Origin of the sequence: Chitinivorax sp. B (assembly GCF_005503445.1) — a bacterium.
Taxonomy (GTDB): Bacteria; Pseudomonadota; Gammaproteobacteria; order Burkholderiales; family SCOH01; genus Chitinivorax.
Genome location: NZ_SCOH01000028.1, coordinates 1 through 57671 on the forward strand (window position 1 = coordinate 1; position 57671 = coordinate 57671).

Annotated in this window: 50 protein-coding genes and 1 pseudogene (1 of these 51 running past the window's edge); 13 read left to right on the top strand and 38 right to left on the bottom strand. The window is 51.2% G+C overall.

The annotated features are described in order from the left end of the window. Positions 1-272: 272 nt before the first annotated feature. A complete protein-coding gene (locus FFS57_RS16370; RefSeq protein WP_137938889.1) occupies positions 273-821 on the bottom strand; it encodes a gamma carbonic anhydrase family protein in 549 nt (182 codons plus the stop codon). A 134-nt stretch (positions 822-955) separates the two neighbouring features. Here FFS57_RS16370 and FFS57_RS16375 point away from each other — a divergent pair, with 134 nt between their 5' ends. The 4 genes from FFS57_RS16375 to FFS57_RS16390 all read left to right on the top strand — a co-directional run bounded on the left by FFS57_RS16375 (position 956) and on the right by FFS57_RS16390 (position 5919). After that, positions 956-2986, top strand: a complete 2031-nt coding sequence (locus FFS57_RS16375) for a M3 family metallopeptidase (RefSeq protein ID WP_137938944.1) — start codon at positions 956-958, stop codon at positions 2984-2986. A 114-nt stretch (positions 2987-3100) separates the two neighbouring features. Beyond that, positions 3101-3610, top strand: coding sequence for a glutaredoxin family protein (locus FFS57_RS16380; protein WP_171014008.1), 510 nt, complete (start codon positions 3101-3103; stop codon positions 3608-3610). Between the two features lie 19 nt (positions 3611-3629). Continuing rightward, positions 3630-4394, top strand: coding sequence for an exodeoxyribonuclease III (gene xth / locus FFS57_RS16385; RefSeq protein WP_137938891.1), 765 nt, complete (start codon positions 3630-3632; stop codon positions 4392-4394). 61 nt (positions 4395-4455) lie between these two features. Then, complete coding sequence (locus FFS57_RS16390) at positions 4456-5919, top strand: DegQ family serine endoprotease (RefSeq protein ID WP_137938892.1); 1464 nt, start codon at positions 4456-4458, stop codon at positions 5917-5919. Between the two features lie 67 nt (positions 5920-5986). Here FFS57_RS16390 and FFS57_RS25255 read toward each other — a convergent pair whose 3' ends face one another. The 8 genes from FFS57_RS25255 to FFS57_RS16425 all read right to left on the bottom strand — a co-directional run bounded on the left by FFS57_RS25255 (position 5987) and on the right by FFS57_RS16425 (position 12205). Further along, positions 5987-6124 carry a hypothetical protein gene (locus tag FFS57_RS25255; RefSeq protein ID WP_171014009.1) on the bottom strand — a complete coding sequence of 46 codons (138 nt, stop codon included), beginning with the start codon at positions 6122-6124 and terminating at the stop codon, positions 5987-5989. After that, positions 6124-6273, bottom strand: a complete 150-nt coding sequence (locus FFS57_RS26265) for a tetratricopeptide repeat protein (RefSeq protein ID WP_171014010.1) — start codon at positions 6271-6273, stop codon at positions 6124-6126. The genes FFS57_RS25255 and FFS57_RS26265 overlap by 1 nt, the downstream gene beginning before the upstream one ends. After that, positions 6248-6451, bottom strand: coding sequence for an outer membrane protein assembly factor BamD (locus FFS57_RS16400; RefSeq protein ID WP_137938893.1), 204 nt, complete (start codon positions 6449-6451; stop codon positions 6248-6250). Before FFS57_RS16400 ends, FFS57_RS26265 begins: the two co-directional genes overlap by 26 nt. A 103-nt stretch (positions 6452-6554) precedes the next feature. Then, a complete protein-coding gene (locus tag FFS57_RS16405; protein ID WP_137938894.1) occupies positions 6555-7190 on the bottom strand; it encodes a lytic transglycosylase domain-containing protein in 636 nt (211 codons plus the stop codon). 6 nt (positions 7191-7196) lie between these two features. Then, on the bottom strand, positions 7197-7697 hold the full coding sequence (locus tag FFS57_RS16410; RefSeq protein WP_171014011.1) for a GNAT family N-acetyltransferase: 501 nt from the start codon (positions 7695-7697) through the stop codon (positions 7197-7199). Further along, the gene (locus FFS57_RS16415) at positions 7690-8217 is read right to left on the bottom strand and encodes a GNAT family N-acetyltransferase (RefSeq protein WP_137938896.1); all 528 of its coding nucleotides are present in this window, start codon (positions 8215-8217) and stop codon (positions 7690-7692) included. The genes FFS57_RS16410 and FFS57_RS16415 overlap by 8 nt, the downstream gene beginning before the upstream one ends. A gap of 5 nt (positions 8218-8222) precedes the next feature. Beyond that, on the bottom strand, positions 8223-9935 hold the full coding sequence (locus tag FFS57_RS16420) for a proline--tRNA ligase (RefSeq protein ID WP_137938897.1): 1713 nt from the start codon (positions 9933-9935) through the stop codon (positions 8223-8225). A gap of 254 nt (positions 9936-10189) precedes the next feature. Beyond that, positions 10190-12205 (bottom strand): UvrD-helicase domain-containing protein, encoded by a 2016-nt coding sequence (locus tag FFS57_RS16425; RefSeq protein ID WP_137938898.1) that lies wholly within the window; start codon positions 12203-12205, stop codon positions 10190-10192. Positions 12206-12361: 156 nt separating this feature from the next. Here FFS57_RS16425 and FFS57_RS16430 point away from each other — a divergent pair, with 156 nt between their 5' ends. Further along, positions 12362-13189, top strand: a complete 828-nt coding sequence (locus FFS57_RS16430; RefSeq protein WP_137938899.1) for a symmetrical bis(5'-nucleosyl)-tetraphosphatase — start codon at positions 12362-12364, stop codon at positions 13187-13189. Here the strand turns inward: FFS57_RS16430 and FFS57_RS16435 are convergent. Then, complete coding sequence (locus tag FFS57_RS16435) at positions 13110-13913, bottom strand: lysophospholipid acyltransferase family protein (protein ID WP_137938900.1); 804 nt, start codon at positions 13911-13913, stop codon at positions 13110-13112. The two genes, FFS57_RS16430 and FFS57_RS16435, sit on opposite strands and share 80 nt — an antisense overlap. Before the next feature lie 75 nt (positions 13914-13988). After that, a complete protein-coding gene (locus FFS57_RS16440) occupies positions 13989-14741 on the bottom strand; it encodes a GNAT family N-acetyltransferase (RefSeq protein ID WP_137938901.1) in 753 nt (250 codons plus the stop codon). A gap of 168 nt (positions 14742-14909) precedes the next feature. On the opposite strand from FFS57_RS16440, the gene FFS57_RS16445 reads away from it, so the two are divergent. Next, positions 14910-15695, top strand: coding sequence for a S1 family peptidase (locus tag FFS57_RS16445; protein WP_249384027.1), 786 nt, complete (start codon positions 14910-14912; stop codon positions 15693-15695). Here FFS57_RS16445 and FFS57_RS16450 read toward each other — a convergent pair. The 7 genes and pseudogenes from FFS57_RS16450 to FFS57_RS16475 form a co-directional block, all read right to left on the bottom strand. Then, positions 15655-18033, bottom strand: coding sequence for a DUF2339 domain-containing protein (locus tag FFS57_RS16450; protein ID WP_137938902.1), 2379 nt, complete (start codon positions 18031-18033; stop codon positions 15655-15657). The genes FFS57_RS16445 and FFS57_RS16450 overlap by 41 nt on opposite strands. Beyond that, positions 18030-19346 carry a right-handed parallel beta-helix repeat-containing protein gene (locus FFS57_RS16455; protein WP_137938903.1) on the bottom strand — a complete coding sequence of 439 codons (1317 nt, stop codon included), beginning with the start codon at positions 19344-19346 and terminating at the stop codon, positions 18030-18032. The genes FFS57_RS16450 and FFS57_RS16455 overlap by 4 nt, the downstream gene beginning before the upstream one ends. Positions 19347-19359: 13 nt before the next feature. Next, the gene (locus tag FFS57_RS16460) at positions 19360-20205 is read right to left on the bottom strand and encodes a tetratricopeptide repeat protein (protein WP_171014012.1); all 846 of its coding nucleotides are present in this window, start codon (positions 20203-20205) and stop codon (positions 19360-19362) included. 16 nt (positions 20206-20221) lie between these two features. Further along, positions 20222-21472 (bottom strand): glycosyltransferase family protein, encoded by a 1251-nt coding sequence (locus FFS57_RS16465; protein ID WP_137938905.1) that lies wholly within the window; start codon positions 21470-21472, stop codon positions 20222-20224. After that, a complete protein-coding gene (locus FFS57_RS26270; RefSeq protein WP_502705921.1) occupies positions 21469-22335 on the bottom strand; it encodes a hydrolase 1, exosortase A system-associated in 867 nt (288 codons plus the stop codon). Before FFS57_RS26270 ends, FFS57_RS16465 begins: the two co-directional genes overlap by 4 nt. Positions 22336-22470: 135 nt before the next feature. Then, a pseudogene (locus tag FFS57_RS26275) lies at positions 22471-23268 on the bottom strand (hydrolase 2, exosortase A system-associated); the annotation flags it as partial. An 8-nt stretch (positions 23269-23276) separates the two neighbouring features. Continuing rightward, entirely contained in the window at positions 23277-23528 is a 252-nt protein-coding gene (locus FFS57_RS16475) for an acyl carrier protein (RefSeq protein ID WP_137938906.1), read from the bottom strand. Between the two features lie 308 nt (positions 23529-23836). On the opposite strand from FFS57_RS16475, the gene FFS57_RS16480 reads away from it, so the two are divergent. From FFS57_RS16480 to FFS57_RS16505, 6 genes are all read left to right on the top strand, one after another. Then, positions 23837-24943, top strand: coding sequence for a GNAT family N-acetyltransferase (locus FFS57_RS16480; protein WP_137938907.1), 1107 nt, complete (start codon positions 23837-23839; stop codon positions 24941-24943). Between the two features lie 5 nt (positions 24944-24948). Next, complete coding sequence (locus FFS57_RS16485; RefSeq protein WP_137938908.1) at positions 24949-26532, top strand: acyl-CoA ligase (AMP-forming), exosortase A system-associated; 1584 nt, start codon at positions 24949-24951, stop codon at positions 26530-26532. A 179-nt stretch (positions 26533-26711) separates the two neighbouring features. Beyond that, entirely contained in the window at positions 26712-27944 is a 1233-nt protein-coding gene (locus FFS57_RS16490; protein ID WP_137938909.1) for a pyridoxal-dependent decarboxylase, exosortase A system-associated, read from the top strand. Further along, positions 27941-29137, top strand: a complete 1197-nt coding sequence (locus FFS57_RS16495; protein WP_137938910.1) for a DegT/DnrJ/EryC1/StrS family aminotransferase — start codon at positions 27941-27943, stop codon at positions 29135-29137. The genes FFS57_RS16490 and FFS57_RS16495 overlap by 4 nt, the downstream gene beginning before the upstream one ends. After that, the gene (locus FFS57_RS16500; protein ID WP_137938911.1) at positions 29134-30207 is read left to right on the top strand and encodes a GNAT family N-acetyltransferase; all 1074 of its coding nucleotides are present in this window, start codon (positions 29134-29136) and stop codon (positions 30205-30207) included. Before FFS57_RS16495 ends, FFS57_RS16500 begins: the two co-directional genes overlap by 4 nt. 64 nt (positions 30208-30271) lie before the next feature. Next, on the top strand, positions 30272-32107 hold the full coding sequence (locus FFS57_RS16505; protein WP_137938912.1) for an asparagine synthetase B family protein: 1836 nt from the start codon (positions 30272-30274) through the stop codon (positions 32105-32107). Positions 32108-32204: 97 nt separating this feature from the next. Here the strand turns inward: FFS57_RS16505 and FFS57_RS16510 are convergent, their stop codons facing one another. The 20 genes from FFS57_RS16510 to FFS57_RS16605 all read right to left on the bottom strand — a co-directional run bounded on the left by FFS57_RS16510 (position 32205) and on the right by FFS57_RS16605 (position 56744). Next, entirely contained in the window at positions 32205-33164 is a 960-nt protein-coding gene (locus FFS57_RS16510; RefSeq protein WP_137938913.1) for a polysaccharide deacetylase family protein, read from the bottom strand. Continuing rightward, entirely contained in the window at positions 33161-34480 is a 1320-nt protein-coding gene (locus tag FFS57_RS16515) for a putative O-glycosylation ligase, exosortase A system-associated (protein WP_137938914.1), read from the bottom strand. Before FFS57_RS16515 ends, FFS57_RS16510 begins: the two co-directional genes overlap by 4 nt. A 66-nt stretch (positions 34481-34546) precedes the next feature. Beyond that, positions 34547-35881, bottom strand: a complete 1335-nt coding sequence (locus FFS57_RS16520) for an acyltransferase family protein (RefSeq protein ID WP_171014013.1) — start codon at positions 35879-35881, stop codon at positions 34547-34549. Position 35882: 1 nt separating this feature from the next. Further along, positions 35883-37322 (bottom strand): lipopolysaccharide biosynthesis protein, encoded by a 1440-nt coding sequence (locus FFS57_RS16525; RefSeq protein ID WP_137938916.1) that lies wholly within the window; start codon positions 37320-37322, stop codon positions 35883-35885. Continuing rightward, the gene (locus FFS57_RS16530) at positions 37319-38248 is read right to left on the bottom strand and encodes an AAC(3) family N-acetyltransferase (protein ID WP_171014014.1); all 930 of its coding nucleotides are present in this window, start codon (positions 38246-38248) and stop codon (positions 37319-37321) included. Before FFS57_RS16530 ends, FFS57_RS16525 begins: the two co-directional genes overlap by 4 nt. After that, on the bottom strand, positions 38241-39425 hold the full coding sequence (locus tag FFS57_RS16535; RefSeq protein ID WP_137938918.1) for a hypothetical protein: 1185 nt from the start codon (positions 39423-39425) through the stop codon (positions 38241-38243). Before FFS57_RS16535 ends, FFS57_RS16530 begins: the two co-directional genes overlap by 8 nt. Before the next feature lie 31 nt (positions 39426-39456). Beyond that, positions 39457-40836 (bottom strand): phenylacetate--CoA ligase family protein, encoded by a 1380-nt coding sequence (locus FFS57_RS16540; RefSeq protein WP_137938919.1) that lies wholly within the window; start codon positions 40834-40836, stop codon positions 39457-39459. Beyond that, positions 40836-41921, bottom strand: a complete 1086-nt coding sequence (locus FFS57_RS16545; RefSeq protein WP_137938920.1) for a glycosyltransferase family 4 protein — start codon at positions 41919-41921, stop codon at positions 40836-40838. The genes FFS57_RS16540 and FFS57_RS16545 overlap by 1 nt, the downstream gene beginning before the upstream one ends. Further along, complete coding sequence (locus FFS57_RS16550; protein ID WP_137938948.1) at positions 41918-43132, bottom strand: TIGR04063 family PEP-CTERM/XrtA system glycosyltransferase; 1215 nt, start codon at positions 43130-43132, stop codon at positions 41918-41920. Before FFS57_RS16550 ends, FFS57_RS16545 begins: the two co-directional genes overlap by 4 nt. Then, positions 43132-45054, bottom strand: coding sequence for an XrtA/PEP-CTERM system amidotransferase (locus tag FFS57_RS16555; protein ID WP_137938921.1), 1923 nt, complete (start codon positions 45052-45054; stop codon positions 43132-43134). Before FFS57_RS16555 ends, FFS57_RS16550 begins: the two co-directional genes overlap by 1 nt. A 21-nt stretch (positions 45055-45075) precedes the next feature. After that, positions 45076-46245: a TIGR03088 family PEP-CTERM/XrtA system glycosyltransferase gene (locus FFS57_RS16560; protein WP_137938922.1), complete on the bottom strand. Its 1170-nt coding sequence runs from the start codon at positions 46243-46245 to the stop codon at positions 45076-45078. After that, positions 46235-47761, bottom strand: coding sequence for an exosortase A (gene xrtA / locus FFS57_RS16565; RefSeq protein WP_137938923.1), 1527 nt, complete (start codon positions 47759-47761; stop codon positions 46235-46237). Before xrtA ends, FFS57_RS16560 begins: the two co-directional genes overlap by 11 nt. Next, on the bottom strand, positions 47758-49014 hold the full coding sequence (locus FFS57_RS16570; RefSeq protein WP_137938924.1) for a TIGR03087 family PEP-CTERM/XrtA system glycosyltransferase: 1257 nt from the start codon (positions 49012-49014) through the stop codon (positions 47758-47760). The genes xrtA and FFS57_RS16570 overlap by 4 nt, the downstream gene beginning before the upstream one ends. Positions 49015-49021: 7 nt before the next feature. After that, a complete protein-coding gene (locus tag FFS57_RS16575; protein WP_137938925.1) occupies positions 49022-50083 on the bottom strand; it encodes a FemAB family XrtA/PEP-CTERM system-associated protein in 1062 nt (353 codons plus the stop codon). Continuing rightward, a complete protein-coding gene (locus FFS57_RS16580; RefSeq protein WP_249384029.1) occupies positions 50076-50924 on the bottom strand; it encodes an XrtA system polysaccharide deacetylase in 849 nt (282 codons plus the stop codon). The genes FFS57_RS16575 and FFS57_RS16580 overlap by 8 nt, the downstream gene beginning before the upstream one ends. Positions 50925-50932: 8 nt before the next feature. Then, on the bottom strand, positions 50933-51937 hold the full coding sequence (locus FFS57_RS16585) for an XrtA/PEP-CTERM system-associated ATPase (RefSeq protein WP_137938926.1): 1005 nt from the start codon (positions 51935-51937) through the stop codon (positions 50933-50935). Between the two features lie 15 nt (positions 51938-51952). Continuing rightward, positions 51953-53473: a TIGR03016 family PEP-CTERM system-associated outer membrane protein gene (locus FFS57_RS16590; protein ID WP_137938927.1), complete on the bottom strand. Its 1521-nt coding sequence runs from the start codon at positions 53471-53473 to the stop codon at positions 51953-51955. Positions 53474-53485: 12 nt separating this feature from the next. Further along, positions 53486-54469, bottom strand: coding sequence for an XrtA-associated tyrosine autokinase (locus FFS57_RS16595; RefSeq protein ID WP_137938928.1), 984 nt, complete (start codon positions 54467-54469; stop codon positions 53486-53488). A gap of 34 nt (positions 54470-54503) precedes the next feature. After that, positions 54504-56048 carry an XrtA system polysaccharide chain length determinant gene (locus FFS57_RS16600; RefSeq protein ID WP_137938929.1) on the bottom strand — a complete coding sequence of 515 codons (1545 nt, stop codon included), beginning with the start codon at positions 56046-56048 and terminating at the stop codon, positions 54504-54506. Between the two features lie 78 nt (positions 56049-56126). Continuing rightward, the gene (locus FFS57_RS16605) at positions 56127-56744 is read right to left on the bottom strand and encodes an XrtA/PEP-CTERM system exopolysaccharide export protein (RefSeq protein WP_249384030.1); all 618 of its coding nucleotides are present in this window, start codon (positions 56742-56744) and stop codon (positions 56127-56129) included. 363 nt (positions 56745-57107) lie between these two features. Here FFS57_RS16605 and FFS57_RS16610 point away from each other — a divergent pair, with 363 nt between their 5' ends. Beyond that, positions 57108-57671, top strand: partial view of a carbonic anhydrase gene (locus FFS57_RS16610; RefSeq protein WP_249384031.1) — the 5' portion only. The gene runs 168 nt beyond the window's last position; only the first 564 of its 732 coding nucleotides appear in the window; it begins with the start codon at positions 57108-57110; its stop codon lies beyond the right edge, outside the window.

The window sequence follows — 57671 nt, forward strand, 5'->3', positions numbered from 1 at the left end:
ACCCATAAGCGCCCACGCTTATCGACTGTATTTTTTTGTTAAAGATCATTCAGTTGCGCAGTCAAAACATCTATTCGTTTCGCCGCGTCGCTGCGAGAGAGGCCGAACTATACGCATCCACTACCGCACCGTCAACCAAATTCAGAAAATTTCTTGCAACATTTCTACAACCACTTGATTAATATAAGACCTATGTCTTGGAAATTCGGCAACTCCGTTCACAGTACACAGCGGTGTGCGCCTAGCTGCGAGATCAAAGTTCCGGGAAATGATCAAATTTGGCCTACTTCTGCTTGGTAATGACGTTTCACCCGAACATAGTGTTCTGCTGAATATTTAAAGTGCGCCAACTCAGCTTCAGTCAGTCGGCGAATTTCTTTTACTGGTCGCCCCAGGTATAAATAACCAGACTTCAAGACTTTTCCTGGCGGTACCAAACTGCCCGCCCCCACCACAACTTGGGACTCGATGATGACCCGATCCAATACAATCGTACCAATCCCGATCAGACATTCGTCACCAATTGTGCATCCATGCAATGCCACTTGGTGACCTATTGTGACATTCTCCCCAATAATCAGTGGTGCACCTTCGGGATCCTCCGGACGACGATGCGATACATGAAGCATACACAAGTCTTGTACGTTGGTATTGTTGCCAATACGAATTGAATTCACATCACCACGCACAACAGCAAATGGCCAGATCGAGACATTTTCACCCAACACCACGTCACCGATGACTTGGGCTCCGGGATGAATAAAACAGGAAGCTGGAACCGTGGGTGCCATACCTTGATAGCTACCGATACTATTAAACATTACAAAATCCTCTTGAGATTACTCAGATTGCCCCAAAGTTCATGAGATATACAAGGCATACCTTAATGTGCCTGCAATCATACGGTCCACAGGGCAAACTTCCCTGTCAGTCTCCTACATACAGGAACAGAATAATGAATCCACTGCTTGATTTCACCGGCCTTCCCAAATACAACGCAATCAAGCCAGGACATGTCAATCCGGCCATTGATCAGCTTCTGGCTGAGAACCAAGCGTTGGTCGAACAGTTAGTTGCTGATCCCGCAACACCAACGTGGACAGGTTTTATTCGCCCACTCGATGCAGGCTTGGAGAAACTTAGCCGTGCTTGGAGTCAGGTCAATCATTTGAACTACGTCGTATCAAGCCCAGAACTGAGGGAAGCCTATAACGAAAACCTACCCAAGATCACCCAATTCTATGCGGACTTGGCACAGAATCTTGGGCTGTATGCAAAATACAAGGCACTCAAGTCTTCGGACGAATGGGCTAGGCTAGATAGCACTCAGCGCAAAATTATCGACGATGAACTACGTGATTTTGTATTAGGAGGAGCTGAACTGGCTGAAGATAAGAAAGTACGCTTTAAGATATTACAGGAAGAGCTGGCCAATCTGTCCGCCAAGTTTGGTGAACACTTACTGGATGCAACCGATGCTTACAGCCTATATATTGATCATGCAGAGGACTTGGATGGCTTGCCAAGCGACAGTCTTGCAGCAGCTCAAGCAGCGGCCGAGGTAGATGGCAAGACAGGTTACAAGCTGACATTGCAGATCCCGTCTTATTTACCGGTCATGCAGTATTGTCACAATCGCACCTTACGCGAAACGCTTTACCATGCATTCGTGACTAGAGCATCCGAATTTGGCCCTGCAGAGTTGGACAATACTCCATTAATTGACCAAATTCTGGCACTGCGTACTGAAGAAGCCACTTTGCTGGGCTATACAACCTATGCAGATGTCTCACTTGCAACAAAGATGGCTGAATCACCTACGCAAGTCATGCGCTTTCTCAGAGATTTAGCTTCGAAAGCCAAACCATTTGCCCAAAAAGACTGGGATGAAGTGAACGCCTATGCTCGTATTGAACTAGGCATAGATAAGCTGGAAGCTTGGGACACGGCTTATGTCAGCGAAAAACTTCGGGAAGCACGATATGCGTTCTCCGATCAAGAAGTCAAACAGTACTTCCCTGAACCTGTGGTTCTGGACGGTTTGTTCAAACTGCTATCGACCATTTACGGCGTCACAATCAAAGCAGATCAGGCCGAGACTTGGCATAAAGATGCGAAGTTCTATCGCATAGAACATCAAGGCCAGTTGATTGGTCAATTCTATCTGGATCTTTATGCACGCACCGGCAAACGTGGTGGCGCATGGATGGATGACGCGATCTCCCGCGTCAATAAACAAGACTATATCCAAACGCCTGTAGCCTACCTTGTTTGCAACTTTTCGGCGCCAATCGGTGACAAGCCTGCCTTGTTCACGCATGATGAAGTAATCACGCTATTCCATGAAGCTGGTCATGGCCTGCATCATTTGATGACGCATGTGAGTGAGCGGCCCGTTTCCGGAATTAATGGTGTGGAATGGGATGCGGTCGAACTACCAAGCCAATTCATGGAGAATTTCTGTTGGGAATGGGATGTACTCTCCCAGATGACACGCCATGTTGATACCGGTGAAATTTTACCTCGGGTGCTTTATGACAAAATGATCGCTGCTAAAAACTTCCAAAGTGGGATGCAGTTTGTCCGGCAATTGGAGTTCAGCCTGTTTGACATGCAAATCCATAGCGGTTTCACTCCTGGCAAAGGTAGAACAGTCATGGATATCCTACAGGATGTTCGTAAAGAGGTCGCAGTGGTCATCCCGCCAGAGTTTAATCGCTTCCCACAATCATTCAGCCATATTTTTGCTGGAGGATACGCAGCCGGCTATTACAGCTATAAATGGGCTGAAGTATTGTCTGCGGATGCTTATGCTGCATTTGAAGAAAACGGCATATTGAACCCAGAAATCGGACGTCGGTTCTGGCATGAAATTTTGGCAGTTGGGGGCAGCAGACCCGCCTTGGATTCATTCAAGGCATTTCGCGGGCGTGAACCGGAAATTGATGCATTGTTACGACACAACGGCATGAGCGAAGCAGCCTAAGTAACGGCCACAGCCAAGGCTATCGGCAGGTTGACCGGGGTATGCTGATATAATGTTGTCATGAACACTTAACTTGGGACTTAAATCATGTTCAGACAGTCTTTGATCACTATCATGTTGGTCTCCCTTGCCGGTGGTGCCGTTGCCGGTCAAGTCTATAGTTGGACAGATCCAGCCACAGGCAAGACGGTGTTCTCCGATCAACCGCCACCACCCAATGTCAAAGGCCAGCAAAAAGACTATAAGGCCAGCACCATTCAAACCTCACTGCATGGCTATGCCATACAGGAAGCCATTCGCAAGTCGCCCGTGACCTTGTTCAGCAGTGACTGCGGTGAAGTATGTACGAATGCCAAGCAATTTCTGAGCAAACGTGGAATACCTTATACCTTGAAAAACCCTGGCACTCAGCAAGCCTACTTTGACGAACTGAAGAAACTGACTGGCTCCGACAAGATTCCTGTCTTGTTGATTGGCAGCAAAACTGTCACTGGCTTTGAACCTGGTTCATGGAACGCTGCATTGGATGAAGCAGGCTATCCAAAATCAGAGAACCCCGCAGTAGCCAATAAACCCAAAGAGACTGTTGCCACGCCTAATAAACCGGCCAATGGCGGCCAATAACACGGAGTCATACCAATCAATGCAACTGGCCACATGGAATGTCAATTCGCTCAAAGTTCGTCTGCCACAAGTCTTGGCTTGGTTAGCTAACAACCCTGTTGACGCATTGTGTTTACAGGAAACCAAACTGGAAGACCATAACTTCCCACGCAGTGAAATTGAAGCAGCAGGCTACCACGTGGCCTTTGCTGGCCAGAAAACCTATAACGGTGTTGCGATTCTGTCCAAGCATGAAATCGACGATGTGCAAGTCAACCTTCCAAATCTGGAAGATGAGCAGAAACGGCTGCTAGCATGCACGATAGCGGGCGTACGGGTCATTTGCGCCTACTTTCCCAACGGACAAAGCTTGGACTCGGACAAATATCAGTACAAGCTGCACTGGTTGGCAGCGCTTCAAGACTGGTTGAAAGTCGAACTGAACAAGTATGCTGCAGTAGCATTGTTAGGTGATTACAACATTGCACCTGAAGACCGTGATGTCCATGACCCCAAAGCCTGGGAAGGACAGGTTCTGGTAAGCCCACCGGAACGCGAGGCATTCCAGAATTTGTTGTCCATGGGCATGCAAGACAGTTTCCGTGCATTTGAACAAGCAGACAAATCGTTTACCTGGTGGGATTACCGGATGAATGGCTTCAAGCGTAACCTAGGCTTGCGTATTGATCACATCTTACTGTCCCCAGCCTTGGCTGAGCGGTGTAGTCAATGTGTCATTGACGTTACCCCTCGACATAACGAACGCCCATCCGATCACACTCCTGTCATTGCCACATTGAACTAAGACGTCCGATCATTGCCAAGACGTACATATGTTTTGTTTGCCCGATCAACACAGGAACTGTATGAAGAAGTTACCAATGCATCGCCTTTGCTCCCTGCTGATCGCCACCGCATTGCTGGCAGGTTGCAACAAACCACCAACAGATGTGGTGGACAAGGATGCCAAGCCATCGAATACCTCCAATCTGCCGAGCATCCAGCGTAATCCTGGAGTCACACTTCCGGACTTCACCACATTGGTCGACAAAGAAGGACCAGCGGTGGTCAATATCAGTACTACTCAAACAGTCAGTACGCGTGGTCGCGGTGGCCCGGGCTTATCGGAAGACGATCCTTTCTACGAATTTTTCAAACGTTTTGCACCGCCACAGGCACCACGTCAATATCAGACACAGTCACTGGGTTCCGGGTTCATTATTTCAGATGATGGCTATATTCTGACCAATGCCCATGTTGTGGCGGAAGCAGACGAAGTCAATGTCAGACTAACCGACAAACGTGAGTTCAAGGCAAAGGTCGTGGGCGTAGATCGTCGAACGGATGTTGCGCTGGTCAAGATCAACAGTACCAGCTTGCCCAAGGTACCATTGGGTGACCCGGATAACTTGCGGGTCGGCGAGTGGGTTGTTGCCATTGGCCAACCATTTGGTTTCGACAATTCAGTCACCGCTGGTATTGTCAGCGCCAAAGGCCGATCGTTACCAGATGAAAGCTATGTTCCATTCATTCAAACTGACGTACCGATCAATCCAGGCAATTCGGGTGGCCCGCTCTTCAATATGCGTGGTGAAGTAGTAGGGATCAACTCGCAGATCTATTCGCGTTCGGGTGGTTATATGGGCATCTCATTTGCCATTCCAATTGATGTTGCCCTGAATGTGGCCAAACAGTTGCAGGAAAGCGGTAAGGTTAGCCGTGGTCGAATTGGTGTGCAGATTCAACCCCTCACTCAGGAACTGGCGCAAAGCTTTGGCCTGAAGAGTACTGACGGTGCACTGGTATCAATGGTGGAAGCAGATGGCCCTGCTGCCAAAGCTGGCTTGCTAGCTGGTGATGTAATCATTGCGTTCAACAATCAACCCGTGAAATCGTCGAACGAGCTACCATTATTGGTTGCTAACATCAAACCAAGCACCAAAGCCGATTTAAAAGTATGGCGTAAGGGCCGGGAAGTGGTACTGAAAGTTACCGTGGCTGAAATGCCAACCGACAAGACGATTACCAGCACAGAACCGCCACAGACTGCTCCTGCAAAAATCGCACGGCTCGGTTTACAGCTCTCTGATTTGTCGTCCGAACAACGTCACGAATTACGTATCAAAGCCGGAGTTCTGGTTGAGGACGTTGATGGGCCTGCAGCCAAAGCCGGGCTGGAAGCCAATGATGTCATTCTGGCAGTGAATTCAACCGAAGTTTCCAGCGTAGCGCAATTCAGCAAACTGGTCAGTCGCTTTGACGGGGGTACGATCGCACTACTGGTGTTGCGCGAAGGTAATACGCTCTACCTCCCGCTGAAATTGCGTTGATCACTCATGACCAAAACCGATATGGTGGCCGTTCCGGGCCGCCATGTTGGTTGATGTTTATAGCAGGTTATTGTGATGCTTGTTGTAGTTTATTTTTATACTCAGTTACCTTCTTCTTCAATTCACGAAATTCCTCACAAGTCACCCAGCACAGCTTATCCAAAATCGCCAGATGCTTTTCGGCATTAGGTAAGTCATCTGCCATCAGATAAGCCTCGCCAATGTATTCGTGTACCCCCTGTGCTTCGGATTGATTTCCAGCGCACGTTCATAGTGCCTGAAAGCATTAGGCAGGTCGCCCAGTTTCCGGTGCGCATAACCAAGCCAGTTATAAGCATTGGTATCGTGCCACAACCTTATTCATTGCCTCAATTGCACCCTGCCAGTTTTCTGCTTTCAAAGCTGTTTTACCAGCCGAATAATCCACATCATCCGTCTGACTGTCGCCACCACCCCAGTTTCCCATGGCCTGGGCCGGTACAATAGTTACCAACGATAAAACCAATATCGCAGCCAACGTCATTCGCTTCATTCCACCCACTCCCTTGTATAACCAATCCACTGGACTTGGGGCGTTGCACCACGCGCTAGGCTAAATAAAAAAACGGGCAGATTAACTGCCCGTTGATACGGAATTAGCTGTTGGATGGTGGAGAAGCCACACTGGCAGTTGTCACTGGATAGTTCCAGAACCGCTTCCAGGCCCCCAGCACCATATTGGGGTATTCCGGTTTGCCCAAACTACCGTTATAACGCCCCAAGGCACGGAAAAGGTTTCCCTTTTCAATATCCAAGTAATGACGCAGGATGGTACAACCATACCGTAAATTGGTTCGCAGATGGAACAGGTTATGTTCACTGGTGCCAATTGAACGTACCCAGAACGGCATGACCTGCATGAATCCCCTGGCCCCTACACTGGAAACTGCATATTTACGGAAACCAGATTCCACCTGAATCAATCCCATGACCAGTTGCGGGTCAAGTCCAGCACGAGTCGCTTCGTAGTGAACAGATGTCAAAAACTGCCGTCGTACTTCCGGATCCGGCATGCGCTTTTCCAATCGTTTGGACATATCGGTAATCCAAGCCTGCGCATCAGCCTGATTTTCGAATACCAAACGGGGAGCTGCATTATCTGCCACTGCACGTTGCAACGACGCCTGAACACTCGCAGACAATTGCTCTTCAAGCTGAGCACCAGCCCGAACCTGATTTGCCATCATTGCTGCAAACAAGACTGCGATGATCTGAACATACCTTGATTTCATTTTTTCTTACCTTAACCTTGCCATCATATGGGCATCGACATACCGCCCATCGCGGAATGCAAAATGCCGCAAGGTGCCTTCGATATCAAATCCATGTTTCTTGTATAACGCTATCGCTGGCTCGTTGTAAGTAAGTACTTGTAATTCAAGCCGTTGAAGATTCAGCCAATTATCAGCCAAATCCAATACCGACGTCATCAGCAAGTTGCCAATACCTTGTCGATGCCGGTCCGCACGAACCACCGGTGCAATGCTGCCACAATGCTTGCGTGGTGTTTTGCTCATCACACTCAATGTCACTTCGCCCACAATCTCACCAACCTGTTCGGCAATCAGAATATGGCGCGTAGGCGGCGCATTGGTGATCCAATCCCGCCAAAATGATTGATCCATATGCGGCAACTGCATCAGCTGCTCACGAATGGCAGGATGAGCATATATCTCTGTCAGAGTAGGTACGTCAGCTACATTGGCGCGCCGGATTAGAATTGATGCGGAATCAAACACAAGCACCACCCTCCTCCAGTATCGGCCGCAAACGCGCCATGGAGTATGAGTTGACCCATTCTCCATTACGATAAGCGTGCCGTTGATGCTCCCCTTCAATCACAAAGCCAAACTTGCGATAAAGCGCAATGGCTGCTGCATTATCGGTATACACCGTCAGCTCCAGCCGCGATACATTCAGCCAGCGATCTGCCAGATGAATCAACTCCGCCATCAGGCAGCTGCCCACACCTTGTCCTTGCCATGCATCAGCGATTGCAATCCATACGTGGGCCACATGCCTGCGGCGTGGTTTGGCCTCTCCGCGAATACCAGCCGTACCCACAAGCTGATCTCCAATCAAGGCAACCAGCTCAATGTGATCATCTTCCTGTGTCACCATCCGCTTTTGCCACCCTTCGACAGATGGCCAAGGCAACTGCATGGTGCCTGCTACGGCAGACAAATCGTCGAAAATGCGGGCGACTGCTTCCGCATCTTCGATTGCCGCTCTACGTAAGATAATCGCGGGATTGGCCATTGATATCAACCAAGCTTTTGCTTGAGCTGATTCACTGCATCGGCCAGTGGCAATACCGTTGCCGCTGCATCGGTACGGGCCTGATATTCGATCTCGCCATTCTTCAGGCCACGCTCACCCAAGGTAATGCGGTGAGGGATGCCAATCAGTTCCATATCGGCAAACATCACTCCAGGGCGCTCATCACGGTCATCCAGCACCACATCGACACCCGCCGCTTGCAGCTCAGCATACAACCTGTCCGCTTCCTGTTTGATCAGTTCATTACGGTAGTAACCCACCGGCACGATAGCCAGAACGAACGGTGCCATCGCGGCCGGGAAGATGATGCCCTTCTCGTCAAAGTTCTGCTCGATGCTGGCCCCAACAATGCGGGACACTCCGATACCATAGCAGCCCATTTCCATCGGCTGGGTCTTGCCATCCTTATCCAGATAAGTACAACCCATAGCAGACGAGTATTTGGTCCGTAACTGGAAGATATGCCCTACTTCAATACCGCGGCAGATTTCCAAAGTGCCTTTACCATCCGGACTTGGGTCACCTGTCACGACGTTGCGGATGTCTGCCACTTGATCTGGTTCCGGCAAATCACGGCCCCAGTTGACGCCCGCAATGTGGAACTTGGGCTTGTTGGCGCCCACAACGAAGTCGCTCATTGCGGCCACAGTGTGATCAGCAATGACACGGATCTTGCTGCGATCGATACCGACCGGGCCCAGGAAGCCCGGTGGGCAATTGAAGAAGCCACGGATTTCTTCTTCCGTTGCAAAGCGGAAATCAGCCAAACCAGCCAGCTTGCCCACTTTGACTTCATTCAGGCCATGATCACCACGCAACAATAACAGGTGCAATTGTTCACCAGCCATCAGCACAATGGATTTCACGGTACGTGACAGCGGAATCCCCATCAACTCCGCCACTTGCTCGCAAGTGGTCTGTTTGGGTGTGTCCACGTCACGCATGACTTCAGCCGCTGCAGCACGTGTTGCAACCGGTGGCAATGCTGCGGCTAGCTCACAGTTGGCGGCAAAATCGGAAGTCGGGCAATACGCCAATGCATCTTCACCGGAATCAGCCAGCACATGGAATTCATGCGAACCATCACCACCAATCGCACCGGTGTCCGCAGCCACAGCACGGAACTTCAAACCCAGGCGGGTGAAGACATTGGAGTAGGCACGGTACATCACGTCATACGTGCTTTGCAGGCTGGCAAAATCTGTATGGAAGGAATAAGCGTCCTTCATCACAAATTCGCGTGCACGCATCACGCCAAAACGGGGACGGATTTCGTCGCGGAATTTGGTCTGCACCTGATAGAAATTCAGTGGCAGCTGTTTGTAACTCTTGATCTCGGTACGCGCGATGTCGGTAATCACTTCTTCGTGTGTCGGGCCGAAACAGAAATCGCGATCATGACGATCCTTGATCTTCAGCATCTGCGGGCCGAAAACGTCCCAACGACCGGTTTCCTGCCACAGTTCGGCAGGTTGAACTGCTGGCATCAGCAATTCCAATGCTCCAGCCTTGTTCATTTCGTCACGCACCACGGCTTCCACCTTGCGCAATACCTTCAAGCCCAATGGCATCCAGGTATACAAACCACTACCCAGACGTTTGATTAGGCCAGCGCGCAGCATCAGCTTGTGACTGGGCAACTCCGCTTCGTTCGGCGCTTCTTTGAGGGTGGACAGAAAAAACTGCGAGGTGCGCATTGCAAAGTTCCTGACAATTTTGAAAAAAGGTTTCAATTCTACTGCGTTATGGCGCTTGGGTCATCGCCTGAACGCAGCAGCAACAGTAAATGCGATTGAAGAGGGTGGATTGCATTATTGGATAAGCGCAAGCAACTGATTTTCAATAAAGGAAAGGGCATCATTCAGTAGTCTGAGCGAGACTGATGAACCCCTGTGAAGCTGGATCACTCACATGATCAAGCCATGTCATCGAACCGGCAAACACCCCCTGCTCAGACACCCGGACCTTGGCCGTTCTTTTGCCTGAGCGAAGCCAACAGTGCCGCTGAACGTGACTTCTTCTCCTCCACGCTCAACTCCCGCTTCTCACCTGGCTTGCCACTCCAGCGAATATCATCGCCTGGCAACTCACCCAAGAACCGAGATGGTTCACAGACGGTCCATTCACCGGCACGTCGGCGCTTCATCGCATGCGTGATGGTCAAACTCCATTGAGCACGAGTAATGGCGACATACATCAACCGACGCTCTTCTTCCACCATGCCGTTATCGACAGACTCACGGTGCGGGAGAATGCCTTCCTCACACCCCACCAGAAACACATGGGGATATTCCAACCCTTTGGATGCATGCAACGTAGTCATCCGTACCGCATCAATCTCAGCCTGATCCCGGCTTTCCATCATGGTGATCAAAGCAATGGTCTGGGCCAGATCAATAAGGGTTTTGCCATCTTCTTCCCCTTTCTTGGTCACCCAGCCGACGAAATCCATCACATTCTTCCACTTGGTTTCGCCTGCTTTACCCTCTTCCGAATCATAAAGCCAGATTTCGTAGTCGATAGCCTTCAGAATGTCCATCAACACCACACCTGCGGGCTCTCGCTCAGCACGCCATTGCATCCGGTTGATGAAGTCACAGAAAGTACGTAACGGCCCCAATTGCTTTTCCTGCAGATGTATTTCCATGCCCGGTGCGGTAGCCGCCGCAAACAGGCTGATGTGACGTTCAGCGGAATAGGTACCTAGTTTTTCGAGCGTGATATTGCCAATGCCTCGCTTGGGTGTGGTTGCAGCCCGGATGAAGGCCGGGTCGTCATCCTGATTGGCCAACAAGCGCAGGTAGGCAATCACATCCTTGATTTCCGCTTTGTCAAAGAAAGATTGACCACCACTCATCACATACGGGATACGCTGGTTACGCAGCGCCTGCTCGATGACACGAGCTTGGTGGTTGCCGCGATACAAAATGGCGTAATCCAGGAAGCGCTTACCGTGCTCAAATTTATGCGCCAGGATACGCATGGCGATGGTTTCTGCTTCATGCTCATCATCCTTGACGGCTAAAATGTTGATTGGATCACCTTCACCCAAATTACTCCACAACGTCTTTTCAAATAGTTTGGGGTTGTTACCAATCACTGAGTTGGCTGCTCGCAGGATACGGGAGGTAGAACGGTAGTTCTGTTCCAGCTTGACCAGTTTCAGATTCGGATAGTCCTGCTGCAATAGCCGCAGGTTCTCCATATTGGCGCCACGCCAGGCGTAGATCGATTGGTCATCGTCCCCCACCGCAGTGAACTTGCCCCAGCGCCCGGTCAATTGCCTTACCAGTTTGTACTGGCAGGTGTTGGTATCCTGACATTCGTCGATCAACAGGTATTTCAGCTTGTTGCGCCATTTCTCCAGCGCCTCTTCGTCATGCTCAAACAGCTCCACCGGCAAACGGATCAAGTCATCAAAATCCATGGCCTGATAGGCGAACAATGTGTCCTGATATGTACGATAACAACGTGCTGCGTGGAATTCACCTTCATGGCTGCCGTTGTTCAAGGCATCTTCCGGCGACACAAAATCGTTCTTCCAGCGCGAGATGATGCTTTGTACCCGGCGAATTTCTTCCTTATCCGTCGTTTTCAGGATATCGCTAACGATTTTGTAGCCATCATTCGCATCCAGAATCGAGAACTGTGGCTTGTAACCAATCCGTTTCGACTCCTGCCGCATGATCTGCATGCCCAGGCTGTGAAAGGTACATACCGTCAGACCACGACCTGCCGATCCATGCAGCAGGCCTTCCACACGCTCCTGCATCTCGCGTGCAGCCTTGTTAGTAAAGGTGATCGCAGCAATATTACGTGCTGACATGCCGTATTCGTTGATCAGATAGGCAATCTTGTGGGTAATCACTCGCGTTTTGCCAGACCCGGCCCCAGCGAGCACCAGCAATGGGCCGTCGACATAGTGAATGGCTTCGCGTTGTGGAGGATTGAGGCTAGGTGGTGGCATGCTGTGACATCACAAGGATTGATGCTTAAACTGCCAATCTTTCCAATCACTTGGAAAGATGGCATACGGGCTGACAGGTTGGCATATTAACATGGCACACAAGTCAGACTGATCGGCCGATATAATGAACGACTCAGCCAAGCTTGCGACTTCATCATGCCAACCTATGCCATCGGCGACATCCAGGGCTGTTATCAGCCTTTTCAAAACCTGTTGGAGCTGATCAATTACAACCCCACCACCGACCGTATCTGGCTAACGGGTGACTTGGTCAACCGTGGACCTTGTTCGTTGGAGGTGCTGCGTTGGGCCTACCAGCATCAAGATCGAGTGACTGCGGTCCTCGGCAATCACGATCTGCACCTATTGGCGGTTGCTGCAGGCCATGGCAAGTTACACAAGAGCGATACCCTGCAGCCCATTCTGGACGCGCCTGATCGTGATGTGCTACTGGATTGGCTCCGACAGCAGCCATTGGTTCATCTTGATCAAGGCTGGTTGATGGTTCACGCCGGTTTGTTACCGCAATGGACTGTAACAGATGCACGTCTACTAGCAGCCGAGGTAGAGCACATTCTGCGTGGCCCCGACCACGGAGAACTATTTCGACATATGTATGGCAACGAACCCAAGCGGTGGTCCGACGATTTACAGGGCTGGGATCGCATCCGGCTAATTGTCAACGCCATGACCCGCATGCGGTTGACTACACAAGATGGCGAGATCGACCTGAAATTCAAAGGCGAGCTGCCGGACGCGCCCGCACATCTCTGTGCTTGGTTCGATGCGCCAGGGCGTCGCAGTGCAAATACCCCGATTGTGTGTGGGCATTGGTCCGCTTTAGGTCTGTCCCTGCGGGACGATCTGGCAGCGCTCGATACCGGGTGCCTGTGGGGAGGCAGCCTTACGGCGCTTCGGCTGGAGGATCGACAGGTTTATCAGCTCCCTTGTGCAGCAGCGGCAGATTTAACGCAGTGGCAATGATTGCCTCTGCCTCTTTGCACAGATGGCGACGATGTGCTCCTTCCGCATTCAATTGGCGACAGAAATGAAGTTCAGCCACTGTCTGCTTGGCCGAGACAATACGCCAAATAGAAGCAAGCAGTGACAAGTTGTCGGTGTAAGCCGGTGCTATGGCATGCTGTCCATCTAGGTACAGGTAGCGCAGCCCAACTGGTTGCACTCGACCTTGAGATTCCAGAATCGGCTGGAACAGTGATGCATTGAATGGGCGAAGGTAGGTGCCATCAGCAGTCGTCCCTTCCGGAAACATCGCAATACAGTCGCCCTCTGCCAACGAGGCTGACACTATATTTCCAACTCGAGCAGTATCCCTTTTCTTCTGTCGCTCAATGAAGAGTGTCCCGGTCTTAACACACAACCATCCAATAACAGGCCAGCGACGCACTTCCGATTTGGCGACGAACCGGGAGACTGTAATTGAATTCAGTACAAATATATCGATCCACGATACATGGTTTGCCACCAACAATGTGTTGGCAGGATAAATACCGGGAGGTATTCCCACCACACGAACCTCAAAATTCAGCAGCAGCAGCATCTGTTGCGACCAGCGCTGGATAGTGGTTACCCGTAAGTCACGGTCTGCCGTACCAAACCGGGCAGCCACAATCACCACCCCTTTGAACAAATGAAAAGTCAGTCGAGAAATACGCCAAATGCGGGTAAGCAACCAGGTTTTACTCACTGCAACTCCACAAACAGGGTACCGGCCCAGCCGGCAGGAACCCGCAATTGTAGCGTTTCAGGTTCGTCTACGTGCTTAACGGCCTACAAAATGGCGTAAATACCGCTTATCCATATGCGACATTGGCAACAACATCAGCAAATCAGCGGTATTGAAATCCGGATCCCAAGCCGGTTCGCCACATACCATTGCCCCGACGCGCAGATAACCCTTGATCAGCGGAGGCAAGCTGACATCACGACTCCCTTCGATCGCCGACATTGGCAACGGGCAACGTGGAAAGGCACGCCACTCGATTGGGCTTGAATACTTATCCTTGATTTGATTGTAGATACCCACCGCATTATGGCCACCATCCGCCATGCTGATGCTGGCACAACCAATCAGGTATTCATAGCTGTTACGCACCATGTAATTGGCCAGACCCGACCATAACAGGGTGATGACCCCACCGGAACGATAATCCGGATGAACGCAGGAACGGCCAACTTCAACCATGCGATTGCGAAGGTTGGCCAAGCGCACCAGATCGAATTCGGATTCGGAATAGTAGTTCCCAATCTTACGCGCCTGCGAGGGGGCCAGGATGCGATAGGTACCCACCACCTCACCCGAGATTTCATTCCGCACAAGCAGGTGTTCACAAAACGGATCGAACATATCCTGATCTATCCCCGGCTCTTGGCCATCAAGACGGGCTCCCATTTCTTCGGCAAATACTTGATACCGGAGACGCTGCGCTTCCAGTACTTCTTCACTGGTTGTCGCCAAAGCTACAGACAGGCGGCATGCGCCTTGCAAGTGTTCGTTGGCTCGAGCTTGTAACATTGCTTTCTCCACTTTGTTCGACCTTTGCAACGTTAGTGCTGACGCATGCCAGCAAAATGACTATTGCGTTAAGTTTTGATGACGCTGCGGCGGTCGGTTTCGCTGCGTCCGGGGGTAGCCTATCGTATATACTGGCCGTATACGACATCCTGATACGGGGGAAGGTTCATGACATCGGTTAGCCGCATGTGTCGCACCATGCTATTAGGTTCATTGTTGGCTTTAGTGCCTGCATGGGCGGGAGCAAGCAGCCTGCCAGAAGTGATCGACAAGATCAAACCCAGTGTTGTAGCCATCGGCACCCACCAACCCACTCGGCAACCACCGCTCAATATCATGGGTACCGGTTTTGTCGTTGCAGACGGCAATATCATCATCACCAATGCTCACGTCATCCCACGCGTCATCGCCAGCGAACAGCAGGAAAAACTTGGCATCATTCTGCGCCAGGACGACAAGACAATATTCCGTGAAGGTACCGTACTTGCACAAGATCCGGCACATGATCTGGCAGCCATCAAAATTACCGGCAACAGCCTGCCATCACTACCAATCGGCGATTCCGACAGCATCCGCGAAGGTCAGCGTATCGCCTTTACCGGGTTTCCAATCGGCATGGCATTAGGCCTGCACCCGGCCACGCACCTTGGTTACATCTCAGCCATATCACCGATTGTGTTACCTGCGCTCAACTCACGACAATTGGACCCACGTGTAGTCAATCGCCTCAAGCATGGTGGTTTCAATATTCTGCAACTGGATGCTACAGCCTATCCCGGCAACAGTGGCAGTCCCGTCTTCGACCCTGAATCCGGGAGAGTCATCGGCATCATCAATATGGTGTTTGTCAAAGGCACCAAAGAAGCAGCCTTAGCCACACCATCCGGCATCAGTTATGCGATCCCGGCGAAGTTTATTGACGAGCTGATCCGTGAGAAGTTGGTGAAGCCTTGACTGGCCTAGTATCACTGCGCATCAATGATAGCCACAGTAGTAAGAAGATCAAGCACTCGATTCGGGCAAAATCCAGTAAGCTATCAAACAACCCGACTGCACAGGCTGCCACCACGGCAGCCAACAGCAGCGGGGCCAGTTCATCGCCGCGTCGCATCTTGTCACGCAATGCCACCATCGCCGCCAGCAACAGAATACTGAACAAACTGACCCCAATCAGCCCTTGCTCATAGTAAACATGCAGCCACATGTTCTTGGCATGCCAAGGTAAGTGGTGCCGATCACTGGTATAGGACCAATATGCCAACCCTTGATTGAAGTTCCCATTGTCCAGCAAGGCTCGGCCTGCGCCATCGGTCAGACGTAAATCCGTCACATCGATACTACGGCTGTTGTTGGTGTTGTTGGTAGACAGCGACAACTCTGTCGGACGCAACCAAGACCAACGATCAAGCACCCGATTGCCTTTGAGAGTGACAGAAATCGGTTGCCATTGGGTACCGATACTGTTCACCTGAGCATGTTGACAGTTGAATGGATACAACAACCATTTATCGCATACCGTAGCGTACAGAATGCCACCCGGCTCCATACTGCGGGCCATCGCCGAGAGCGTGAGCGTTTCACCATTGCCTACCTGAACACGTTGTCCCACACGCACTACGTCACCGAAGCCACCAATATAACGTGGTGCAATCAGGCGCAAGAAGCGACCACCTTCATCCTTGATGGCAAACGCGCCGGGGGACTCGCTCTTGCGATTGTGCCAATAATAGTCATCAACAAAACGGCCTTTACCTTCACCCAGCAACATACCACGAGTGCTGTCAACCAAAGCCAACACGTCGCTCCAATGCTGCTTACGACCTTCCAGGTCCTGACTGACCTGGCTAAAACGAGTACCCATGTAATAGTTGCCCATCACCGGGATGATCAGCCCAAGAATCAGCATAACACCCGCTGGCATAGCCAGAGCAACAGGAGCCGGCTTCCACCAACCCGCGAAACGGGCAATCGCTATGGTCAACCACAGATAACCGACCCATCCCCACACGGGCCACCAACCGTCATCCTGCCGCCAATGTCGGGCAACCAGTGGCACAGCGATGGATAGCCCAATCACACCTGCCCAGTGCAGCACATGGGCATGCCCCTTACCTTCACGCCATGCCATGATCGCCCCGATGACCGCCATCAAAGCAGTAATAGCTGTTGCTACATAGGCCCCCTTTGGGGCAAACAAGGCTAAAGCGGGCACTGTAACCAGAGTGATCAGACTTAGTGCAATCAATATCCCTTTTCCTTGCCCATGCGGCAGTCTTACTGGTGCCAACGCGATGGCAGCCAGCATGGCCAGCAACGCCGCCGCCAGAGTACGATAACCACCATTCTGGAACACGAGAAGCAACCCGTACCCCCCCAGCAACAGCCACAATAATGACCATCCAATACCTGGGCCAGACTTGTCGTGACGAACCAATTTCAACGCCAGTAGCACGGCACTGAACAAATAGGCCAGATATACACCACGGGAGAAACTGGTCAGGGCCGCATAGGTTGCGATCAACAAAACGCCGCCGCCAGCCATCGCCACCCAATCCAATCGCCGACGCAAGGCGACCCAGACACATAAGGGCAACAAGGCAGACAGAAAGCAGTCTAACGCAGCGCCACCTGCAAACATTTCAAAGAATGGGCCAACAGCACGATAGTCACTTGCAAAATCAGTCAGCCCCGGAAACAACCAGCGTTCAAATACAACTACCAGCGAAGCCAGCGCCAAGCCTGCCGTGGCACCAGGCATGAAAAAACGCCACAGTGCCGTATCCCGGTCGGTCCATGCCCTTCGCACCATCGGTAAAAGACAGAAAGCCAACAGATAACCTTTGGCGCCACGCAATACATTCATTGCCCCAAGCGAACCAAGTTCGCTGGCCAATTCGTTCCTTGCATCCATTGCGCCCATGGCCAAGGACGACAACCAGGACAAGGTAAATGTCGCGACCAACACCCCAGACAAAGGCGAGAAACGGCCACCACGTTGCTGTCTGGGTGCCTGCCAATAGCCCACTGCCAGCACGACAAGCATGAACAACTCGAACTCCTGAAGTAATAACCAACCACTCCAGGGAGACCAATCCAATAGCGGCATCAACGCGGGCACTGTGGCCAACCAGATCACCGGCCAACGACTCTGCAAACCAACCTGTACCAACATCAGTAACGCCAACAACACACCATAGGGTCGTTGCCAAAGCCCTCCTATTGCAAGGAAAGCAAACACCAGCGCCATTCCTCGATAGCCTAACAATGACAAAACCGATGGTTTCTTGCTCAAGGCTGTTTGCCCCCAGATCGATCAATGATTTTGTGATGACGCAAGCCCAGTGGCCATTTCGCACTGTCAGCATAGGCCCCGATGTAGTCTCGAGTAGCTTGGCGGCCATCGTAATCCAACTTGGCATCCGTCAAAGGCACCATCCATTCCAATGGTGGCTCGCTTATTTGCAGCTTTCCAGGTAATGGATCAAGGCGCAGCTTACCCGGCCTGGCAAATGGTGAACGCAGATGGCTGGCTGCGGCCTGCCAATTCCCAATCACGTTATGTGCTTGCTCTCCACCTTGTACCGGATATGTAGCAAAAACCGCATTGCGTTGGATATATTGTGGGTATGAGGCCCCAAGCAAACCATTGCGCAGATAAATACCATTACCGGCCGCCAGCACGGTGTTGTGAAATACATACACCTGCCGCGGCACATCATTATGTGGCTGGATATTGATTGCGTCGCCGGTCGGATTCACAAACAGGTTGTTATACAACGCCAGATTCCCTTCACCCTGAAACAAGGCTTCACTGGGATTGCCATAGAACAGGTTACCGTAGATATCGTAACGATCATGCTGACCAGTGCCTTCCAATGGCCAATGCCCCACCAGCATGCTGGGTCGGGCATCCTTGCCACGGCTACTGTTGACCGCCTTTACCAACACATTACGACGAATCACCGTAACACTTCGACCCTCGGGCATGCCCACTAAGTTCGGCCGCGTTGCCTGATGCTTGATCTGCAAGTTATAACCCAACGAACCGACAATCAGATTTTCTTCAATCAACCCGCCGATAAAGGGGGCACGCCCATCGGAATTGCCAAGGTACAATCCAGTTCCAGCCCCAATGATACGATTGTTGCGAATCACCCAACCCCACGCTGGGCACTTGGTCGAGATGCCCACATAACCTTGGTTTGCACCATGATTAACGATGGCTAGGTTTTCCAACGTAATGTGATGTGCCCAGCGGGCATTACCCTCTGCCCGCACACCATCAGCTGGCAAACCCTGCCCATCAAGCAACATGTTGCGAACAATCAGATGAGCAGAATCGGCGATACTGACGGTATTACGGTAGGCTTGGGCAACCAGACGGGTACGATTCGGTCCAGCGCCACTGATGATGATTGGTCGATCCGGCTCCCCGACTAAGCCAAACAAAGGCAGTCCCTTGGTATAGGAGCCTGGCTCCAGCAACAATTCATCCCCAGGCTTAAGGCGCTTCAACTGATCCAGATAGCTGGAAGGATCAGCGCTGATCTGCGCCGCGTGCGCCCATGCTACTGCAAAGAACCATAACCACACCCACCATCGCATGTCGACTCAAGCCTTAATGTGTACCCGCTGGCTTGGTATCCGCAGGTGGCGTAATCGCTGGATCTGTTGAGGTTGGTGATTCAACCGTCGGCTTGGAAGCGTCATCAGGTTTAGCTGTATCTGAAGCTGCAGTGGCACCAGAAGCAGATTTGTTTCCAGCTTCAGGTTGGGGCGTAACATCGGCCGGTTTAGTCGTCTCTACCACCGGAGCTGGCTTAGGTTCGGTCCATTTTCCAGCTTTTTTCAATTTGTCCCGTAAACCAGGCAAAGGGAAGCCTGCCAGATAAGCCTTGTGAGCAGAGGTCAAAGCCTTGTCGTACTGCTTTTTCTCGACATACAGCAGGCCCATGTTATAGGCGAGATTGGCATCTTCTGGCGAGAGTTCCTCAGCCTCCTTCAAGACTTTCATCGCCTCATCGGATTTGCCGCTTTGCGCCAAATGCTTGGCAAGCAACATACGTGGCACCAAATCCTTTGGCGCAAACACTGCCGCCCGTTTTAAAAAGCAGGTAACACTCCGTACCGAGCCAGGCAAGCGTTCGGACTTCTCACGCATACTCAATCTCACCAGCGACTGCAAGGCACGTGGATGATTAGGGTACTTGGTCAATGTGTACTGGATATCCGGCATCACTGCCTGCCCGGTTTGGCCTCGTGTCAGGTTTTCAACCTGTGGGGTGAAATGTGCGTTTTCAACCAAGGGGGATTTGGCACGTTCAACCGGATCGTTGTAATCAAATGGACCGAAACTACCCGGCATAGGTGGTGGCACCGGATCACAATCCGTCATGTCGATTTCAGCATGCGCCATCATCGACAAACCACACAAGGTGACTAACATGCACAAGCGGTTCAACATGCGGGTTGCTCCAGTTTCAAGAGGGTTGAATCGCCGAATCCAACAGGCGGGCAAACTGTTCAGTACGTCCGCGACGTGAGGCTGCAAGAACAGCGGCATCACTGGCACATGGGGCTGCTCCCTGTGTCAGTCGAGTCATAAAGTCACGAAGCATACTCATGATCGCTTCGGTATTATCCAATGGCGCAATAGTGTCGATCCCTGCCCGGCGAATGACGTCTGCGGTATCGCCAATCGGGTCTGTCAGTGCAAGTACCGGTCGTCGGGCGCGCAAATATTCGTAAGCCTTGGCCGGAATCTGTCCATTGCATGATGAGCCTTGAAGCACTAGCAGACCATCCACAGACAACATTTCTGCCAGCGCATCGGCATATGGAATCGCCGGTGCCAGCTCAATCAAATCCGTAATACCTTCACGCGCAGCCATTTCCTGCAAGCGGCTGTCGTTACCTGTAGCCCTAAGCCTGATCAGCAATTGCGATACCAATGGATCATTGGCACGCTTCAATTGCCCCAGTGCGGTAAACAGCTGGGTCGGATCACGTTCCATCGAATAGACAATACCACTGTGCAACAGCACTTTTCTGCCAGTACGTACACTTATCGATGGCATAGTGCTTTCAGCACGAGTAAACACCTCTTCGTCATACCCGTTCTCTAACAATACCAACTTGTCGGTAGGCAAATCCGGATAGGTCTGGCGATAGGTCTGAATCGCCCCCGGTGAAGTAAATGTGGCAAAGCGGCAGCCTTGGAAAACTTGCAATTCCAACTGTTTGAACGCCTTCCACACCGTTGGATCTTCAGGATAGCCATCTTGTGCCATGGGATCACGAAAATCAGCCACCCACGGCAATCCGGACAATCGATGCAATGTAGCACCAATCTTGTGTGCCGTAGCGATCGGGTAAGTCGACCAGATGGCAGCAGGGTGATATTGACGGATCAGACGCATGCCCGCCGGAATGGCACCAAACCACCAACTGATCCAGCGATCGGGCAAAGCAAAGGCACGAGGATACCGGCCAGCCAGTGCTAAGTGACGCGAAGTATCCAACGCAAACGCACGCTCCACGATCACGCCTGGCGGCACATCTGCCAACAGGTCATCTGATTTATCTGGATAGGCTCGGGGATGAGCCGTCAGCACAATCGGCTCCCAGCCAAATTCACTCAAATACTGTGAAAAACGCAATGCGCGCTGAATACCGCTGGACCCACGCAATGGTGGGTAGTGATATGCGATCAATAATACGCGCCGGCTCATTCACCCACCCAATCCAAAGTCCATTGCTCAACAATTTCCCGCCATTCACGACGCGAAAACGTATGATTGGCCTCTTTCAATTCTCTTTGTTGCACATTGGCTTGTTGCATCAATTCTTGCCAACGAGGCGACGTGTTGACCACTGCACGGAATTCAGCTGCCGTCAAATCATCACCAGACAAAATGAACAATACCCGACCGCGAAAACGGGCCAACCCTTCAGCCATACGCTCTGGCAACGGCAATGCCGGATCGATTTCTACCCTGGCTGACTGCTGATTGACTGCAATCTGTTTGGTATTACGTGCTTGCCTGAGCTTGCCGACATATTCACCAATTGCACCTCGCACATTGACACCACCACGTAGCAGCTTCATCCAGAAATCACGACTGAACAATCGTTGCCGGTAGTAATGTTTTACAAATGCCTGAGCCAGCCCGGCATCAGTCCGCACCCAGGGATTCAGCAATACCAGCCCTGTTACACGTGGATCACGCCAAGCATAGAACAATGCTGCCGATGCAGCATCGCACAACCCCCAAATTACAATACGGCGTAATTGCGGTTGTTGCTGGCAGAAGACATCAATCGCTGCCCGTAGGTCATCTTTGACTTGTTCAAACACATGCAGTGGACCGCTTGCATCTCCCATGCCACGGTAGTCGAATCGCATGGCTGGTATGCCACCATTGGCCAAAGCACGACACAGCAAAGTGAATTGCCGATGACTGCCCGCCCGATATTGCGGACCACCGACAACAACCAGCACCCCCACATCCCCAGATTGGGCAGGTAGTGACAGCACTGCTGGCAACGTCTCGCCCTGACAGTGGAAAGAAATGGTGGCTTCCTGCCTCGACACTACTGACTGACTGGCTTGCTCAGTTTCTCGCTCAGCAGCATTGACTTCAGCATTTACCTGCAGGGTAGTACCTGTCGATGCTGATACAGTCAAATTAGACTCATCATCCGATACATCGCGCTGCATGACCTGCAAAGTAACATCCCACAATGCCGGAACATCGGTGATTTCCTGAGTGGCCCAGAAACCTTCACCAACCAGCTGATGTACCCTTACACCACTTTGTTTGTTACGCCATTCGCTGGCCAACTTTTCCACAATGGGTGGCAACGGGCGATCAACACTACCTTGCAATTCAAACCAGTCTACAATCAAACCGCCCCGCATGACATTTGCCAACTTGGCTTGTGCTTGCGGTAATGCTAAACCCGGGGCCAATGCATAGCCGGCGATCTCGATGGTTTCTCCACTTACCAATTGCTGTCGCAATTGCGTAGTGTTGGCAGCCCCCTCTCCAGCACCGCTCAACATTTGATTGGCAACTTTCAGACGCAGGAACTGAGTAAGATGTTGCTCTCCATTACTGACTGGCGCCCACAGCAACAAACGCTGGCAATTACCATCAACCATCGCATAGTCGGCAGCCAACAATGCACCCAACCGCAATCCCCATAGAGTCAACGGTAAGTCATAACGCATTTTTAACCAGTTTGCCGCACTAGCGATATCAGCACGCCAGCCTTCCCACGTCGCCTCAGCAAAGTCCCCAGCGCTGTCACCACACCCACCCAAGTCTATCGACATCACGGCATAACCCTGGCTCGCAAGACGGCGCGCCATTTCAGCCACCATACGACGGGATTTATGCATTTCCTCCGCGAACGGGTGTACATACAGCACTACACCCCGCGCTTGCCCCTGCACCGGGTAATGCACGCAAAATCGCGCCCCAAGTGAAGTTTCGAGAAAGAATGGATCGAACGGATGGGTCACGACGGTAGTCAGATACCGGATTTGGTGTCTACAAAGGTCACCAGGCTGCCAACAGAGGCAAAGGTATCGGCACTGATCTCGTCATCTGATACGGTGAAGCCGAATTGCTCTTCCATCGCGGTAATCAAGTTGATCACAGCGATTGAATCTAGCTCGGGAATGCTACCCAGCAATGGTGTATCGAGTTCGAATGTATCAACACGGCTGCCTAGTTGCAGCGTGTCAGCCAGAATCGCCTTAACGGCGGCAAGCGACGACATAAGTAGTTATCTCCAGCTCCGCGCCGTAGCCTGCTCAGCAAGTCGGCGCAACATGAAAAACAGACGGACGGGAATTGTAACAGCAGCGTGATGGGATATTCACTAGCATTACCAGTATACAGCACACGCCGCACCTCAAAAATGACAATAACATACTTGAAATCGTATATACTTATGATGCCAGAAAGTACAACAACTGACCAGTAAACGTGTTTCCAAGCGACATACAGCGCAGGATAGATGATGTATAAAAAAGTAACAATCAACAATAAAATCAATTATATGACCCTAAATAACAGGGCAAGCTCATGACTCAGAGCAGATGCTTGGCCGATCTGAAAGCTTTGCCTGAATCTTTACTCAACGCGTTTTCTTCCGCGGCCAAGCAAAGTATCTTTTACAGTTTGCCTTGGTTTCGCAATTACCTTGTCACCATTGAAAAAGGAAACTGTGACCTCAGGCTATTGACCGCCTCCGAAGGCAATCAAGATGCAGCATTGGTCATGTTGGCCAAGCAAAGTGATTTGCCACTCAGCCCACGTATACTGATCGGAGCCCAAAACTATTACAGCTGCCTTTTCGGCCCGGTGTACACCGGCCAACCAACCGACAACCTATTTGATGCGCTGCTAGCCCCCGCCAAGCAAGAGCGTGTCGATATGCTCGACTTACATCCACTGGATCGCGAATCTGCCAGTTATGGGGCGTTGCAGGGGGCATTACGGCGCGGCGGGTGGTGGGTAGATGAATACTTTTGCTTCGGTAACTGGTATTTGCATGTCGAAGGGCGATCCTATACGCAATACTATGATTCGCTACCTTCCAAGCTCAAAAATACCCTTAAGCGAAAAAAGAAAGCATTGGATCAGGCTGGAAATACTCGGTTTGAAATCATTCAGAGTGGCCCGGATGTAGAACGTGCTATTGCAGATTACATTCGTATCTACAATGCCAGTTGGAAAGTACCGGAACCTTATCAGGACTTCATGCCGGGTTTGTTCCGCACCTGTGCCGAACATGGTTGGCTTCGCGCAGGCTTTGCTTATGTCGACGGCGAACCGGCAGCCGCCCAGATCTGGATTGTTCATGACAGACAGGCACTGATCTATAAGCTGGCTTATGATGAACGATTCGGTAAACTATCGGTTGGCTCAATTCTCACCGCCATGCTCATGGAATATGTGATTGATCAAGATCACGTTGAAATCGTTGACTATCTGACTGGGGATGAGCCATACAAACGTGACTGGATGTCGCACCGCCGCGAACGTTGGGGCATCATTGCCTACAACCCGCGATCGATGGTGGGTTTGATTCATGCAGCAGCGCATTTTGGTGGCAAATGGCTGAAATCACTGCGCGGCGACAAAGACACCTCGGCATCTCCACCCAAAACCAACGAAGACGATAACTGAGCACCATGCCCACACTCGTACATGAACTGATCCTGACAACGGCTGACCGTACGCCCAGTCACTCCGCGCTGGTCTACCAGGGCCATACGCTTGATTATGCCACTTTGGCCCAACAGGTACGAGGCTTGGCCAATGGCCTGTTAGCAAGGGATCTGGCGAAATCAGAACGTGTCGCCATTTATCTGGAAAAACGTTTCGAAACCGTGGTCGGCATGTTTGGCGCAGCGGCCGCAGGAGGAGTGTATGTACCGGTCAATCCACTACTCAAAGCGGAGCAGGTCGGATATATCCTGCAGGATTGCAATGTCCGAATATTGGTGACCTCACCTGAAAGACTGGTCGCACTTCGCGACGTGCTCCCCCATTGCCATGATCTCAAGGCAGTCATCGTCACCGGATTAAAAACGGATACCCCACCATTACCAGGTGTAGAGTTACTGGATTGGCAGGCGACTGTAGCCACTACCAGTCAGTGCTCACCCCATCAAGTCATTGATGGCGATCTGGCTGCCATTCTTTACACCTCCGGCAGTACTGGTAAACCTAAAGGGGTTGTGCTGTCGCATCGAAACATTGTGGCTGGTGCAGTATCTGTAGCCGACTATCTGAATATCACCCATGAAGACCGATTGCTGTCAGTACTGCCACTGTCTTTTGATTATGGTATGAACCAACTGACCACCGCCTTTTTAAGGGGAGCAACGGCCATTTTGATGAATTACCTGCTACCGCGGGATATCGTCAACGCATGTGCCCGTGAACACATTACAGGCTTGGCTTGCGTACCACCATTGTGGGTGCAGCTAGCACAGTTGGAATGGCCAGCCGAAGCAGCTCAGCACCTTCGTTACTTTACCAATTCGGGCGGCCACATGCCATCCGCCACATTGGCTGCCCTGCGTAATGCATTGCCCAATACCCTACCTTATTTGATGTATGGGTTGACTGAAGCTTTCCGCTCCACCTATCTCCCGCCCTGCGAAGTCGACACTCGCCCCGATTCAATGGGCAAGGCCATTCCAAATGCAGAGATCATGGTCTTACGCGAGGACGGTAGTCCATGTGCCGCCAACGAACCGGGAGAATTGGTACATCGTGGCGTACATGTATCGTTGGGTTACTGGAATGACCCGGCAAAGACGGCAGAACGATTCAAACCCATTCCAGCACAGCAGCCCGGCTTAGTCATGCCGGAAATCGCCGTTTGGTCAGGGGATACAGTGCGTAAGGATGAAGATGGCTTCCTGTACTTCATCAGTCGCCGGGATGAAATGATCAAGACCTCAGGTTATCGCGTCAGCCCAACCGAAGTCGAAGAGGTCGTATACAGCACCGACCTAGTTGGTGAGTGTGCGGCATTTGGCGTAGCACACCCTCAACTGGGGCAAGCGATTGTAGTTGTCGCCACCTCCAAGAATGGTGATGTACTGAATTGTGATGCGCTACTGGCAGCTTGCAAGAAGCAACTGCCAGCCTTCATGGTGCCACACCATGTTGAGCCTCGTACTGGCAGCCTGCCACGCAACCCGAATGGCAAGATCGATCGCAAACAGCTTTCGAACGAACTGGCCGAATTGTTTGAAACCTGAAAGTGCTGGCTACCTCGAGCAACCTGGCAAACTCGCCAAACAAACGGTTACCGAAGAGGCCTGATCGATCCAAAAAATAGCCCACAGTTCGCGGTGGGCATTATTCGGGTATTTTTAACCCTGACATCTACCGGCCTAGCCGGTGATGTAAACACTTTTCGAATGTTGTCGAGATATCCATGACCGCAAGTAAACCCGTTCATGCGCCAGTTCTCTTTCCTGTCGTCGACCAATGCCTGATGATTGGCGGCCTACCACTGCCTCGCTTGACAGCCCGTGTCGGGCAAACACCTTTCTACGCTTATGATCGCCAACTACTGACACAGCGTGTGAAGGATCTGCGGGCAGCATTACCAAGCGGTATCGAATTGCATTACGCAATGAAAGCCAACCCCATGCCCGCCGTAGTGCAACATATGGCCAATTTGGTAGACGGGCTGGATGTTGCCTCTGGCCGGGAATTGCGAATAGCGCTGGATACCGGTATGAATCCTGGCAACATCAGCTTTGCTGGTCCTGGCAAAGGGGAAGGTGAACTGTCGCAAGCCATCGCCGCCGGAATTGTGATCAATCTGGAATCCGAAACCGAGCTGGAACACGTTGCCAACCTGGGTAGTGTCTTAGGAATTAAGCCCAAGGTCGCCGTACGCGTCAATCCGGATTTCGAATTGAAATCCTCCGGGATGAGAATGGGAGGTGGTCCGAAGCAGTTCGGGATTGATGCAGAGCGGGTACCGACTACACTCAAGCGCATAGGCGAATTGGAGCTGGATTTTGAAGGCTTTCATATCTTCAGCGGCTCACAAAACCTGAAATCCGAATCAATTGTCGAGGCACATAACCTCACTTTTGAATTAGCACTACGCTTAGCTGAGCACGCACCGTCACCATTGAAAGCACTGAATATTGGTGGTGGCTTTGGTATTCCCTATTTTCCTGGCGAAGGCAGGCTAGACCTTTCCCCCATTGCAGACAATCTCGCAGTCAAGTTACCGGACATCAAGGCCCAACTATCCGGAACAGCGATTGTCATCGAGTTGGGACGCCATCTGGTTGGTGAAGCCGGGATCTATGTATGCAAAATCATCGACAAGAAAATTTCCCGCGGTCACACCTATCTGGTTACAGACGGAGGCCTGCACCATCATCTATCGGCTTCTGGTAATTTTGGTCAGGTAATCCGCAAGAACTATCCTGTCACCATCGGCAATCGGGTCGGTAGCCCACACACCGAGCTTGTATCAATAGTTGGCCCATTATGTACGCCACTGGATCTGCTGGGAGACAAGATGGAACTCCCAGCGGCTGAGATAGGTGACTTGGTAGTCGTGTTTCAATCTGGCGCTTACGGCTACACGGCAAGTCCAACCCGTTTCCTGAGCCATGCCGAACCGGTTGAGGTTCTCATATGACGGCACTGGCCGGTCAACAAGTCGAGTTTATCCGGCTAGACCCGTTTCGCGATTACCCCGCGCCACGGTTACCTGTTTTGCCAATACTCGACTCTGCTGATTTTGGCCAGTCTGGTGGCGAAGCCAGCCCTTTTCTGTCTAATCGCGCGCTTTTTCTGAATGCAGGTCGCTCGGCACTACAATCGATCGCATCCCACCTGCCCAATGCCGGTGATGTACTGATCCCAGCCTACCATTGCCCGACGATGGTTACACCCATTTATGCAGCGGGAAGACAAGTCAGGTTTTATAAGGTCGATGCGCTATTGCAGCCTGACCTGACGGACATCGAGACACAACTGGCCAGTGGCAATGTAGCCGCCGTACTAGTACCGCATTTTTTTGGCTTTCCCCAACCACAGTTGCACGCTATTGCTGAACGCACCCATCAAGCCCAGGCTTGGCTGATTGAAGACTGTGCTCATGCCTTTTTCGGACAATGGAATGGCACAGCATTGGGCTTGACCGGTGATTATGCCATCGCCAGTACCCGCAAGTTCTTTCCCGGCCGGGATGGTGGCGTTTTACTCATCAACACGGGGCCTGCATTCAATGTCACATTGCCCCACCCACGCTGGCATGAGGAATTACGGTCAGTGTACGACTTGCTTCAGCAATCGGTGGAAAGTGGTCGCATAAACTGGCTACGTTGGGCAATCCGGCCTCGTACGGATCAAGCCAGTCCAGGCGTTTACCTGCCAATGCAGTCTTTACCTCCTCAAACCATTCAAATCAATCCGAAGGCTGGCATGCCGGTACGACATGGTCTGCGTAGTTCACGCTGGATCATGCATCACCAACAATGTGACCACATTGTGCAACGGCGACGACAGCTTTATATCCGTTGGCTGGAACGCACCAGCAAGCTGACCGCTGCCCGTCCTTTGTTTGATATGCTTCCCGATCTGGTTGTGCCATACATGTTCCCACTTTTGTTGGCCGAGCCCGAACGACATTTTGCACCATTGAAACAGGCCAGGTTGCCAATCTGGCGATGGGATGAACTAGCCTCATCTACCTGTCAAATCAGCCAACATTATGGCATCGCCTTACTGCAATTGCCTTGCCATCAATCCATCACAGATGCCGATCTGGATTGGATGGCAGACCAACTGTGCCACGTTTTGAAATCTCCCAAAGGCACCCCCCAATGACCAACGATTGGTTGATCGAATCTGCAATTGCTGAATTTGACCGCTACCAGGCGCAGTGGGATGACTGGAACCGACAGCTATACAACGACCACCCCATGTTTTCGAGCCGGTTCATTGGTTATTTACTAAATCATTATGGTGACGAGAAAACCGCGTTAGTCGTACATCGGCCGAGTGGTGGCATGTTTCTTACCCAACCCTATCGCGCACAAGGTTGGGCCAGTTTTCTACCCTCCCAATTGCAAGCATCGCCGATCATGTTGAATGCAACAGCTTACACGGCAAAAATGCACCTTTTCAAAGCGTTACCAGGCTTCCCTATCTTTATCGACTGGCTGGCACAAGACCCGATGTTCAGCCCCTGTCCGACCGAACCCAACAACATTGAGAGCCGTCAACTTGCCGCAACAACCATGGCTATCACCCTGCATGGCAATTTTGAGCAATACTGGCAAGCACGCCCGAAAAAGCTGCGTAGCAATATCAAACGTTATCTGCATCGTATTGATGGGACGGGTGAAACAATCAGTTTACGAATTCACAGCATGCCTGCTGCCATGCAAACAAGTCTGAATTGTTATAGCGATCTTGAATCAAAAGGCTGGAAGGGGCAGGCAGGTACAGCCATTACGTCGGGTAGCCAACAGTGGCGATTCTATCTAGACGTGATGCAAAACAATGCAGAACGTGGTGAAGCACTTGTTTACGAATTATTACTGGGTAACCGAGTAGTCGCTTCTCGGCTGGCGATTTGCGCCAATGGCATGCTGATCATGTTGAAAACCACTTATGACGAACAACTCAAAGATCTGGCTGTTGGTCGCATCCTGCTTTACACCCTGCTTGAGCATGAGTTTCAGCAAGGCCGTTTTCAACGTATCGAATTTTATACCAATGCCACCGCAGATCAGTTGGAATGGGCGACCGAAACACGCCAGATCGATCACGTCACCCTGTATCGATCCCCCCTTTACGCCAGCGGAATGACGGTAATCAGAAACCTACGCGATTTGACGCGACGTATTGGTAAAACGTCAACTGAAACGGCGTCCGACAATAACAAACACTAATGCAACATGGTCCCGTTACCGTGTTTGCTGAGCCAAATTGAGCAATTAACTGTTAGAGGAAACTATGACCGGACTTTGCGGCTGGATTGGCCACGCCACGACCGAGCCCGAATCAACACTGGCCCGCATGGTAGGACGTTTATCACCCTTCCCTGGTGCCAAACCTACTAATTGGTCGACCAGCGATTGTGGCTTGGGTGCCACTGGGTTGAAAGCTACCCCGCAAATCGCCCACCAAGGCAATCTGCATGCAGTGGTCATCGGCCGCCCGCGCATCACTGATTCGCACCTACATGCCTTTGCAGCGCAGAACAATCATGCCGAAGCACTGATTCAAGGCTATCGCAAAGAAGGGCATACCGTGCTTCGCCACTTTGCTGATAGCTTTGCCATTGCATTGATCGATACCGACAAACAAGCTGCTCTTCTGGCGGTTGATCGTTTTGGTTCGGTCCCGCTAGGCTTTACCGAAAGTGCTAACGGGCTGATTTTTGGTAGCAGTCTTTGGTCGCTGAATGCGCATCCGGCGGCACAACAAGGTATTGATCCTCAGGCAATCTATCACTACCTGTATTTCCATATGATCCCGGGCCCGGAAACCATCTATCGTGACCAGTTCCGCCTGGAACCCGGCGAAAGCCTGATATGGCACGCAGGTAAAAGCACACGACAGCGGTACTGGGAACCAGTGTTTGTGGAAAATGGCACCCAGTCATTTGTTGAACAAAAAGAGGCCTTCACTGCATTGGTACGAGAAAGCGTACGCGAAGCCTCAATGGGGGCAGATACTGGTTGTTTCTTGTCTGGTGGTACAGATAGCTCAACCATTGCCGGTATGTTGACTACAGTCTCTGGACGCCCTGCCCGTACTTACTCCATTGGGTTTGAAGCCGAAGGCTACGACGAAATGGAGTTTGCCCGCATTGCTGTCAAGCACTTTGGTACACGCCATACCGAGTACTATGTCACCCCAGATGACGTGGTCAACGCCATTCCAAGAATTGCGGCTGCTTCTGATCAGCCCTTTGGCAATTCATCGGTCGTCCCAGGCTTCTATTGCGCCCAATTGGCACACCGGGATGGCGTAGAGCGAATGCTGGGCGGTGATGGCGGTGATGAACTATTTGGCGGCAATGCTCGCTATGCCAAACAGCACATCTTCGAGGTATATGGCCGCATCCCAAGATCCGTCAAAAAATCACTGATCGAACCGCTCGCCTTCAACCTGCCCTCTGCCTTGCCATTGATCGGCAAAGCCCGCAGCTATATCCAACAGGCCAACACCCCCATGCCCGCCCGGCTGGAAACCTACAACTTGCTAGAACGGTTTGGAGCGGCAAATATCCTGACCCGGGACTTTCTGGCACAGATCAACGTCAATGGTCCCAGCATTCATCAGCAAAAAACCTGGGATGCCATTCGAGCCAAAGAATTGATCAATCAAATGCTAGGGCTCGATTTCAAATACACACTGGCCGACAATGATCTAGTCAAGGTCAACCTCGCTTGCGAACTGGCAGGTGTTGAAATCGCCTATCCGCTATTGCACGATAAATTGACCCAGTTCTCACTCAGCCTTGACCCGAGTTGGAAGTTGAAAGGTCAGCAACTTCGCTGGTTCTTCAAAGAAGCCTTACGCGACTTTCTGCCACCCGAGATCATCACCAAAGAGAAACACGGCTTCGGCCTGCCATTCGGCCCCTGGCTGACCAAGCATGTTGGTCTGCAAACCCTGGTGAACGACAGCTTAGCTGATCTCAAACGACACAACCTGATCCGTCCAGAGTTTATTGACGAGGTGATGAGCAAAGTCAAAGAACACCCAGGCTATTATGGAACAATGGTATGGATATTGATGATGCTGTCGTTGTGGCTGAAAGAGGCGAAGCAGGCGATTTGACACCGTGTTGAAACACGTTATTCAGCCACTGGTAGGTGGCTGAATAGTCAAGCAAGGGTATAATACTGCATATAAGTACACCACTCTGATTTATGACTCAGACCATGTCATGCCCAATACGCCGGTAATTGGCTGCCAATCTCATCTGAAAACGGAATGGCGATTGGTCCCAAGGTGTGAACCGTGGTAGCTGGAATTGATCTCCACCCGTGCGAGCGCAACCCCACGCAGTCGAGACTGCAGCACTAAAGCCCAGCTCTTGGGCCAATTCCACGTGCTCACGTTTATAATCTCGATCTGGTTTGCCATTTGGGTAGGCAAACAACTGCGGTTTATAACCAACCAACGCTTCAATTTCATCTCGGCCATCTGCCATTTCCTTACGAGCCTGCTCACGATCCAACGTGGCAAGAATCGGATGCAAGCGGGTATGACCACCAATTTCGATGCCTGATGCAGCCAGCGCCCTTAGTTGTTGTGAACTCATCATTTGATCTGTTGGCAGGGTTACCTGCATGTGACTGACAATCTCGTTGACCTTGTCTTCGCGTGCAGTCCATTCCAGATACTTTAGCTGGCCAAGCAAATGCTGAATCACGGCTGTACGGCTACCAGCATCGGAAACCATATGAACGCCCAGGCCAAGGGACTGCAAATCCACCGGGCCGATAGAAACGGTCCGGATACAATGGATCACCCGTTCGTTCCACATCATGCCGCCATCCAGATAGCCAGTAGCGACAAATACGGTGGCTGGCAAGCCATGTCGTTGCAACAACGGTAATGCCAAGGTGTAATTGTCAGCATAACCATCATCAAATGTAATCGCTGCTGCGGCTGGCGGTAGGCTATGCTTTTCAAGTCGATCAATTGCCTCAGAAAGTGGCAAGACATTGAATTCACGCGCCAACAGGGAAAGTTGCCATTCAAACTGTGTCTGAGTGAGTTCGTTTGGAAACAATGGATCCAAATCCGCCAGGACGCGGTGATAAATCAGAATTGTCAGGCCATTGTTCAACCCACGTCCGCCCACCAGTTTGGTCAACATGCTGGTCATAAGGTTTTTCTTTCAGAAGTCGCAGCCATTCCACGAACAGGTCTTGTTCCATTTCCCATTTGCATGGCCACTGGACTGGCAGTTTGCTGGCCTCTCAACCATCGGTCCATCGTACTCATGATAATCAATAGATAGTAAGGCAGGTCAAAATAAGCCAAGCTGAGGAAAGCCCCCCCTACGGCAAACCCAGCGATGCTCACCTGACTCATCCGACAAAATAGTGAGATCCAGCGAAGCTCATTTTTGCCGTCAGCTTGCTTGATCAAGCGTGTTGCCAGACGCCAGGTCATGAACCCTACCAATATATAGAGAAACAAGCCAATGAAGCCATGCTCACCCAATATTTGGAAATAGATACTATGGGCCGCATGGACTTTCTCCGGATCAGGCGCATAACGAGCAAAGATATTACCGTCATAAATCTGAAACCCACCACCAAAGAAATTATCCTTTGCCAAGTTATAAGCCATCTGCCAAGCATTGATTCGTCCCATGGCCGAAGCATCATCCTGATAGGTTTCGATCGTGGCCATCCGATCATGCCATTTTTCCGGCATGAAGAAGTACAGCAATGGTGATAACAGTACGATAATGAAGCCATTGAGCAACTTACGCGGACTTTTCAGCCAAAGGAATAGGGTCATTGCAGCAATTGCAAGCAACGCGCCACGTGAGTGAGTACCCAATGCGGCGGCAGCACTACCGGCAATGCAGGCCAGCAATGCCCAACGAATACGCTTGTCAGTGACCTGCTCATGTAGGTAATACATCAGCGGAATCACCACGATAAAAGCCAAGCCGATTTCGTTATTTCCCTCGATAAATGAACCAGCTGGGCCCCACACTCGGTTTTCACCACCCTGCAATACGGTGAACAAGCCCCCTTTTAAACCCAACAAACCAATCGACAATGCCACCACCCAGGTTAGTACCTGAATCTGTCGTTTCTCGATAATCAACATGCTGGTGACAAATAACATCAGCATGATCTTCATCACCTTATCCCACATACCATAGACTTGTTCGAGATTGAAGGAAAAAGGCAAGGTGATATTGAGCCACAACACAAATAGACCCAACGCAATCATCGCACCATTTTTTGGAGGGGCTTTGACATCCTTCAGCTTGAACACGAAGGCTAATAATGTCGATCCACCAATAATCATCGCTACCTGAAAGTCATAGGCGAAACCCCAGGTAAAACGATGTGGATTCATCAAACTGATCCAAGCCCACAACACTGCGCCAATCCATGGTCGTTTGAAAATAAAGGGTACGGACCCCAGAATGAAGAGAACCAGTACTATGTCACGCATAACGACACTCTTGGCGTAACGCCACCTGAAAAATAACCAGCCAATCAGTATTCACCAGCCAACAACTCATGATCCGACCATCGGCCGCGATGCTGATTTGGATTGAGGTACCATCTTGAAACTGCGGTCCAGCCAGGGTACCAATCGTGGCTGTAACCAGCGTTCCAACCACCAAGCCAAGTAGAGTACCAGCGGCAGCACCAGCAAACCCCAATGAACCTGAAGTCCCATATGTTCCGTCCATTCCCGCATCCAGATCAGTAGCGGGTAATGAATCAGATAAAGGGCATAAGACACGCTACCGAGCCAATGTAGATGCTGGATCAACCACTTAGTCATGTATGACCGCCATGCCTGCCCATCACTCATGAGCAACCCTGCCCAGATCAGCAAGAACAGAAAGAGCCGCTGATGGAAAACAGTCATGTCATCCGACAGTGTCTTGAACTGAGCCAACCCAAGCACAGCCAATACAGCCACCAACATCATGGCCAATCCACTCCATCGAGCGCGAGCTGTCAATACAACCTTAGCGCCGGCTGACACGGGATAGGCCAGAATTACAAAAAAAGCAGCTACCCAAAACGGCGTTTCGAAATCCACCAACCTTGACTTGGCGATCACCCAGACCACCAACACCGCCAAATATGGAACAAGATAGACCACCATGCGAGGCAACTGTAATATGGCCCCACGTCGCTTGTACTCCGCTATCAGGGCGCCCAGGCACCATACGTAGTACAGGCTCAATACATTTGAAACATGGCCACACTGCCATGCACCGACCACTACAGCCAACAGGCTGACTACCCCTCCAGCCCAAATAGTCGTCCAGATTGATCGCCGCTGTGCCACCCACCAGAATACGGGGTAAAGCAGGTAATAAAATATTTCGTATGACAATGACCAGAATGGCGGGTTGGTCGGTAACACGGTAGCCAGCCGGCCACAAGTCGGACTACGATCCGCCACAAATGTCACTGTGGCTATGACATCCTGCCAACGCAGATCTTGCCAAAGTACTTGATAATGCGAAATTCCCAACCCTAAACCTAGGCCATACAGTCCAAAGATGCCTAATACCGCCACCAGAAAAATCGGGTAAACACGCCGTAATCTGAGATAGATATAGCGCCAGACGCCAGACACTTGGTCCAACGGACGGTCCAGGCTGGCATAGTGAATACTGAACCCAGATAACAGGAAAAAGAATAATACCGCTTCATGCGGATAACCAGATGCCAAATCCACCAACAGTGGCACCGACCCCAGCAGGGAATACTTGTAGCCGAATATTTGAAAGACATGTGCCAACACAACATAACCAGCACAAACACCACGCGCAGCTTCCACTACGTCAATACGGCGCGCAGGTAACAGTGGCAAATTGGCCAGCGTCACCTTAGCCACCTCGCCGGAAGAAGCCCAATGCTTCTTGCAAACCATCACGGTTCAACAACCAGGACAATCCAAGATACCCAGCACCGCCAATTGCAACCAATATGGCAAGGCGTGGGACCAAAGACAAATCACCCAATGGTAGCCGAGTCAGCTCCACTGCCGCCCACATACCACCCGCACTGATGGCAGGGGCGATCTGGGTCCGTACTAATTGCCACACCGTCAAGCCGATCACTGGCATTGCACGGAACAAATTTCCTAACAGTACCAACGGAAAACCAATGACCCAAGCAATACTGATACCTAGCACCCCCCAATGCGAACCGATTACAAAAGCAATCGGCATGACAATACACGCGGAAACCTGGTTCATGACAGATACTTCAGGCCGCCCTAACCCTTGCACTGCAGCTGGGATCATACTGCTCAACATACGCAATGGCATGATCAGGCAAAGTAACAACAAAGGCATCACCGCCCCTGTCCAATTCTTTCCCATCAATAGGTCGACCAGCTCTGGCGCGACAGATGACATTCCCCACGAAACCGGGAACACCACAAATGCCATCAAACGTGCGGCCTTCAGGAAGTGTGCGCTTGCGGCTGCAAGATCATCCTGTACGCGAGAGAAAGCGGGCATTGCCACTTGGTTAAGTACTGATGACACCCGTTGCACAGGCAAACCCGCCAAATGCATGGAGACCGAATAAATGCCAAGTGGCTCTTTGCCCAGCAACTTACCAACGATGAAGGAATCAACCTGCGAATAGAAAAACCACAACATGCGAGCCAACGTGACATGGCCACCAAAGAACACAAATTTTCGCATGCCAGTAAGGCCGAAACTAGGCCATTCCCGAAAGGGAGACATGATCTGAAAACCCACGGCACGCAGTGACAACCCCACCAGGTTTCCCCATACCAATGCCCATACACCATATCCCCAGTAAGCCATGGCAAGCACCACGGCCCCATTGATAATGGCACTGACGGCTTCCAGCATGGATGCTGGCCGGAAATCCATCTTGCGTTCCAGCAACGCTTTGGGGATGGATGTCATGGCGACCAGCGGAAACTGTGCTGCCAAGGCCTGAATAACCAGTGTCAACCTTGGCTCATTGAAAAAACTGGCAATCAACGGGGCGGTCAGCAACAGCAGGACACATAAAGTCATGTTGGACAGGATCACCAACCCGAAAATCTGCTTAAGCTGCGGTAACTCTACCTTGTCAGCCTGTACGATCGACAAACCCAGACCAATTTCCGACATCAACATCAAGAAGGCGACGAAAATATTGGCCATTGCCAGCAGCCCATAGTCGCCCGGTGTGAGAAGCCGGATGACAATGATGGTCATGGCCCACGTAAATACCTGACTGACAATGCGGGCTCCTGCCGTCCAACGCAGGCCCGATACGACTTGGGAACGCAGATTGCTCATTCGCTGACCGGCTTGGCAATCTTTTCCGGCTCGGCATAAATCGTAATGCCTCGCTCAGCCAACCATTCCAGGCGACCATAGAAATCCTGTGCATTCACAAACCAAGCAGCAGCCTGGCCAACCTTGCCATCTTTCAGAATGCCTGCCCGACGGAAATCATCCATGAAGAATTGCTGCAGATCGCCACGTGCTTTGTTGTCAATGCGACGCGGGTTGTAGACCGGATCAAGTGGCGTCACCGGCACTTCGATCAAACGGCCTTCCCAATCCCGGCACTTCAATTGGAAGACTTCAGGTAAACGCACTGGCAAAGGGAAACGGTCCAGCCACTTGTCTTCCAACAAATGGTAGAAAGTCACGGGCCCCATGGTAATGCCCAGACCCAGTACTTTCGCGTTCACTTGCAGGCAACGCTCCCATGGCGAGCCTTCACCAAAGATCGACGGTGCCAAATGATGGGAGCTAACAATGTAGTCGGCCTGCGGCCCCAACGCAGACACGGAATGTGTCGGATGGATACTGCGACGGATGCCAGGCATTTTAAGGAATGTATCGGGCAAGGCGCCCAGATTCGATCCATGCTCACGTGGGTCAAACACATAATCGGTCATCTGGCAGGTGTTGTAGATGGTGCCACCTGGCAGGTAGTAAGTCGGCACCACCAATGTACCGCCCGGGCTGACTGCCTCATAAACAGCTTCCAGCACGGTCTGCGCCCCGCCATCGACATAGCCCAGGCTTTTCAATGAGGAATGCAGCATCACAACGTCACCAGGGCCAATCCCCATGTCACGCAAACCATCCACAATCATGGTTTTGGTGATATGCGGAGCCTCGGCTTTGATTTCCGCTTCGCGACGCTTGGCATAGCGTGCTTCCAGCACACCTTTTACGGCTTGTTTCAACGACTGGAGCAGATTAGCCACGATTGCGGACATCCAGTTCTAGCAGATTGGCATCGATCATGAATTTCGGCGCCCAGTTGAGATACTGATAGTCGCCATAAGCACCATTGACCGGGAACGACCCTTTGACTGCGCCACGGGTATCCTCAGGGCCATCCAAGCGCATGGTTCGACGCACGTATTGATTGGCCAATGCGGCGGCATCACGGTATTTTTTGTCGCCCGTCAGTTCATAAAGCATTAACCAACTATGAGCGATCTGGACCTCACCAGTCAGGCAGGACCAGTTCACCGCAGCCTGCCAATCGGGTTTCAACATACCCGGCAGGAAGCCATCCGGCCGTAACGCAGAAAGCAGGCCATCGGCCGTTTTGATGGCTTTTGCCAGCACATCCGCATTCTGAGTGAATCGGTGCGCCTCCATGAAACCACGTAATGCGTAACCAAGCGTATGGGTCAGTGGGGTATCAGGATTGGTTAGGCAACAATTCGCCAACCAGCCATTTGGTTGCTGCTGAGTCAATGCCCAACGTACTTGCTTCATCGCGGCTTCGGCATAACCTTGCTCCGGATCGACACGCGCTGCTTCAAACAAGCCCCAGGACACATGTGTTTCGTATGTTTTGTCGCCCCGCTTGGCAAATGGCGTTGCATGTTTACGCCAGCAACCGTCTGCATCTAGCGAATCACGCAACCAATTGGCTGCCTTGCGCATTGGCTGACGATAGACTTCACCAAACTCGGCAACGCCCGCCGCCAAACCCAGTAAGATCTGACCAGTGTTGAAGGTGACAGGGACACGAACATCTGCATCGATTCGCCCCCCCATGAACCCTCCTTCCGGGAACTGAATACTGACCAACCAATCCAGCATCTTACGGGCTCGGTCAATAGAGTCTGGATCGTTGTAACGCTTGCCATACTCGATCATGGTGGGAATGATGTAACCGGTGGTTTCAGGATACGATACTGCCCAACCCTTAACCAGACTGAAATCCCTGGCCACTCCACCATCATGTGAGGCAGACAGATCCTGCGCACGCTTCAACCATTGGATCGCAGCGTGAACTGCCGGCTCAATTCCCGGATCTTGCGCCGGCACGCCAGCCTTGTCGCGTGCAACTTCGGCTTTGGCCACAGGTGGTAATTGCATTTGGTCGCGCCAATCGCGAAGGAAATTCTTGGCAGCGGTCAACATGGTCTGATTTGCTCCAAATACGCTAAACAATTCATGGTGTGGTCATTTGACCAGCTTGATGCTGGCTGACTTTACTGACCACATAACGGAATTTGCCGGTCTTTTCCGGCTCAATTGCCGCGACATATTCAATATCCAGCGTCACCCCACGCCCCAATCGGGCCTGGAAAGTGTCACGAATCTTGGGCTCACTGCCAGTGTTCTGAAAACGGTCATCAGTGACCAATTGCAGTCGGCAATGATGTAGTGTTTCCTGAATCACCTTGAAACCATTCACACCAGGCATGTCACGCAGCACCATAGCAATGGCAACGTCGTGCACCATGGTGCCATCCTCTGCCAGCAATACATCATTGGTGCGGCCACGCACTTCTTTCAACAATGGCAAGCCCCGGCCGCATTTACACTGCAAATCATCCAACACAGCTACATCACCATTCTTGTAACGAACAAATGGGAAGCCCGTACTATACAGATGCGTCACTACTACCTCCCCTGGCACCCCAGGTGGCAAAGGCAGGCCTTGCTCGTCGACAACCTCGACAATAATGTCTTCTGCAGTAATATGATTGCCCCCTTCCGGACAGGCATGAGCAATGAAACCGGAATCACGACCACCATAACCATTTGCAACAGGGCAACCAAATACGCGTTTCAATACGTCCGCTTGATGTGGGTACATCCGCTCAGCGGTACAGAATGCAACCTTGATGCCCAGATCATTCATGCGAATACCTTGTTTTTCCGCATGCTGCGCAATCAAGGTCATGGAAGACGGGTAACCAAACAACATGGCCGGTCGAAAAGCTCGAATATCGGCAATGAAGCGTTCGATATCTGAGGCTGACATGGCCGCCGATGGCACCAGTTTGCTGCGCAATAGCCAGTCCCGTATTTGCTTGATGCGATCCTGCTTGGTCAGCTCAATCGGGCTGGACCAGATCACCATTTCACGGTCACCGATATCAACATCCCACCAACGGGTCGCACGCCATTTGGCAGCGACATCATGGCTAACCCTGGTATTGCTAATACAAAAACGCAGTGGATCACCCGTTGAACCAGTAGTCGAGAACAGCCTCATCGGCTCGGCCTGTGTCGATTTCAGGTTATCGAATTCACGACGGATGATGTCTTTGGTCAGGATGGGCAGGCGTGTCAGATCCGACAGCACGTTAACACGGGTCGGATCGAACGAGATCGACCTGAATAGCGCACGATAGTAAGGCACATGTTGGCCACAATCGGTCAAAAAGGCACGTAACCGGTTAATCTGTAATGACTGTAATTCGGCTGGCTTCAACCATTGTGTTCGTTCAAGCTCATGCTTGACCGCAATCGTATCGTGGCGTTTTAGTTTTTCATGCAACGGGAACAACACGTTGGCTGCAAAAGCGGTATAGAGGCCCATCAATGCGACCCTTTCCGGATCAAGCCACGATAAGCAGCAAGCCATTGTTCGCGCACTACCGGCCAAGCATAGCGTTGCGCTTCTGCCAGCCCTGCCGTGGTCAACTGCTCGCTGTACGCATCATCTTGCAATATGCTCAGCATTGCGCCCGCCATAGCATCAACATCACGGGCCGGTACCAACAACGCGGTGCGACCATGCTCTGCAATGAAAGGCACCCCACCAACATCGGTTGTAACTACTGGCACATTACTCGCAAAGGCTTCGAGAATCGAAATCGGCATATTATCGACAGTACTTGGGTTCAACATCAAATCAGCCGAGGTGTACAGCGCACTCATCTGATCATTGTCGATACGTCCTGCAAAAGTCACCGCCGTGGTGATGGTCAGTTGTTCTGCCAGCTGTTGCAAGTTAGCCAGCTCCGGGCCTGAACCAGCCACAGTCAGACGAGCAGCGGGCAAGACCTGCCGAACTTTTGCAAAGGCGCGCAATGCAGTGGGGATATCGTAGATCGGCTCCAGATTGCGGGTGACGATCACGTGCTTATCCTGCTTGCCCGGCTGCGGTTGACGTGGGGTAAAACGTGCCAGGTCGATAATGTTGGGAATAACATGACCACTGAATCCCAACTTGCCAAATACCTCGCGCAGAAAACCGGATGGCACAATCAGTGCGTCTGCTTTTTGCAATCCACGTAATGCCAATGCGGGTGCATTGCCAAAGAATTCTTCTGCGCCACCACCTCGATAGTTAATGATGACGGGGGTACCACGCAATCTGGCAATATAGACTGCAGGCATTGCAAACAAATACCAGGACCAGCCGGAGTTGGCCATCACATGCATCACATCGGCTTGGCCTGCGGCCCGCCATAGTGCCCATTTGTAGGGAATCAGCCGAAACAATGCCCGGATACCCTTCAACTTTTCGACGAAAGCGGGTTGATAAGGTGCGTTGACCTGCACAACATTAACCTGTACACCTTCTTCGCCTAACAGACGGGCAAGTTGACGGCACTGGTTGGCCATACCACCAGAAGGCGGTGGCAACGGCCCGACCAAGGCTAGCCGTAATTCGCTCATCGCTGTTTCCCGTTCAATAACGTGGGATAAACTTGATGGTAACGGCCCACACTTTTGGCCCAATTGCGTTCGGTTTCCACATAGTGACGGCCAGCAGCTTTCATCGCGGGCCAACGCTTAGGATTATCAGCCAACGCCAATACGACACGAGCCAAATCAACCGCATCATTGGCACGGAAGAGTACACCAGTTACATCTGGCGTAATTAATTCGCGGTGACCACCAACATCACTGGCTGCAACCAGGCGCCCTTGCGCCATGGCTTCCAACGGCTTCAATGGCGTCACCAGCTCTGTCAGACGCATTGGTAGACGTGGGTATACCAGCACATCCACCAAATCGTAATACTTGGGTACCTCGGTATTTGAAACTCGCCCGGTGAATATCACCTGATCAGTGATGCCGAGTTGCTGAGCTTGCTGCTTCAATGCAGCTTCCTGATGTCCACCACCAATCAACAACAAGCGTACATTCGAATTATCGCGCAACATCAATGGCATCGCGTCCAGCAATACATTCAGACCCTCGTAGGCATAGAACGAACCGATGAAGCCCAGCACGGTCTTGCCAGTCAACCCTAACTTGGCCTGCAATGTGGAATCAGGTTCAGCACCCATGGTGAATTTTTCAATATCTACCGCATTGGGAATCACTGTGACCTTTTCGGCCGGAATACCTCGCGCCACGATATCGCTACGCAGCCCCTCGCAAATGGTCGTCACCGCGGCCACCCGTTTCAATGCATAGGTTTCCAAGCCTCGTGTGGCACGATAACGTAACCCCCACTCCTTGCTGGTACCATGGTCAACGGCGGCATCTTCCCAAAAGGCCCGTACTTCATACACCACCGGAATACCCAGTTTCTGGCCAACCCGCAAAGCAGGAATGGCATTCAGTACTGGAGAATGAGCATGCAATACATCTGGCTTGATTTGACGAGCCACTTCTTCCAGTCGGCGGGCTGTAGCATTAATCAACGCGATCTCGCTCAACACCGGCTTACTGGACATGAAACCCGTTGCAGGTGGCGTGCGGAAAAAATGCAGGCCATCCACCTCTTCTTCCAGCACGGTGCAGTTTTCCTGCTTCGGGCTGGTCAAATGGAAAGTCTCCCAGCCTAACTTACGTTGTTCACGCAATATGGCTGCGGTCCGGAAGGTATAGCCCGAATGCAACGGAATGGAGTGATCCAGGATGTGCAGGATGCGCATCATGCCACCTTGATACTGGGGCTGGTGCTGACACCCAGACAATTTCGCAGGAATGACTCGAACATCAGCAAGGTCCAGATTGGCGCACTGTAGTCACGGATACCCTTCTCGTGGTGGGTCACCAGCTCCAGTAGATAACTCTGATTGAACCAACCCGTTTGCGCCAAGACATCACCCAGCAAAGCATCCCTGACGCGCTGCCGGAGCGGCCCGCGGAACCACGTTGCCAACGGCACGGCAAAACCCATCTTCTGCCGATACAAAATATCGTTCGGTAAATAAGGTTCCAGTGCCTTCTTCAAGATATATTTACCCTCACCACCCTTGAGTTTCAGTTCTGGTGGCAAGCCAGACATCCACTCCATCCACGAATGATCCAACAGTGGTTCACGAACTTCCAATGAATTGGCCATGCTGGCACGATCCACTTTGGTCAGAATATCGCCGACCAGGTAGGTTTTCATATCCAGATACTGAACCAAGCTTAACGGATGGTCAGTTGGTGCTTTTTGAGCATGGCGCCGCATCGCATTACTAGCGTGATAGCCACCCAGCTCAGCCATGAATTTAGGTGTATAGAGCTTGGCACGCATGCTGGTCTTGAAAATTGACACAGCGTGAAAATAGGCTTCGACCGAATCGCGAGCCAGCGCTTCAAAAGTGGACTTTGCACGGAACACACGTGGCGCCCAGTCAGCCTTCGGATACAAGGTGCCTAAAGTACCGAACAGGGGACGGCGAATCGACAGTGGCAAAGCAGAACGCAGCTTTTCTTCATGCAAATGGAAACGATAGCGACGATACCCCGCAACGTTCTCATCCCCGCCATCACCGGACAATGCCACCGTCACATGCTTGCGGGCGAGCTCGCAGACCCGATAGGTAGGCAAAGCCGAGCTATCAGCATAAGGTTCGTCATACATGCCAGCCAATTTGTCGATCAAACTGAAATCATCAGGGTCAACTTGCTCAACACGATGATTGGTGCGATATCGAGTAGCCACTTGCTGGGCAAACTCGGATTCATTGAACTTCGGATCACCAAACGAGATGGAGCATGTGTTGACCGGGTCTTGTGACAAACCCGCCATCATCGCAACCACACCACTTGAATCGACTCCACCGGATAAGAAGGCACCTAATGGCACTTCGGAAATCATACGAATTTTGACCGAATCACGTAATTGGCGGATCATTTCTTCTTCCGCCTCCTTCTCACTGATTGGGCCTACTGATCTGAATGGCACATCCCAATACTGACGCGGCTCCGGCATCATACCGCCATGACGGAAAGTCAGTGTATGGCCTGGCTCAAGCTTGGCAGCTCCTAGATAGACGGTTCGGGGTTCCGGGATGTAACCATAGGCAAAGTAATCCTCAATCGACATGGGATCGAGGACTTTCTCAAAGGCAGGATGCGCTGCGATGGCTTTCAGCTCCGACGAAAACATCATCGTGCCATCCGATAGTAGCGCATAGAACAATGGTTTCACGCCCAGACGATCACGTGCCAAAAACAGAATGTCACGGTTACGATCCCATAACGCAAACGCAAACATACCGCGGAATCGTTGTACACAGGCCTCTCCCCATTCTTCCCAAGCATGCACAATCACTTCGGTGTCAGAATGCGTGCGGAAGGTATGACCAAGCGCTTTCAGTTCTGGTACCAATTCCTGAAAGTTATAGATTTCACCATTGAATACCACGACCACCGACCGGTCTTCGTTGAACAATGGTTGTTGGCCGGTAGACAGGTCAATGATAGACAGGCGGCGGTGACCAAATGCCACACCTGGCTCAATATGCAAACCACCTTCATCAGGCCCGCGGTGATACTGAATATCGTTAAGACGGGACAACAGGTCGCGGCCATACACGCGACGGCCCTTCAGGTCAAATAGACCGACAATCCCACACATACGTGTGCTCCATCATGAGTGTCACAGCGCGCCCTGCAAGGCACGCAGATAAATATCCGAATAGCGCTCAACCATCTTGGTGAGGCTGAATTCCTGTTCAATGCGCTGCCGACCCGCCATGCCGTGAGCCCGTCTCAACACGGCGTCCGTCACATACCGATCCAACGTATCAGCCAATGCCGCCGGGTCGGCTTTAGGTACCAACAAACCCGTCTGATCATGGAGAATAAGTTCACCATTCCCTCCTACATCCGTCGCAACAACGGGCAGCCCACATGCCATGGCTTCCAGAATGGTGTTGGAAATGCCTTCTGCTAACGATGGAAGTACAAAGATATCAAATGCACGCATCAGCTCTGGCACATCGTGGCGGGCACCCGGTAACCAAGCCAGATCAAGCACTTGTGCCGCATCCAGTTTTCCGACCACCTTATCCTTCAAACTACCATCCCCGACGATTGCCAATCTCACAAAACTACGGTATTGCGGATTGCGAGCAATCAGTCGGCCAAACGCTTCAGCCAAATTGACCTGATCCTTGACAGGCTGCAGTCGCCCTACGGTTCCAATCACAATCAGGTCATCACGACCGTTGAAAGGTGAACCTGTCACGTCTGCACGCCCCGCTTGGGCCGGTGAAAACCGTTGATCATCCACCCCGTTGTAAATCTGACTCAGGCCGCTTGGCGGTACAAATATGCGCTCCACCAAATAACGCTGCAAATCTTTGGAAAGTGCAATCTGGTGTTGCACCAATGGCCGGAACAAGCGCCGCAATCGCTGGTATTTGATATTGTGGCCGTCAATATCGTCCGCATCCCGACCATGCTCACTATGGATGCGGTGTTTGATTCCAGCCAATACTGCCCAGAACTGGCCTTCCAATGTCGCCAGATTACGTGTGTGCAATAAATCGGGCTTGAGTTCGCGCAACAACCGCCACAATTTCACATAGGAGCTGATTGCCTTGCCGGGCGGCTTATGCAAGGCATAAATCGACACATCCGGCCGCTGAATGCGCTTGGCAAAGTCACTGGATGTTGTCAAACAGATAATCGCATGTCGACAAACATGTGGCGGCATGTGATTGATCAGATTGACCAATCCATTTTCCAAGCCGCCAAAATCCAAACTGTAGATCAAGTGCACAACCAGCGGAGTGGCCTGCAATCCCACCCCGCTATTTTGCATGTTGTAATCCCTGTTCCAACATAGGTGACATGGCAGCGGCAAATGCATTCATTACATCATCACCTTGGGAATCACCTAGTACATACAACATGACAATTGCGGACTGACCAGGCTCCCCCATCAAGCGAGCTTTGGCTTGCAACAACTTGGCGTAGTAAGGATTAGCAGTCCAGCGACCATCCACCCAATAGCGTTGCCACAAACGGAATTGAACTGCACTGCCACGAATATCGGATTGCAATACTTGGCCCCATGTCTGGGTTTCGGTATGCATTTGTTGAAGCAGTGTCCATTCCTGATGCTCATCGCGAAACAGGCCATTGCCAGTAGACACCATCTCGGCACCGCGCAATGAACCAGGGTAGAAACCGATGAATACCCCGCCCAGCTGCGCACCACTTGCGAACTCCTGTTGGAACTTGTAAGGAGCATTGTCATAGGCCGGAGTCCAATTGATCCGTCGGCTGACTTGGGTCCAACCTTGTGGGGCATCAATCACGATTGTTTGTTGACTGCCTGCAGGCCGGCGTTTCAAATAGTCCGCATATACAGGCCATGGCAGTACCGTGACGAGTACCAGCGCGATCGTGAGAAACAGACGGGCAGGCACCGGCGATATCAAATCAGTCGAGGATTGTGGTTGATCGGTCCGATCGATATCTTCACGCCAATACGCCCCCACCCAGAACAAGCCAAGCATAATGATGCCGAAGAACAGCCAGCCGTAGATCAAATGATCCACACCCACGGCATATTTCATGTCGCTCATGTGGCCGATCATCACAATCATGTAGGCGCGTAAGCCATTGGCCAGAACCGGCACCACAATCGATGCCAGTGTAAAGATCAAACGACGGGAGAAACGACGATAAGTCAGATAGGCATAGAGCGTACCCAAAGTGAACGATGCAATCAGGTAACGCAAACCACTGCATGCCTCAACCACCGACCACTGCCCTGAAGGGATCGTGAAGAACAGACCTTCACGATAGACTGGGATGCCGGTCATCCGTAACAACCCCACCGTAAAGTCAGCCGTGAAATTCATCATCCAAGGCAACAGCACTTCACCAAACGGCACGGCAAGAACCAAGTAACACAAAGGAAATAACAACGCCTTGGTTACTTGCCAACCAACAATGGCCCAAACCAATAGTGGCAACATCAAGACGAAGGCATATTGCTGCACGACTACAGCCCCAGCCACGTTACCAACCAGCCAGGCAGCCCCCAACAACACCAAGCCAACCAATGGCAATAACGCAGGTGAGGGTTGCAACAATGTCACTTGCTTGCGTCGCTGCCAAATCAACCACAATGTGATTGGGCCAATCAAAAAACCATGTGCATAAGTATCAGATCGATACCAGATATCCACCATACCGAGCCAAGTGTCGGTATAGACCCCAAACAACAACATCAAGCCGGCACACAACATCAGAAAATACTTGCGCCACACATTGGCAGATCGATCTCCACCAGTGGACACACCGAAGGCAGGGGCTTCCAGTTTCACCCTCCCCTCCCTGAATGGTACATGGCAGGTGCAGCAGTGGATGGCAAAGCTGCGTTACCAACCGGAACATCCAAAAGCTCCGCAAACCGGGCCAAGTTGGTAAACCAATCATAATTGGTTTGCACACAACGGCGTGCGGCGGCGGGCATATCAACAAACTGCCCTGCCAATGCCGACTCAATCAGCCGTTGATAGTCAGTCACTTGTTCTGCCACCAGAAAGTCCCGACCGCGAGTTGCTTCAATCCCTTCGGCAGCCTGCGGCGACGCAATGATCAATTTGGCCATGGCCATGGCTTCAAGCACTTTATTCTGCACACCGCGAGCGATACGCAATGGCGCAACGGCCAACGTAGCATAGGCAATATATGGACGAATATCTGGCACACTCCCTGTCACCTTGACCCCGGGCAATTGGCCCAACGCTGTCACCGCTTCTGTAGGGCGTGCACCAACAATATAGAAAACCAGAGTAGGGAAACGCCGCCTGAGTGCTGGCAGAATGTCATGGGCAAACCACTGTACTGCATCGATATTCGGCCAGTAATCCATTGCACCGGTGAAGACTACAGGCATCTCGTCTACCCCATAAGGGTTATCACAAGTAAATCCAGGATCAAAAAATTCAGTGTCCACGCCATTATTCACGTAACCGACTTTTGCCTTGCATGCCGGGGCCATCTCACGGAAGTGTTGGGCTTCAATCGATGAGACGAAAACTGTTCCATCAAAGCGCTGTGTGATGTTTTCCTCAAATGCCAACAACCGATCAGCCTCTCGACGATATACCCAAGATAAAGGCCAGCGCTTGGACTCAGCATATTGCCGCCATTTGTCGGAATCGATATCAACGAAGTCAGCAATACGAGTCAATTGGGTATGTTTTGCCACATACTGTGCCATAGGTGAAGAAAATACCAACACACGCTGAATAGGTTGACGTCGTACAACGCGATCCACCCATTGCTGCATATTATCGTTGCGGTAGAACGGTAACGTCAGTGCTTCACCTGTCAGTAACCCAACGGCACTTTTCAGTGTGGCACGCTTCCTGTAGAGGGGTTCCAGATGTACTTCGCCACAATATTGTTTCAGTTCATCGACATAACGCCAATCAGCCGGGTCATCAACGAAAGCGCCCAAATGCACCCGATAGCGTTGTGCGAGAAAACGCAACATATTGAATGACCTGACCTTATCACCCTTATTGGGTGGAAAAGGAATACGATGGACGAGATACAACAGATCTTGCATGAGATTTTCAACCGAGGTTCTTGACGATATGTGGGCCAATCATATTGGCCAACTGGATCGGCATACGCTGCCACGCCTTGATGAACATCTGGTATTTGGGATTGAGTGGATTGTGATCCGGTACTGAGGTAGCTTTGATCAGATGATACTCATACTGTAATGGTGTCGGCTCAAAACCCCAGTTCTTCTTGAAATCAAACGCACCAGTGCCGATTTTTGAACGGCCGAAATCGAAAACCTTCAGACCCCGCTCACAAGCCCGCCGCATCAAATCCCAATACATGAAATCATTGCCTGCAACATCACGTGCGACATCCATACCACCACCGTAATATGGCAGAACCTGATCACGGAAGTAGAAACTCAGCACACTTGCTACCAGTGTATCGCCTTGCACGATAGTCAATACCTCGCAATCCCGGCCAAATACCTCACGCAATAACTTGAAGTATCGCTTCGAGAAAACGGGTGTTCCCAGACGATGCACGCTGGTGGAATAGGCGGTAAAAAAACGCTCTACGTCATCGTCCAGCTGACCTTGCAGTTCAAATTTGATAGCTTTCCGCACCATGGCACGCTGCTTGCGCGGGATGGCCAGCATATTGGCGTCAACATCAGGATCGATCTCTTTACGGAAAGTGACATAAAGATCCTTGTGAGCCCAATCTGGATGGCAAGCCCGTTCACTACGATATTCCAGATGATCTACACCCTTGTGATGGGCCAGCTGAATGGCTGCCTCATCCAACTTGGCTCGCACATCATCAAAACGAGCCACCGCACCACCATAAACGCAAAATGGCAAACTCACCAACGAGTTACCGAAAAGCAGACTTTTGACCTGGCAAAGTGGTAATACACCTTCGATCTGCCCAGCACGTTCTGCCAACAAAAAATGGCAACGATGACCAAATGCACCTTCAATTACCCGCTTCCAACCCGCTCGGTGAAAAAAGGTTGCTTCAGGACATTGTTCGACAAAAGTGTCCCAACGGGCAACATCATCAGCGGACATTTCGCGCACAGTCAATTGTTCTGACATGGCATTGGTGCGTAACATATCATTCATGCGCACCCTCCAGAAAAATGCGATCCATACGGCCCCATTGAAAATCTTGCAGCAATTGGGCCAAACGTACCTCGGTACGTGAAAGATTCAGATAGTGACGGACCCGGGTTTTAAAACTAATCCCTTGTTGACGCGGTTGCTCAGGATCAACCTCCCATGGGTGCAAATAAAAAATGGCTGGCTTGGCATCCACGCGATTGACACGTTCAATCAAAGCGCGTGACACATGGTATGGAAACAGTCGAAAAAAACCGCCGCCAGAAGCAGGTAGGTTGCGATTGAACATGCGAACGGTTGTCGGCGGCACTTCCAACAACCCCTGCCCCGCAGGAGGAAGATAGGCGAAACGCGGTGCATCCGGCATACCATAATGATCCCGTGCTACAGGATAAATACTGGAGCTGTAGTAATAACCAGCCTTTTTCAAAGCTTCCAGCGCCCATAGGTTTCCAGCACCAATCGAAAAACTGGGTGCGCGATAGCCGGTGACCTCAATCCCGCCCAAATCCTCCAGCAGCTTCTTTGCCCTTGTCACATCATCCGTAAACTCAGCAGGAGATTGATCAGATGCGCGCAAGTGCTCATACCCATGGCTCGCCAACTCGTGGCCTTCGGCTACAATACGCCGGATCAGGTGCGGATAGCGTTCGGCAATCCACCCCAAGGTAAAGAAAGTTGCCTGGGTACCGTGTTGGGCCAATAAGCCCAAAATCACGTCCATGTTACGCTCGACACGACAAGGCAACTTGTCCCAACTATCACGGGCAATATGGTGTTCAAATGCCGAAACTTGGAAATAATCTTCGACATCAATGGTCATCGCGTTACGCAAACCTGCCATGGCCATGCTCAATGCTTTTCTTCAATGATGCGTTTCACTGACGCCAAATCCAGAATCTGACGAGAAAGTTTCAATACGTTACTGACAGAATCCTCAATCTTGTTCAGGCGCTGCTCAAATAGTTCGATTGCCAGCTGCGTATTGGCGGCCACACGAGCCGGCCTGCCGACAGGTTTGATTGCTTCGTCAGGGTCAACAAATGCCATTTCCTGACGCATATCATCAATAACCTGCTCAACCTGTACACCACCTATCTGTTGCAATTCGTCGAGGAACCCCATTAAGAGCAATCGATCACACAAGGTATTGATCATACGTGGAATACCACGACTAAACTGATAGATTGCATGATGGGCTTCATCAGTGAACAACACACCACGCTGCCAGCCAGCAGTCTGTAAACGGTACTCAATATAGTCGTGGGTTTCTGCTTCATCCATTGCACCCAAATGGTAGGAAGCAATGACACGTTGACGAAGCTGCAACAAGTCTTCACCACGCAAGGTGTCACGAAATTCCGGCTGTCCCAACAGAAAACTCTGTAGAAGCGGTTTTTCAGCCACCTGGAAATTGGACAGCATTCGCAATTCCTCTACTGCCTTCGCAGTGAGATTCTGCGCTTCATCCACGACCAACAAAACCCGCTTTTGCTTCGATGCACAGTCGCGCAAAAAGTCTTCAATAAGACGTAGTATTGCCACCTTGTTACCGTCAATGCCTGGTAATCCAAATGCGGCGGCCACCATGCGTAGAATGTCGTCTGAATCCAGCTGGGTACTAACCAAATGAGCTGCGATAATCTTATCGACCGGGAGCTTACGAAAGAGGTGGCGTACCAGCGTAGTTTTTCCAGCACCAATTTCGCCTGTAACGATGATGAACCCCTCCCCCTGATGTAAACCATACTCCAGGTATGACATGGCCCGTTTATGCCCCTTACTACCAAAAAAGAAGGATGGATCAGGACTCAGTTGGAAAGGCTTGGCCTGCAAGCCGTAATAAGCTTCATACATAAGACTATCAACCAATCAGAAGAGAGCAGTTACCGTCAGCAAGCCTGCATTTTCGGTGTAGTCGCGAACATCATCATTCGCATCACGTTGGGTGCGGCGAACTTCAGCAGCGCCGATCAGATCACGAGCGATCTGGTAATTGAGACCAGCCCGATAAGTCAGCGTGCGGTCGTCCAGGCCGTTGTCGATAAATTGATTACGAGACCAGATGGTACCCAGACTTAATGAGGTACGTTTGCCTACAGGTAGGCCCCATGTGAAACTGGCAGTTTGAGTACGTCGATGTTCCCCAATATCCTGAATACCTTCGCCAGGCAAACTCACCTTGCCTGCATCGGAATCACGCCATTGATAACTCAGCAATAGATCCGAGCGAGAAACGCGTAAACCAACGCTGACATTTAAATTACGATCAAGAAAGCGGCGATTGGTGGAAAACGGAACTTCCACTTCAGCGCGATCTCCCAACCCATTCAGGCGCATGAAAGCATTGACTCGTGCAGCTCGCTCTGCATCATTCGGGTAGCGGCTTTTAAATTGGCTATCCAAAAATGCACGCGTATCAATTACCTGTGGAATCAGAAAATCCTGATTCGAGGTGGTCAAATCTTTGACATATGAAATGCGCCAAGTGGATGCGCGGGTGCGATGACTAAATGACACCGAACTGGTATTACCGAAATAACGGCGCCCAATGTTTGCATCCAGGGTAGTACGTGCGGTCGGCAACCAGATGGCACCTGCATTCCAATATTTGCTGGATGGTTTCGATTGAAGCAAGTCATCTTTCAGCTTTTCATATCCCCATGTCACGTAAGGTTGCAACATCGGACTCATCGTCAACGTGGTTCTTACCGAGCCACGTTTGTCATGCGTATCTGAGCGACTGATGTAATCGAAGCGATTATCTTGCAGTGAGAATGCCCAATTGACATTGTTGAACCCCAGACCTGACACGACAGTCAAATCCGCACGCGTTCCATCGCCATCCGTCGCACGAGCATTTCGCCCTGATGATCGGACGCCGTTCCGGACCACGCTAGCGTCCATGGTCAAGGCATTACCAAAACGCTGGTGTACATAAGGGCCCAACGACCAAGACCGGATATCATCCTTGTTGGAATTGGTAATGCCAACAGCACTTGTCGAATCACGGGCAATTTGACTGATGGCAGCAGTACCATTAAGCGTCAGCCAGTTATCGATCAATTCCAATGATGCATTACTAGACAGCTGATGGTTCCCCGACTTTCCCTGGCGATCGTTCTGATGTCGTTCATGGGAATACGCGTAATTGGTGTTGAGTTTCAGCCGTGAACCAATTGCACGGGCGGAAAATCCGGGCTGAACACGCAAGAACCAATCATCTTTTCGCTCACCAGAGCTACCGGCCAGATCTGCATTATCGGTATAGCCGATTGACGTTGGCACACGCATCTCTACATCCCATGCAGCACCGTTTGCAATAGCGGGAAACAATGTAGAGATAAGAAAACTCAGGATACATGGCTGCCATCGACCCGATTTGACGCTCATTCGCTCCTCGCTTCAGGCCTTGCCATCACGGCCATAGCCATAACCATAACCATAGCCATAACCGTAACCATCCAAAGCGGTCATCGCGCCCTTGTTCATCAGTAGGTTGACAATGTCGCATCCCTCAAGATGACGCAAAGCCTCCTTGACTGCATCCTGACTGGTTTTTCCAGCTTCCACCACCATCACGATCTGTCCCATATGTGATGCTAGTTCGCGCGACTCAGTGGTCACCAATAAGGGAGGTGAGTCAAAAATGATGATCCGATCCGGATATCGTTGGGCCATTTCATCCAGAAGATTACGCATGGCGGCGCTTGCCAACAATTCCGTAGCATGCTTATGACCGCGCCCCGCGGGTAGAATCGACAACTTATCAATATTTGTCCGTAACAGCACATCAGACATTGGCAGCTTGGGATCCAATAGTAGATCCATCAAGCCACGATCTGCCCGCAGATTCAGATAATTCAAGATGGAGGGACGGGCTACATCTGCATCTACCAACATGACGCGACGATCACGCTCCATGGCGATACTGAGTGCCAAATTCATTGAGCAGAAACTCTTTCCCTCACCTGGCAACGAGCTGGTCACCATGATCAGATTGCGATGACGATCTGAACTGTCTGCCTCCACTGCATTGGTAATTAGCGGGCGCTTGATCAACCGGAACTCTTCAGCCAACTGATTTTTATCTTCGTCAGGCGTGATCATGCCTTTTGATTTCAAATAGGCCAGATCAAGCTCGACAATTTTGGAAACAATTCGCTCCTGAATCGGCTCCGCAATAACCGCTTTGGGTTTGACCAATTCCGGTGTCGGTTCGACATGTGCAATGTGATCATGCTCAATTGCCCGTTCTATCAATTGCGGCTCGTGATGTACTTCAATCGCACCAGCAGGTGCAACCGCAGAGGCTTCCGCAGATTGCCCATCCGCAGACAAAGGCTGGTTCTGTTCAAAACGTGCGGCTGCTTTTTCAATTAGATTCACAATACTTCTCCTGATGTCGGTATCAGCCGCTGCATCACATCAATAAGCTGCGTGGTACAAGGTGCTGAAAGGCCATCACCGCACCGAACATCAATATTAGTCCTGCATAGCTGGAAGCATAAATCCAGATCCCACGACGCGAACGCCGTTGTTGCTCTGGTGTCCAGATCATGGAAATGCTGCCCAGTATCGGCAGGCCCGTGATTTCTCGAAGTTCACGACGACTGTTGAAGGTTGGGCGCAACTGGCTCAGTAGCAATGCAACAGCCAACCCTCCTGCCACAGCCACCCCCAGCACAGCAGCCATTAGCAACGGACGATTTGGCGCAGAAGGTTGTACAGGCATGCGAGGCGGATCAATCACTCGAAAATCGACCACATTGGCACTCGCATCCATTTCACCAGAAAGATGGGCCGATTCACGTCGAGCCAACAAATTTTCATAATTCTGCTTGTTGACCTGATAGTCACGGTTCAATTGGGTGAAGTCAGCCTCAACCTGTGGGATTGCATTGGCAGCGGCCTTAAACTGATTGTAGCGATTGGTGTATTCGGCAACACGCGCTGTCAAAGCAGCCACTTTGGCTTCGGAGTCCACCAGCGCCATTTTCAGTTGCTGTATTCCAGGATTTTGCGCACTGTTATAAGCAGTGGGTTTACGCGTTTTCGCTTCCTGCTTACGCTGCTCTTCCAACTGTTCAATGATGCGCTTCGTAGCAACGATATCAGGATGCTGCTCGGTATAGTTCAAGCGTAAGCTATCCAAGTTCTTTTTCAGCGCCTGAATGCGCGCATCCAATTCGGGGTTCACGCCTGTCACATCATCCCCCTGCGGAGTAATTACAACCAGTTCGTCGCCGGCCAACTGACTTTTGATTGCATCACGGGAACGCTGTGCTTCCGCCAGCTCAAGCTTAGCTTGATTCAGGGCTCCACCAACTGCAGTCAATTGACTGTAATAATCCTTACCGTCCTCTGGCATTTGCCCGATATGCTGACGTTTGAATTCCTTCAATGCGTTTTCCGCTTGCACCAGTTTCTGTTCGTAGGCTTTGATCTGCTCATCCAGGAAACGGCGGGCCGTATCGGCATCCTTCCGCTTATCACCCAAGCTACCTTCAACAAAAATGGTCATTAACGCCTGCACGACATTTCGGGCAGTCTCAGGTTTCGTGTCTTCGTAAGCAATTTCAAAGAGATTGTCCCGACCGGTCGATTTAATGGAGATACGTTTGGTCAAACGATCAATCAGTGATTCTTTCTCTTCAGTCGCCTTGATCTTGAGGTCAAGATCCGCCATACGGATGACCTTTTCAATATTGGGTCGACTGATCAGTGTTTTGCTCATGATTGAGATCTGCTGATCTACGTTCGGCTGAACAGCAATACCATTCATCAGCGGCTTCAGCATGCTTTGGGTATCGACATAGACCCGCGCCGAAGACTCGAAACGATCCGGCATGGTGTAGACAAATACCCAGCCACCCAAGGCCAGCACCCAAGACGACGCCAACGCATACCAACGGAAATTCCACGCCGCGCGAAGCAGGGAGGCCAACTGCGCCAGAAGCTCGCTCATAAACTACTCCCACGCAACCCAACATGGGTTGCGAAAACAAAAAACACGCTCAAACAGACCACGTATAGCAACAAACAGTTAGAACCAGCTTTCCGGGATGATCAAAATATCACCAGGTCGCATGTCAACATTGGCCTTGATGTCACCTGACTTGATCAAATCATCAATGCGAACAGCAAATTCCTGCTTGCCACCATGGACACGCACGATACTTGCACGATTACCCGCTGCAAAATCTGTCGTTCCACCAACAGCAATCATGACATCAAGCAAACTCATATTCTGACGGTATGGAAGCGTCTGAGGGCGTGTAGCTTGGCCCACTACGCGAATTTGTTGTGCAAAGGGGCCAACGAACCCAGTCACCATGATAGTAACTATCGGCTCTTGAATATATTTGCCCAAGCGCTTTTCGATCTCGCGAGCAAGCTGGCTTGGTGTCTTACCAGTCGCAACAACGTCTTCGACCAATGGCGTCGTGATTTTTCCATCCGGGCGAACTGGAACCGACGAAGAGACTTCTGGATTACGCCATACTTGAATATTCAGCATATCACCCGGGCCAATCAGATATTCGACATTTGGTGCAGCCTCATCCGCTTTAGGAGGCGGCAACTTACTGGCACAACCCGCCATAATTGATATCGCTACCAGAAGCATCATCACCCTGGCGAACAGAGTCGCTGTTTGTTTCATGTTACGGTCTCCAAAAGTCGAATTCTGTCCTGATTACGGCAAGCCACATGCCAATAGCGCAAACAGGTCTTCCAGATTAATCTGCGAAGCTTATCACAAGATCATTGCAACCTCATCAACGAATATTATATTAGCATAATCTGAAACTCGAAATTTCCTTGTAATGCCATCTGCTTAGGACTTTGCAGCATGTCGGCTTGCAGTGACACATACCAGAAAAATACCACACAAATATTCGAAACAATGCATCTTATTTGCGGTTAACTAGATATCTTCATATACCTGAATCATAGCTTGAGTCGCCGCATGGTGCTCCACTTGATATAGACTAAAAAGCCATTCCCTTCCTTAATGAGGCCATTCATGAATCTCGCACTTCGTTGTGCGGCAATGGGTGCATTACTTGGTTTGTCGATATTGACATCAGCCAATGCATCTTCCGATTCGCATAACTCTTCCGGCAATGAAGTAGTGCAGGTAAAAGGCATGGTTGCCACCTTGATCAAAGACAACCAAGCCTATATGCGCGGCAAGAACAAAGCCTACTTCCAGAAATTTGCCGATAAGCAGACCCCACGGGCAACAGTCGTCACCTGCTCAGATTCCAGAGTGCATACTCCAGCGATGGATATGTCGCCAGACAATGATCTGTTCATGGTGCGCAATATTGGCAACCAGTTAGCAACGGCCGAAGGATCCGTGGAATATGGTGTACGACATCTCAATACTCCCTTGCTGATCTTTATTGGACACGCGGTGTGCGGGGCGGTGAAAGCGGCTAGTGGCGACTATTCATCTCTGGAAGAACCAATCAAACGAGAGCTAGTTACCATCCAGATTCCAAAAGGAATTGATGTGACGGATGGGGTGTTACTGAACGTGAATCAGCAGGTTGAACAGGCGATGGCCAAGTTCAAAGACTTGACT

Coding starts and splice junctions, on each gene's coding strand:
- FFS57_RS16370 (WP_137938889.1), bottom strand. CDS start 821: ATGTTTAATAGTATCGGTAGCTATCAAGGTATGGCACCCACGGTTCCA.
- FFS57_RS16375 (WP_137938944.1), top strand. CDS start 956: ATGAATCCACTGCTTGATTTCACCGGCCTTCCCAAATACAACGCAATC.
- FFS57_RS16380 (WP_171014008.1), top strand. CDS start 3,101: ATGTTGGTCTCCCTTGCCGGTGGTGCCGTTGCCGGTCAAGTCTATAGT.
- xth (WP_137938891.1), top strand. CDS start 3,630: ATGCAACTGGCCACATGGAATGTCAATTCGCTCAAAGTTCGTCTGCCA.
- FFS57_RS16390 (WP_137938892.1), top strand. CDS start 4,456: ATGAAGAAGTTACCAATGCATCGCCTTTGCTCCCTGCTGATCGCCACC.
- FFS57_RS25255 (WP_171014009.1), bottom strand. CDS start 6,124: ATGGCAGATGACTTACCTAATGCCGAAAAGCATCTGGCGATTTTGGAT.
- FFS57_RS16400 (WP_137938893.1), bottom strand. CDS start 6,451: ATGAAGCGAATGACGTTGGCTGCGATATTGGTTTTATCGTTGGTAACT.
- FFS57_RS16405 (WP_137938894.1), bottom strand. CDS start 7,190: ATGAAATCAAGGTATGTTCAGATCATCGCAGTCTTGTTTGCAGCAATG.
- FFS57_RS16415 (WP_137938896.1), bottom strand. CDS start 8,217: ATGGCCAATCCCGCGATTATCTTACGTAGAGCGGCAATCGAAGATGCG.
- FFS57_RS16420 (WP_137938897.1), bottom strand. CDS start 9,935: ATGCGCACCTCGCAGTTTTTTCTGTCCACCCTCAAAGAAGCGCCGAAC.
- FFS57_RS16425 (WP_137938898.1), bottom strand. CDS start 12,205: ATGCCACCACCTAGCCTCAATCCTCCACAACGCGAAGCCATTCACTAT.
- FFS57_RS16430 (WP_137938899.1), top strand. CDS start 12,362: ATGCCAACCTATGCCATCGGCGACATCCAGGGCTGTTATCAGCCTTTT.
- FFS57_RS16440 (WP_137938901.1), bottom strand. CDS start 14,741: ATGTTACAAGCTCGAGCCAACGAACACTTGCAAGGCGCATGCCGCCTG.
- FFS57_RS16445 (WP_249384027.1), top strand. CDS start 14,910: ATGACATCGGTTAGCCGCATGTGTCGCACCATGCTATTAGGTTCATTG.
- FFS57_RS16455 (WP_137938903.1), bottom strand. CDS start 19,346: ATGCGATGGTGGGTGTGGTTATGGTTCTTTGCAGTAGCATGGGCGCAC.
- FFS57_RS16460 (WP_171014012.1), bottom strand. CDS start 20,205: ATGTTGAACCGCTTGTGCATGTTAGTCACCTTGTGTGGTTTGTCGATG.
- FFS57_RS16465 (WP_137938905.1), bottom strand. CDS start 21,472: ATGAGCCGGCGCGTATTATTGATCGCATATCACTACCCACCATTGCGT.
- FFS57_RS16475 (WP_137938906.1), bottom strand. CDS start 23,528: ATGTCGTCGCTTGCCGCCGTTAAGGCGATTCTGGCTGACACGCTGCAA.
- FFS57_RS16480 (WP_137938907.1), top strand. CDS start 23,837: ATGACTCAGAGCAGATGCTTGGCCGATCTGAAAGCTTTGCCTGAATCT.
- FFS57_RS16485 (WP_137938908.1), top strand. CDS start 24,949: ATGCCCACACTCGTACATGAACTGATCCTGACAACGGCTGACCGTACG.
- FFS57_RS16490 (WP_137938909.1), top strand. CDS start 26,712: ATGACCGCAAGTAAACCCGTTCATGCGCCAGTTCTCTTTCCTGTCGTC.
- FFS57_RS16495 (WP_137938910.1), top strand. CDS start 27,941: ATGACGGCACTGGCCGGTCAACAAGTCGAGTTTATCCGGCTAGACCCG.
- FFS57_RS16500 (WP_137938911.1), top strand. CDS start 29,134: ATGACCAACGATTGGTTGATCGAATCTGCAATTGCTGAATTTGACCGC.
- FFS57_RS16505 (WP_137938912.1), top strand. CDS start 30,272: ATGACCGGACTTTGCGGCTGGATTGGCCACGCCACGACCGAGCCCGAA.
- FFS57_RS16510 (WP_137938913.1), bottom strand. CDS start 33,164: ATGACCAGCATGTTGACCAAACTGGTGGGCGGACGTGGGTTGAACAAT.
- FFS57_RS16515 (WP_137938914.1), bottom strand. CDS start 34,480: ATGCGTGACATAGTACTGGTTCTCTTCATTCTGGGGTCCGTACCCTTT.
- FFS57_RS16525 (WP_137938916.1), bottom strand. CDS start 37,322: ATGAGCAATCTGCGTTCCCAAGTCGTATCGGGCCTGCGTTGGACGGCA.
- FFS57_RS16535 (WP_137938918.1), bottom strand. CDS start 39,425: ATGTTGACCGCTGCCAAGAATTTCCTTCGCGATTGGCGCGACCAAATG.
- FFS57_RS16540 (WP_137938919.1), bottom strand. CDS start 40,836: ATGGGCCTCTATACCGCTTTTGCAGCCAACGTGTTGTTCCCGTTGCAT.
- FFS57_RS16545 (WP_137938920.1), bottom strand. CDS start 41,921: ATGAGCGAATTACGGCTAGCCTTGGTCGGGCCGTTGCCACCGCCTTCT.
- FFS57_RS16550 (WP_137938948.1), bottom strand. CDS start 43,132: ATGCGCATCCTGCACATCCTGGATCACTCCATTCCGTTGCATTCGGGC.
- FFS57_RS16555 (WP_137938921.1), bottom strand. CDS start 45,054: ATGTGTGGGATTGTCGGTCTATTTGACCTGAAGGGCCGTCGCGTGTAT.
- FFS57_RS16560 (WP_137938922.1), bottom strand. CDS start 46,245: ATGCAAAATAGCGGGGTGGGATTGCAGGCCACTCCGCTGGTTGTGCAC.
- FFS57_RS16570 (WP_137938924.1), bottom strand. CDS start 49,014: ATGCAAGATCTGTTGTATCTCGTCCATCGTATTCCTTTTCCACCCAAT.
- FFS57_RS16575 (WP_137938925.1), bottom strand. CDS start 50,083: ATGAATGATATGTTACGCACCAATGCCATGTCAGAACAATTGACTGTG.
- FFS57_RS16580 (WP_249384029.1), bottom strand. CDS start 50,924: ATGGCAGGTTTGCGTAACGCGATGACCATTGATGTCGAAGATTATTTC.
- FFS57_RS16585 (WP_137938926.1), bottom strand. CDS start 51,937: ATGTATGAAGCTTATTACGGCTTGCAGGCCAAGCCTTTCCAACTGAGT.
- FFS57_RS16590 (WP_137938927.1), bottom strand. CDS start 53,473: ATGAGCGTCAAATCGGGTCGATGGCAGCCATGTATCCTGAGTTTTCTT.
- FFS57_RS16600 (WP_137938929.1), bottom strand. CDS start 56,048: ATGAGCGAGCTTCTGGCGCAGTTGGCCTCCCTGCTTCGCGCGGCGTGG.
- FFS57_RS16605 (WP_249384030.1), bottom strand. CDS start 56,744: ATGAAACAAACAGCGACTCTGTTCGCCAGGGTGATGATGCTTCTGGTA.